Raw genomic sequence first — 56,932 nt, 5'->3', positions numbered from 1 at the left:
GTCTCGACGACCGGAGCGGCCTCGGCGGCGGGCTCCTCCACGGCGGCCGTGGACGTCACCGGCGAGGTGGCCTTACGGGTGGCACGACGACGGGCCGGACGCGCCGGAGCGGCCTCGACGGCCTCGTCGGCCGGAGCGGCGGCGGTCTCGACGACCGGAGCGGCCTCGGCGGCGGGCTCCTCCACGGCGGCCGTGGACGTCACCGGCGAGGTGGCCTTACGGGTGGCACGACGACGGGCGGGACGCGCCGGAGCGGCCTCGACGGCCTTTTCGGCCGGAGCGGCGGCGGCCTCGGCGGCGGCGGCCTCGGCGGGGGCGGCCTCGGCGGGGGCCTCCGCGAGGGGGGCGCCGACCTCGATCGTCTCCACGGCCGGAGCGGTGGCCTTGCGGGTGGCGCGGCGGCGGGTGCGCGGCGCGGGGGCGGCCTCGGCCGGGGCGGCCTCGACGGCCGGGGCCTCGGCGGGCGCCGTGTTCTCGGTGGCCTCGGTGGCCTTGGCGGTGTCCGTCACCGGCGGGCCGGCGGGGCGGGAAGCGGCGCGGCGCCTACGGCGCGGGGGCAGCTTGTCACCGGGTGCGTTGGTGTCTTCGTTGGACTCGAGCATGCGGGCGGTTCTCCCGTCACGCTCCCGGGCGCCGCGTCTGGTTCCGGTCCGGCGGCACGATCACGCCTGTGGCGAGGTGCCGCCGTCCGGGGCGCGGGCGCCGCACGGGAGCTGATGTCTGGCTCGCCGGTTCCGTACGCCCTGTGCGTACGGCCTGGCGAAAGTCTCCTGGTCTGTGCGCTGCCCGACCCAGGTGGCTCCCGAGTACCAGGGCGGCGCTACAACGACCGCTCCCTACGCGGTACCTGCACCCGGCGCCGTCGCTGAGGCGGTCGCGGCGGCCGTGGATGAAGCGGCCGTGACTGCCTCGCGGTCGGGCGCGAGCGGGTCGGTCACCGTGCCGGACTCCTCGTCGAAGAGCCCCTGCGCCAGCCTGGTCACCGCAGCGGGGACCGGCGGCGCCAGGTCGGCCACAGCTCGGAGACCGGACAGGACGTCGTCGGGTCGTACGGCAGGTGTCACGTGCCGAACAACCAGCCGCAGTATCGCACAGGCGCTGTCCAGCGGCCTATCACCCTGGGGATCGCCCTGGGGAGAGGAAACCGTCAGCTCGGTGACCGCGGAGCGGGCGTCGAAGGTGCGGATGCCGTTCTTGGTCTTGCGCTGTACTTCCACGGTCTCGGCCGCGAGAAACGCGTCGGCGGCCTTCTTCGCGTCCTCGACGGTGACGCCTTCGAGCCGGAGCTCCCACACGGAGGCGGTGAGCCGGTCGGCGAGGCCCGAGGTCCGGGCCTCGACGGCGTCGGTGATGTCGAGGCCCGCGGGGAGGGACTCGTCGAGCAGGGCCCGCAGCGTCTCGGGGTCGCGCGTCTGGGTGAGCGCGATCTCCAGGTACTCGGCCTCGGAGCCCGTACCGGTCGGGGCGGCGTTGGCGTACGACACCTTGGGGTGCGGGGTGAAGCCGGCCGAGTACGCCATGGGCACCTCGGCACGGCGCAGCGCACGCTCGAAGGCGCGCTGGAAGTCACGGTGGCTGGTGAACCGGAGGCGGCCGCGCTTGGTGTAGCGCAGTCGGATGCGCTGCACCGCCGGTGCGGGCGGCGGGCCTTCGGGCTGTCGCTTGCCCAGTGGTTCTTCTCCTCGGTGCGGGGCGGGCGCGGGGGGCGCGCCGCCCACAGGTGTACGGGGGTTCCCTCGGGGCCCGGCCGGCTCACCCCCGCTTGTGCAGGGAGATCTCGGCCTCGGCCACCATGCCGGGAACGGTCTGTCGTGGTGCAGCACCTCCCAGGTTACGCGCCTGACCCCGTGGAGCGTTCACAGGCTCGGGCCGCCGCTCCCCGCCGACCAGGGCGTGCCACGCGTCGCGGCGCGCCCGGCGCACGGTCTCCCGCGCCGAGGCGAGGGCCTCGCGGACCGCCCGGCCGGTCTCCACGGCGGCCTGCTTGGCGGGCCGCCACACGGCGTCGCGGAGGACGTGGCCGACCGGGGTGCACACGTTCCGGTAGAACCAGCCGATGGGGCGGCCGAGCAGGTTCCGGGCGAGCCACTTCAGGGCGCGGCCGACGGCCAGGGAGATGTACCCGGCCATGCGCCAGCAGATGGCGAGGGCGGCGGCGATCTCGCGGCCGATCACCGCGAGGACCCTGCCGACGGGGGTGAGGACCCAGCGGTAGAGGAAGACGGCGGGGACGACGAGGAGGACCTTCCCGAGCCGCATGAGGCCGGTGGCGAGGCCCTTCAGGATCCACGCCAGGCCGTTGACCAGGCCCTTCAGGAGCCAGGCGAGACCGTGGCCGAGCGGTGTGAGGAGGTGGCGGTACGTCGCCGTGGCCACCGGCACGGCCACGTACCGCCACAGGGCGGTCCACGGCCAGACCAGTACCGCCCACAGCGTGAGGGCGGTACCGCGGCCGAGGGGTGCGAGGAGCCGGGCGTACAGCCAGGCCGCCGCGCGGGCGAGGCCGTGGCCGACCGGCGTCAGGACGGCGCGGTACAGCCAGGCCGCCGGGGCGGCGACCAGGTGGACGGCGAACGGTACGAGGACGTGGCGCCAGAGGCCGAGCCAGGGCCAGTAGAGGACGGCCTTGAGCAGCCACCACGTCGCCGTGGCGAGGGCTTCGGCCGTCCGGGCCAGGGCGCGGCCGACGGGTGCGAGGACGTTTTCGTGGAACCAGTCGTAGGCACGGCCGAGCGGGCGGAAGAGCACGCGGCCCAGGAAGGCGCCGCACAGGGCGAGCGCGTCCCAGACGAGGCGGACGGGGACGACGACGACCAGTACCACGATCCGTACGGGGATCCTGATCGCCGCGGTCAGGCAGCCTTCGGGCGCCGGGCCGGGGGCCGCTTTCTCCAGGTGCATGTGTCGGGAGACGCAGAAGGCCCGTCCCTGGTTCAGTGCGGGCAGCCGGATCCGGACTGATAGGCACCGCATGCAGGTACGGCCCCGTAGCCTAGGTGCCGACGCCCGCACCCCCCACACATCTCGCGCATCCCCCCACCTAACCCAGGACACGTTGAGGCTCGGTATGAAAATATCCTTCCTGCTGGTTGATCGCTGTCACATCGGCGGCGTGGTCAGTGCCATCCACAACCTGGCCAAGGCGCTCGCGGATGAGCACGAGGTCGAGCTGGTCTCCCTCCGTCGCAACCGCGACCAGGCGTTCTTCCCACTCGACCCGCGGGTGAAGACGCTGGCCCTCAGCGACATGCGGAAGCACTCCCACACGTACGACGGCGACGACCCGGAGATCGAGGTCTTCCCGAACATCTACCCGAACGAGCCCACGGACAAGAAGCCCTGGATCAGCCGGCTGGCGGAGAAGCGTCTGCTGGAGTACCTGGCCACGACCGACGCCGACGTCGTGGTCAGCAACAACCCCAAGATCACCATCATGCTGGCCTACTCGGACCGCGACTTCCTCAAGGTCGCGATGGAGCACTCGCGGCCCGCGCGCTACGGCCCGCACATCCGGGACGCCCTCTTCCGGGACGCGTACCCGAAGATGGACGCGATCACCGCGCCGACGCCGGACGAGTGCCGGACGATCGCCGGGGTCGTCCCCGCCGTGAGCCACCTGCTCTCCCCGATGCCCAACTGCATCCCGGCCCACGAGGGCCAGATGTCCACCGGCGACAACAAGATCGTCGTCACCGCGGGCCTGCTGAAGACGCACAAGGGCTTCGGCGACCTCATCGAGGCCTTCTCCACCGTGGCACCGCGCCACCCGGACTGGAGCCTGCGGATCTACGGCTCCGGCCCCGAGCGCGGCAACCTGCGCAAGAAGATCGACGAGACGAACAGCAACAACCAGATCTTCCTGATGGGCCCGGCCACCCCGGTCACCCCGGAGTTCGCCAAGGGCTCCCTGTTCGTCCTCCCCTCCCACCTGGAGGCCTTCGGCAACGTCACCGTCGAGGCGATGGCGGCCGGTCTGCCGGCGATCTGCTACGACGCCCCGCACGGCCCGCGCAACATCATCAAGCAGGGCGAGGACGGCTACGTCGTCCCGCTCGGCGACAAGCAGGCGCTCGCCGAGCACATCGAGAAGCTGATCTCCGACGAGGACCTGCGCCGGAAGATGGCGGCCGCCGCCGTGGCGAACGTGGTCCGCTTCCAGGAGGCCGAGACCGCCGCCCGCTTCGAGGCGCTCGTGGAGACCATGCGGGCCCGCCGGGCGATCCCCCGCTCGGCCGCCGCCGTGGTCACCCCGCAGGGCGACGTCCGCGTGCGGGTCGACGGGCTGCCCGCCGGCGGCGACGCGGAGCTGGTCTGCAAGGACATCCGCAAGAAGGCCGACGAGGTCGTCGTGCCCTTCGTCGGCGAGGAGGCACTGGTCCCCGCGCTGGGCAAGCTCGTCGAGGGCGACTGGCAGCTGGAGATCCGCTCCGCCGGCTTCGACCTGCCGCTGCGGTCGGCCGGCTGCGACACCCTCCAGATCCTGTCGCTGAAGCTGCCCCGCACCGAGGGCCCCGCCCTGTCCATGCTGCTGCCGCACGCCCACACCGACGGCACCCTGCGGGTGCAGAGCCGGGTGCGCGCCCAGCACGTCGAGGTCGCGGCCCTGCACGCCGGCGCCACCTCGATCGTCATCGACGCCGCGGCCTGGGGCGTCCAGCCCGGCAAGGACAGCGTGATCGAGGCCGTCCACCGCAAGGAGGCCGACCGGAACTTCACCTTCCCGGTGAAGCCGGGCGCCGACGGGCGCTTCACCGCCTCCCTGGACAACGCCGCCGCGGCCCGCCTCCACGAGGCCGGCGCCGAGGACGTCTGGGACCTCTGGCTGCTGCCGGACCAGAAGTCCGCCCGGGTCCGCGTCTGCAAGCTGGCCACCGACGTGCTCGTCCCCATGGACGTCTTCCAGTTCCCGTACCCGGTGGTGACGCAGTCCGGCGCCCCGGTCGCGGCCGCCGTGGACACCAAGCCGAAGAGCGGCTGGCGCAACCGGCTGGCGGCCGTCCCCACCGCCGCCGTCACGGCCGTCACCGGCAGCCGCCAGGAGCTGCGCCCGTACTTCTCCAGCAACGGCCAGCTCTCGCTGAAGATCATCGACAAGAAGTGACCGGCGAGCGGTAGACGGGCCCGGCCCGTACGACGGAGCCCCGGCCCGCAGGGAGACCTGCGGACCGGGGCTCTTCCGTCCGCCGGGGGGCGCCGACTACAGCGGCGCGCCCTCCTCGGCGATCTTGAACATCAGGTCGGCGACGCGACCGGCCGCGTGGCCGTCGTCGAGGTCGCAGAACTGGTGGTGGAACTCGTCGTACTTCTCCTGGTAGGCGACCGCCACCTCGTCGATCTCCCGGATGGCCTGGATCAGGTCGTCCGAGGTCTCGACCAGCGGGCCCGGGGCGTCCTGCTCGAAGTCGAAGTAGAAGCCGCGCAGCCGGTCACGGTAGTGCTCGAGGTCGTACGTGAAGAACAGCATCGGCCGGCGCAGGTGCGCGTAGTCGAACATGACCGACGAGTAGTCCGTGATCATGATGTCGGCGGCCAGGTAGAGGTCCGCGATGTCCGGGTACTCCGAGACGTCGAAGACGAAGCCGTTGCCGGCGCCCGGGATGCTGTCCACGATGTTCGAGTGGCGCCGGACGAGGAAGACGTGGTCGTCCCCGAGGCGGCGGCGGGCGTCCTCCAGGTCGACCCGGAGGTCGAACTTGAACTGGCCGCGGGCGTGCGACAGGTCGTCGCGCCAGGTCGGCGCGTACAGCACGACCTTCTTGCCCTCGGGCAGTCCGAGGCGCGCCTTGACCTCCTCGGCCCGCTGGTCGCGGTCCTCGGCGTACAGGTAGTCGTTGCGCGGGTAGCCCGTCTCGGCGATCAGGCCGTTGTAGCCCATGGCCCGCTTGAGGATGGGCGTGCTGAACCGGTTCGACGAGACCAGGATGTTCCAGTTCGCCGCTTCCTGGACCAGGCGCTCGTGGTAGTTCGGGTCGAACTTCGGCGCCTCGATGTCGAGGCCGATCTTCTTGAGCATCGTGCCGTGCCAGGCCTGCACGATCACCTGTCCCGGGCGCCGCTTGATCCAGTGCGGCAGGTGGGCGTTGGTGATGATGTAACGCGAGCGCGCCAGGGCGTCGTACCAGTCGGTGCCCTGGAAGCGGACCGCTTCGAGCGTGTCCGGGAGCTCGACCTGGCCGTCGCGGACCAGCCAGCGGTGCTTGACGTCCGCGCCGCGGCGCAGCAGCTCCTCGTGGACGGCGCGCGGGCTGTCCGAGAACTGCTTGCCGTTGTAGCTGATGTACAGGACCTCGTCGCGCAGCGGCAGCTGGCGGCCGCGCTCGTAGACCTCGGTGCGCAGCTGGTACTGGCGGTTGGCGCCGCGCTCCAGGTCGGTGAGGTCGGGCAGGCAGTTGAGCTGCGGGTGGTCCTGCCAGTGGACCTCCATGCGGTAGTCGCGGCCGCTGTGCGAGCCGGCCAGCGGGAACTGGGGCACGGCGAGGCGGTCGACGACGAGCGGCAGGGACTGCTCCTCGCCCGGGGCCTCCAGGCGGAGCACCCAGCGGCCGGCCTTGAGCGGCAGCCTGCTGCCGGTGCCCGTCATCGTGGCGGGACGGAAGGAGGCCTCGAAGGAGCCGTCCGGGAGGACGTTGAGCGGGACGGTCCGCTCGTCGAAGCGGCCCTTGGCGCTGATGACCAGGTGGTGGTCCGACAGCTCCACGGGGGCGGCGCCGCGGATGAGGAACGTCCCGTCGGCGAAGGCGATGCCGGTGATCCGGGCGCGCATCGGACGGCCGGAGAACTTCAGGTAGCCGTTGGCTCCGGAGAGGACGGCCACCTCGTTCTGCATGGCCTCCTCGCCGAACGAGGCGGGCAGCGGGACCTGGAGGTCGGCCAGGCCGTCCTTGACGACGACCTTGACGGAGCGCTGCTTCTGACCCGGCTCCGTCACGCGGATCTGGCTGCTCCAGTTGCGGCGCATCGTCTTCGCGGCGTCGGAGCCGCCGCCGGAGGCGGCCTCAGCGCTGTCCTGGTGCTCCGGCAGCAGGGCTATCTCGCGCAGCGGGACGCGGATCCGCAGCTGCGTGTGGCCGGCGCCGGTGATGCCGAGGACCTCGGCGTCGTACGTGAGCACCTCACCGCTGTTCTGGTTGGCGACGCGGAGGATGATCTCGCTGTCCGCGGCGAAGGTCTCGCGGAAGAGGGCCTCGACGACGATCTCGTCGCCGTCGGCCTTGAAGCCGGTGACGACGACCGGCACCTTCTCGATGCGCAGCTTGAGGGCCGCGCGCCGGATCTCCGGGACCAGGCGGAAGTCGTCGTCGAGCCACTGGTACGGCGGGTAGGTCAGGCGGTCCGTGCCGTACGAGTGCACGGAGCGGGAGCGCACGAGGCCGCCGGACATGACGCGCATGCCCACGTGCCAGAGGCCCTCCTGCCACTTGCCGCCCTTGCGGAAGCGGGCCGGGTCGATGGTGGTCTCCCAGCCGGCCCAGTCGAAGCTGTGGCCGCGGCCCTTGTGGCCGGAGGCGGTGGTGGCCTCGGGGGCGAAACGGTTGCCCAGCGGGACGAGGACGCGGCGCTGGGTGCCGTCCTTCTTCAGCTGGAGCACCTTGACGACGCTGCGCTTGCCCGTCTGGTCGACGCGGTCGATCCAGGCGTGGCCGGACAGCTTCAGCTTGCCGTCCTCCCAGCTCAGCTCGTCGAGCGGGGAGCGGAGCTGGAGGTCCTTGTCGACGCGAAGGAGCTTCTTGGGCACGAGGTCGCCGCGGGACTCCAGTGCGGAGTACTTGGCGTACTTGCGGACGACGCCGTCGAGGCCGACCGGCTCGCCGAGGCGCTCGGCCTCGATGAAGTCGACCAGCTCGTTCGCGGCGTGCTTGCGGACCAGCAGCCACTTGACGCGCAGCGCCGTGGGCAGCGTGTTGATCAGCTTGACGTCGATCTGGTCGAGGAACTTGTTCGCCACGCGTATGAACTCGGCGCGGTACTCGTCGTCGCCGTCGGGCATCACGTTGAGGAAGATGCGCAGGTCGCCGGTGAGGACGGTCTTGTCGTAGGCGAGCTTGAGCGCCTCGGCCGTGGGGTCGTTCTGCTCGCCGAGGAAGCGGCTGACGTGCTCGCAGCCGGTGGCGCGGTCGCGGGCGGCCTTGGGCTCGTTGCGGCGCTGGGTGATCGAGGGGTTGGCCTCGCCCTCGCGCAGGCGCCAGTAGTAGCAGGCCTCGCTGATGATGTCGACGGACTCGGCGAGGTACTGGGCCGGGACGATGACCGGGGTGTCCTCGTACAGCACGCCCTCGGGGAAGCGCAGTCCGTGCTGCTCCCAGAAGTCGCGGCGGAAGACCTTGTTACAGGCGAGGCGGTCCGTCAGGAGGTTGCGGTTCTTGCTGACGTGCGTCTTCTTCACCGCGCCGCGGGACAGGAACCGGTGCATCGGGGACTGCCAGATGCGGGTGGAGTTGATGTGCTCCACGTTGCCCGTGGCGAAGGAGGAGCCGGTCTCGTCCAGGCTGCTGATCATGAGCCGGAAGGCGTCCGGCGGGATCATGTCGTCGCTGTCGACGTAGGTGACGAACTCGCTCTCCGGCGCCAGGTTCTCGAGTCCCGTGTTGCGGGCCGCACCCAGGCCGGCGTTCTCCTTGCGGATCAGCTTGAACCGGGCGTCCTTGTCAGCGAACTCCGCCGCGATGGCGTTGGAGTCGTCGGTGGACCCGTCGTCGATCATGAGAACTTCCAGGTCCTGGAAGGTCTGCACGGCCAAGGAGTTGAGGCAGGCGGGAAGGTACTCCGCCACGTTGTAGATCGGGACGATGACGCTGAGCCGGGGTGCCATGAAGTTCTGCGTTCCTTTCTGGTTCAGACCCGCTCGACGAGCTCGAGCGCCTGAGGGGGTGACGGGGCGTGCTTGGGGATTTCCAGCGGATCGTCGGGAGGCGTCGCCACCCTCCGAGAAAGATCCGCCTGGCGACGTGCTGGGCCGCACACCCGCCGTCGAACTGCAGTACTTGTCCCGGTACCCGGTCCGCAGCTTAGCTGCCGGCCTCCGGCTCGCCCCGGGGAGAAGCGGGCCTGTTCCCGCCCCGTGACACGGGGCGTCGTGACCAGAGACACAGAAGAGCGCAGGACCGTTTCCGCGCGCCCCTGCATACGGGTGCGCGCGTGACGTACGTGGACCACCAGGGCCACTCGGGACATTCTTCACCGGTCCGTCTGCCTGCATGACTGTGCGGCGGCCCCCGACCGCCGCAGCACTCCAGAGTAGACGATCCGCAATTCCGCCGTTCTCCCGTCATTGACCCCCTCCTCACCCACGAGGAGGGGCCCGTTCACCGCACGCGCGAGCGCCTGCGGTTTCCGGGGTGCGGAAAGCCTCCGGCATACTGCGTTCGAGCGGTTCGACTGAGGAGACACAAGCCATGCCGGCTGCAGCTACGCCCCGATTCAGCGTGATCGTCCCGGTGTACGGGGTCGAGGGTTACATCCGCGAGTGCCTCGAGTCGGTGACTACACAGAGTTACCGCGATGTCGAGATCATCGCGGTCGACGACTGTTCCCTCGACGGCAGCGGCGCCATCATCGACGAGTTCGCCGCGCGCGACCCCCGCGTGCGCGCCGTCCACCGCGCCGAGAACGGCGGCATAGGCGCGGCCCGCAACACCGGCGTCGAGCACGCCCGCGGCGACTACCTGCTCTTCATCGACGGCGACGACTCGATCCGCCCCGGCTCGCTGCAGGCCATGGCCGACCGGCTCGCCGAGGCCGAGGACCCCGAGGTCCTCCTCTTCGACCACGTCCGCACCCACATCGACGGCGCCGTCGAGCCCAGCAACTCCGGCCCGTACCTGGCCGGCATCCGCGACCAGGTCATCCGCCCCGTCGACCACCTCGAACTGCTGCGGATCTTCGCCGTCGTCTGGAACCGCCTCTACCGCCGCGACTTCTTCACCGGCGAGGGCTACGCCTTCACCGACGGCCTGTACGAGGACGCGCTCATGGTCTACACGTCCATGGCCGCGGCCCAGCGCGTCGCGGGCCTGGAGTACGTGGTCGTCGAGTACCGCCAGCGCCGGGTCGGCAGCTCGATGCGCAGCAGCACCCCGCGCAAGCACTTCGTGATCTTCGAGCAGTACCGCAGGGTCTTCGCGTACCTCGACGGCCTCGCCGGCCGGCCCGGCATCGACGAGTACCGCAGCGCCGTCTTCACGCGGATGATCTCCCACTTCCTGTTCACCTTCGCCCGGGACTTCCGCATACCCAAGGGCCACCGTCGCGCGTACCTGAAGCAGGCCTCCAAGGTCTACCGCGACCTCGAACCGGCGGGCTACACGCCGCCGCCCGGCATCCTCGGCCTCAAGTTCAAGGTGCTGAAGAGCGGTTCGTACACCGGCTTCGAAGGCCTCAAGGTCGTCAACGGCACCCGCGAGGCGGGCATCCGCTCCCTCGGCCGGTCCAAGCGCTGGGGCGGCCGCAAGGCCCTGCGCGCCTACTACGCCGTGCAGCGCCGCCTCCCGGTGGACGACAACCTCGCCGTGTACTCGGCGTACTGGGGCCGCACCCCCGGCTGCAACCCGCTCGCCGTGCACGAGGCGGCCAAGCGGGTCGCGCCCGGCGTCCGCGGGGTGTGGGTCGTGAACCAGGAGTACGCCGGCAGCCTGCAGCCCGGGCTCAAGCGGATCGCCCCGGCCACCTTCGGCTACTGGAAGGCGATGGCCCGGGCCAAGTACCTGGTCAACAACGTCAACTTCCCGGACGCCGTGATCAAGCGCCCCGGTCAGATCCACCTCCAGACGCACCACGGCACCCCGCTCAAGCGGATGGGCCTGGACCAGCAGTTCTACCCGGCCGTCTCCCGCAGCATGGACTTCGACAAACTGCTGGAGCGCGTGGACCGCTGGGACTGGAGCGTCTCGTCGAACCAGCACTCCACGGAGAACTGGGAGCGGGTCTACCCGGCCGCCTTCCGCACCCTGAACACCGGCTACCCGCGCAACGACGTCTACTACCGCGCCACGGCCGCGGACGTCCGCCGGATCCGCGCCGAACTCGGCATCGCCCACGACAAGACGGCGATCCTGTACGCCCCCACCGTGCGCGACCACCAGAAGGACGCCTTCGTCTCCCACCTGGACCTGGCCCGCGTCGCCCGCGAACTCGGCCCGGACTTCGTCCTGTTGGTCCGCGCCCACTACTTCTACGGCAGCGACCCGGAGTTGAACTCCCTCGCCGAGCGCGGCGCGCTCGTCGACGTGTCGCGGCACCCGTCCGTCGAGGACCTCTGCCTGGCGGCGGACGCGCTGGTCACGGACTACTCGTCGATCATGTTCGACTACGCCAACCTCGACCGGCCGATCGTCACGTACGCCGACGACTGGGAGGCCTACCGGACCTGCCGCGGCGTCACCTTCGACCTGCTCTCCGGCGAGCCCGGCGAGTCCCCCGGCGTGCTCACCACCACCGAGGACGAGCTGATCGAGGCGTTCCGCAGCGGCGCCTGGGACGGCGAGCAGGCGGCCACGCTGCGCCAGGCCTTCCGGGAGCGGTTCTGCACCTGGGACGACGGCTTCGCCGCCGAGCGGGTCGCCCGCCGTGTCTTCCTCGGCGAGGAGGCCCTGCGGCCGCCCGTCGTCCCCGTCGCCGAGCGCCGCCCGGCCCCGTCGCCGCGCGCGGCCGAGGGCGTCTCGACGCCCCGCCCCCGGGCGGCGGACCAGGACGAGCTCACCGCGGCCGGCTCCGACCACTAGGGCGTGTTGCGAAAGTAGCGCCGGCCGCCCGAAGGGCGGGCCCGACGGCGTCTGGTGCGTGCGATCGCACGGCGGAGGGTCGCCCCGATACTGGATGTATCGGGGTGATCCGACAACGCGGCGAGCGGGCGTGCCAGGCGCCGTCGGGCAGGCGGGACTTTCGCAACACGCCCTAGGCACCGCTGACGAGGAGGCGCCCGGAGCTGCACGCTCCGGGCGCCTCTTCGTGTCTCCGGTGAGCTGTGCGGGTACGGCGGAGGGCCCGGCCGCGGATCTCCCGCGACCGGGCCCTCGCCCGTACCCCTGTGCCGCCCGGTGCTACTTCACGACCGACAGCGGCAGCAGCTTCTTGCCCGTCGGGCCGACCTGGATCTCGGTCTGCATCGCGGGGCAGACACCGCAGTCGAAGCACGGCGTCCAGCGGCAGTCGTCGACCTCGGTCTCGTCGAGCGCGTCCTGCCAGTCCTCCCAGAGCCAGTCCTTGTCGAGACCGGAGTCCAGGTGGTCCCAGGGCAGGACCTCCTCGTAGGTGCGCTCGCGGGTCGTGTACCAGGCGACGTCCACGCCGAAGCCGGGCAGCGTCTTCTCGGCGCTCTGCATCCAGCGGTCGTACGAGAAGTGCTCGCGCCAGCCGTCGAAGCGGCCGCCGTCCTCGTACACCGCGCGGATGACCGCGCCGACGCGGCGGTCACCGCGCGAGAGGAGGCCCTCGACGATGCCGGGCTTGCCGTCGTGGTAGCGGAAGCCGATCGAGCGGCCGTACTTCTTGTCGCCGCGGATCTTGTCGCGGAGCTTCGCGAGCCGCGCGTCCGTCTCCTCCGCCGACAGCTGCGGCGCCCACTGGAACGGGGTGTGCGGCTTCGGCACGAAACCGCCGATGGAGACGGTGCAACGGATGTCGTTCTGACCGGAGACCTCGCGGCCCTTGGCGATCACGTTGACCGCCATGTCCCCGATCTGGAGGACGTCCTCGTCGGTCTCGGTCGGCAGGCCGCACATGAAGTACAGCTTCACCTGGCGCCAGCCGTTGCCGTACGCGGTGGCGACCGTGCGGATCAGGTCCTCCTCCGAGACCATCTTGTTGATGACCTTGCGCATGCGCTCGGAGCCGCCCTCGGGGGCGAAGGTGAGGCCGGAACGGCGGCCGTTCCTCGTGAGCTCGTTCGCCAGGTCGACGTTGAACGCGTCGACGCGGGTCGAGGGGAGGGAGAGGCCGATCTTGTCCTCGGTGTACCGGTCGGCGAGGCCCTTGGCGATGTCACCGATCTCGGTGTGGTCCGCCGAGGACAGCGAGAGGAGGCCGACCTCCTCGAAGCCCGTCGCCTTGAGGCCCTTCTCGACCATCTCGCCGATGCCGGTGATGCTTCGCTCCCGCACGGGGCGCGTGATCATGCCGGCCTGGCAGAAACGGCAGCCGCGGGTGCAGCCGCGGAAGATCTCGACGGACATGCGCTCGTGGACGGTCTCCGCGAGCGGGACGAGGGGCTGCTTGGGGTACGGCCACTCGTCGAGGTCCATGACGGTGTGCTTGGAGACGCGCCACGGCACACCGGAGCGGTTGGGGACGACACGGCCGATGCGGCCGTCCGGCAGGTACTCGACGTCGTAGAAGCCCGGGATGTAGACCGAGCCGGTCTTCGCGAGACGGAGGAGGACCTCCTCGCGGCCGCCCGGCCGGCCCTCGGCCTTCCAGGCGCGGATGATCTCGGTCATGTCGAGGACGGCCTGCTCGCCGTCGCCGATGATCGCCGCATCGATGAAGTCCGCGATCGGCTCGGGGTTGAAGGCGGCGTGGCCGCCGGCGAGCACGATCGGGTGGTCGACGGTCCGGTCCTTCGACTCCAGCGGGATGCCGGCGAGGTCGAGGGCGGTCAGCATGTTCGTGTAGCCGAGCTCCGTCGAGAAGCTCAGGCCGAAGACGTCGAAGGCGCCGACGGGACGGTGGGAGTCGACCGTGAACTGCGGGACCTTGTGCTCGCGCATGAGCTCTTCGAGGTCCGGCCACACGCTGTACGTGCGCTCGGCGAGGACGCCCTCGCGCTCGTTGAGCACCTCGTACAGGATCATGACGCCCTGGTTGGGCAGACCGACCTCGTACGCGTCCGGGTACATCAGCGCCCAGCGGACGTCGGCGGACTCCCACGGCTTCACCGTGGAGTTCAGCTCTCCACCGACGTACTGAATCGGCTTCTGCACGTGCGGGAGCAGAGCTTCGAGCTGCGGGAAGACAGACTCGGCAGCAGACATCTCGAACCTTCGTGAGCTGGCAGGGGGGCGACTCTCAAGCGTACCCCGGTGCTCAGCGAGTCAGGGACGCGCGGATTTTCGGGGCCGCCGCCCGGGCCCAGGCCCGGGGCAGGTCACGCTCGGCCGCCGCGGCCGCCGTCTCCTCCCGGCCGTGGAGAAGTCCCCAGGTGAAAGCGGACTCGCCGGCCTCGTGAGCCTGGTCCGCGAGCTCCAGGAGGGCCCCCCGGGCCACGACGGCGTCCTGGTGTTCGCCCAGGAGGGACTGGACGGACTTCACACGCTTCGCGAACTTCTTCGCGGGCTTCCCGAGGGTCGGGGCGGCGGCGTCGGCCGCGTACCGCGTGCGCTTGGCTGCCTTGCGGGCCTCGTGGAGGGCCAGGTCGAGCTCCTGGCCGGGGTCGAGGGCCAGGGCCCGGTCGATCCGGGCGCCGAGGCGGTCGTGGTCCTTGAGGACGGCGCTGACGAGGACCTTGCGGGCGTCACGGGCGGCTGCCTTACGCAGCGGCGGGTCGGCGAGCAGCTCTTCGAGGCTGTCGAGCAGGGCCAGGTAGCGGGCCGACTCCAGCGCGGCGAGGGCGCGGCGCCGGCCGCTGCGGGCGCGCGCAGCCGACCAGGTCCGCAGCCGGCCGCGGACCGGGCCGAGGCGCAGGGTCCGGGGCAGGGCGTCGATCCGGCCGCGCAGCCGCTCGGTCAGCACCTCCTCGTCCCGGGCGACGCCGAGCTCACCGGCCAGCCACTTCAGCTCCGCGCCGACCTGGTCGGTGACGGCCCTGTCGAGGACCTTCCGGTACGTCTTGAAGGCGCTGCGCAGCCGCCGGCACGCGACCCGCAGCTGGTGCACGGCGTCGGGCAGGTCCCGCCGGACGGCCGGGTCGAGCGCGACGATCGCGTCGGCCTGCTCGCGTACGTAGGCGAGGACGGCGTGACCGGCGGTGCCGGGCGCGGGGGCGGTCCCGGGCGCCGGGTCGGTGCCGGGCGCCTGCTCGCCGTCCGGGGCCGTCTCCGTCAGGGCCCTCGACAGCTTCGAGGAGGCCGACGAGGGGTGGATGCCCGCCTTGCGGAGCCGCTTCCCGATCGCGTCGAGGAGCGCCTCGTCGGCGCCCTCGGCGGCGGCGCCGGTCTCGTCGTCGGCGAGTTCGACCTCGATCTCCGTCCAGGCCGCCTCCGCTCCCCCGGGCAGCCGTTCCGCGTGGACGGTGTCGACGGAGAGTTCGGCCAGAAGGGTGCCGCCGGCGGCCCGGAGGTGGCGGACGTCACGGGCGGAGCGGAGGCGTACGACGGGGACGACCTCGGCGTCCCGGACCCGGGAACGCAGCAGCCCCGCCAGCTCACCCGGGAGGGTGTCGGCCAGCGGGGCCCTGATCTCGTCGCGGATGCCGGAGGCGACGGGGAACTTGAGGTGCCAGCCCTCGTCGCTCCCGCCCGTGCGGCGCCGCAGGGTGATCGAGTCGGCGGCGAGCCGCAGGTCGGGGGTGTCGTAGTAGACGGCGTCGAGCTCCATGACGCCCTGGTCCACGACCTCCGCCACCGCGGGGACCCGGGTGAGGTCCGGGACCCGGGTGCCGCTCGTGGCTTCGTACTTCCGCTCGATCTCGCGCTTCGTCTCCGCCATGAGACGAATCTAATACGCCCGGCCCCGCCGGACAGGGTCTATGCCGTCATCGGGCGCTGCACCCGGATCGACTGCAGCAGCCCGATCGCCACCCACACGGCGAACATCGACGAGCCGCCGTACGACACGAACGGCAGCGGCAGACCCGCGACCGGCATGATGCCGAGCGTCATGCCGATGTTCTCGAAGGACTGGAAGGCGAACCAGGCGATGATGCCGGCCGCGACGACCGTGCCGTAGAGCTCGGTGGTCTCGCGGGCGATCCGGCAGGCCCGCCAGAGCACGACGCCGAGGAGCAGCAGGATCAGGCCCGCGCCGACGAAGCCCAGCTCCTCCCCCGCGACCGTGAAGACGAAGTCCGTCTGCTGCTCGGGCACGAACTGGCCGGTGGTCTGGGACCCCTTGAAGAGTCCGGCGCCGAGGAGGCCGCCGGAGCCGATCGCGATGCGGGCCTGGTTGGTGTTGTAGCCGACGCCGGCGGGGTCGAGGTCGGGGTTGGCGAAGGCCGCGAACCGGTTGATCTGGTACTCGTCCAGCATGCCGAGCGCCGTGACCAGGACCGCGCCCCCGATGCCCGCGCCGATCAGGCCGAGGACCCAGCGGTTGGAGGCGCCGGAGGCGAGGAGCACGCCGAGCACGATGACGGCCATGACCATGACCGAGCCGAGGTCGGGCATCAGCATGACGATGCCCATGGGGAGGGCGGCCAGAACGAGGGCCTTGGCGACGGTCCGGTGGTCGGGATGGATCTGGTCGCCCGCGTCGACCTTGGCGGCCAGCAGCATCGCCATCACCAGGATGATCGTGATCTTCACGAACTCGCTGGGCTGGAGGGAGAAGCCGCCGCCGACGACGATCCACGCGTGGGCGCCGTTGATGGTGGCGCCGAGCGGGGTGAGGACGGCGAGGATCAGCACGATGGAGAGCGTGTAGAGGACCGGGACCGCGCCGCGCAGGGTGCGGTGGCCGAGCCAGATCGTGCCGATCATCAGGGCGACCCCGATGCCGGTGTTGAGGACGTGCCGGAAGAGGAAGTAGTACGGGTCGCCCTGGTTGAGCTCGGTGCGGTTCCGGGTCGCGGACCAGACGAGGAGCGACCCGATGGCGGAGAGCGCGAGCGCCGAGAGCAGCATGGGCCAGTCGAGGCGCCGGAGCAGCGAGTCGCGGGCGGTGAGTTTCGCCAGCGGGCCGCGCTCGGGTGCGTAACGGGAGACGGAGAAGCCGGTACGTGTCGTCATCGGGTCAGTCCCGCTTTCCGGGGGGCGGGCCCGCGAGCGGCGGAGCGGTGTTCTCGACGGGAGCGACCAGCTGCGACTTCGGGTCGTACGCCTTGATGTCGGGGGCGTCGATGGTGCCGTCGGCGTTGACCTTCGGCAGGGCCTTCTGCGGCGTGGGGAGCAGGGCCCGCTTGAGGTCCTGGTTGCCGGCGTCGTCGAGGCCGTAGAGGGCGTCGTAGATGTTGCGCACCGCGGGGCCGGAGGCTCCGGAGCCGGTGCCGCCCTGGGAGATCGTCATGACGATGGTGAAGTCGTCGGAGTAGGTCGCCAGCCAGGAGGTGGTCTGCTTGCCGTAGACCTGGGCGGTGCCGGTCTTGGCCCGCAGCGGGATCTTGTCCTGGGGCCAGCCGCCGAAGCGCCAGGCGGCGGTGCCGCCGGGCTCGACGACCGAGCGCAGGCCCTTGTCGAGGTCCCTGATGGTCTCGGCCCCGACGGGCAGCTTGCCGTGCGCCGTCGGCTTGATCTCGCGGACGCTCTTGCCGTCGGGGCTGATGACGGCCTTGCCGACGGTGGGGTTGAAAAGGGTTCCGCCGTTGCTGATGGCGGAGTAGGCGGTGGCCATCTGGATGGGGGTGACGAGGACGTCACCCTGTCCGATGGCGAAGTTGATGCTGTCGTACGCCTTCAGCTGGTTGCCTTCGAGGCAGCTCTCGTAGGCGATCTGCTCGACGTAGGTGCCGCCCTTCTTGCCCTGCTTGCACCACGCGTCCTTGTTGGCCGCCCAGAAGTTCTGCTTCCACTGGCGGTCGGGGATGCGGCCCTTGACCTCGTTGGGCAGGTCGATCCCGGTCTCGGAGCCGAGTCCGAAGTCCCGGGCGGTCCGGTAGAACCAGTCGTTGGCGCCCTTCTTGGGCTTGATCCCGCCGTCGCGCTGCCACTCCTGGTGGCCGAGGGCGTAGAAGACGGTGTTGCAGGAGAACTTGAGGGCCTCGCCCAGGGTGATGGGGCCGTGGCCCTGGGACTCGAAGTTCGCGAAGCTGCGGTTGCCGAGGCTGTAGGAGGCGCTGCAGTTGTACTTGTCGTTGAAGTCGTGTCCGGCGCGGACGGCGGCGCTCGCCGAGACCACCTTGAAGATGGAGCCCGCGGCGGCCTGGCCCTGGATGGCCCGGTTGAGCAGCGGGTAGTTGGAGTTCTTGCTGGTGAGCGCGGCGTAGTCCTTGGCGGAGATGCCGCCGACCCAGGCGTTCGGGTCGTAGTCGGGCTGGGAGGCCATCGCGACGATGCGGCCGGTCTTCGTCTCCATGACGACGACGGCGCCCGAGTCGGCCTCGTACTTGCGGTTGGTGATCTTGTCGGTCTCGCCGCGGACGGCCTTCATGGCCTGGCTGAGCTCGTACTCGGCGACGGCCTGGACGCGGGCGTCGATGCTGGTGACGAGGGTGGAGCCGGCGACCCCGGGGTCGGACTCGGTCTGGCCCATGACGCGGCCGAGGTTGTCGACCTCGTACCGGGTGACGCCGGCCTTGCCGCGCAGCTCCTTGTCGTAGGTGCGCTCGATGCCGGAGCGGCCGACCTGGTCGGAGCGGAGGAACGGCGAGTCGCTGTCCTTGGCCTTCTCGATCTCGGTGTCGGTGACGGGCGAGAGGTAGCCGAGGACCTGTGCGGTGCGGGCCTTGCCGGGCGCGGGGTAGCGGCGTACGGCGGCGGGTTCGGCGGTGATGCCGGGGAAGTCCTCGGAGGCCTCGCGGATCGTCAGCGCCTGCTGGGTGGTGGCCTCGTCGGTGACGGGGATCGGCTGGTAGGGCGAACCGTTCCAGCAGGGCTTGGGGGTCTGGGAGTCGCAGAGGCGGATCTTGTTGATGACGTCCTCGGGCTTCATCTCCAGCACGCCGGCGAGCCGGGTGAGGACGTCCTTGCCCTTGTCCTTTATCTTCATCAGCTCGGTCCGGGAGGCCGAGACGACGAGGCGGGTCTCGTTGTCGGCGAGCGGGACGCCACGGGCGTCCAGGATGGAGCCGCGGACGGCGGGCCGGACGACCTGCTGGACGTGGTTGTTCTTCGCCTCGTCCGTGTACTCCTTGCCGTTCCGGATCTGGAGGTACCAGAGGCGGCCTCCCAGGGTCAGGAGCAGCGAGAACACGAGGATCTGGATGACGACGAGCCGGATCTGGACCCGCGGGGTCCGCCCGGTCTCGGGGATGTTGCTCATACTGCCGGGACCCCCTCGGTCACAGTCGCTTGACTCCCTTGATGCGGCCGGCCCGCGAGGCGCGGCCCTTGGCGGCCTTCACGCGCAGCCCGCCGCGCTGGTTGCCGATCCGCAGGCCCGTGCCGGAGGACAGCCAGCCGGAGGCGACGTCGGCGCCGTTCGCCCCGGTGGCGTCGGCGATGGGATCGTTCTCGGCGCGCCGGGCCAGCGCCATGATGAGCGGCACCGTGAAGGGCGCGAGGAGCAGGTCGTAGACCGCCGCGGTGAACAGCAGGAAGCCGAGGCCCACATGGCGGGCGGCGGTGTCGCCGACGAGGGCGCCCACGCCCGCGTAGAGGAGCGTGGAGCCGACGGCCGCGGCGACGACGACGGCCATGGGGCCGGTCGCGGAGGTCAGCCGTCCGTTCTCGGGCTTGGCGAGGCCGACCAGGTAGCCGACGACGCAGAGCACGAGGGCGTAGCGGCCGGCGGCGTGGTCGGCGGGCGGGGCGAGGTCGGCGAGGAGGCCGGCGGTGAAGCCGATGAGGGAGCCGCTGACGGGGCCGTACACCAGGGCGAGGGCCACCACCGTGAGGAGGACCAGGTCGGGTACGGCGCCGGGGAGTTGGAGGCGGGCCAGGACGGAGACCTGGACGACGAGGGCGACCACGATCAGGGCTGCGGAGAGGAGGATGCGGTTGAACTTCACGGTGTCGCGTCCCCCTGGTCCTGGCCCTGCTGGTTCTGCCGGCCGTCGTTCTGCTGGTTCTCGTTCGGCTTCTGTCCGTCGGCGGCCTGCTGTCCGTCCGGTGGCGGCGGCGTGACCGTGACGGTGACGGTCGGGGCCGGCTTGGGCTTCGGCGGCAGGACCGTGTCGCGCGGGTTGGAGGCGGGGGCCTGGACGACGATGCCGACGATGTCGAGCTTGGTGAAGCCGACGTACGGGCGGACGTAGACGTTTCGGGTCAGGCCGCCGCCCGCGGGGTCGATGCGGACGATCTCGCCGACCGGGACGCCGGGCACGAAGGGCTTGTCGCCGCTGGAGCCGAAGGTGACGAGCCGGTCGCCCGGCTTCACCTTCGCCTTGCCGTTGAGGAGCTGGACGAGCAGCGGGCCGTCGCCCTGTCCGGTGGCGAAGCCGAGTTCGTCGCTCTTCTCCATGCGCGTGCCGACGGTGAAGTCGGGGTCGTTGGCGAGGAGGACGGTGGAGGTGGACGGGCCGACGGTGGTGACGCGACCGACGAGTCCGGAGCCGTTGAGGACGGTCATGTCCCGCTTGACGCCGTCGCGGGCGCCGATGTCGACGGTGACCGTCCAGGAGAAGCCCTGGGCCGCTCCTATGGCGATGACCTGCGCGCCCTTGATGCCGTACTGACCGGCGCCGGCCGTCCTGAGCATGGAGTCGAGCTCGCGCAGCCGGTTGCGGTTGCGGTCGTCGCTGCCGAGCTCGGCCTTGAGCTCGGCGTTCTCCTTCTCCAGGGCGGCGATCCGGGTGTGCCGCTCGCCGGAGTCCCGTACCGCGCCTATGGCGTTCCCGATGGGGTCGACGGCCGCCGCCACACCGTTCTCGACGGGCCCGAAGACCGCGGCGGCGGCCTGGCGGGCACCGTCGACGGGTGACTCCTGGCCTCCGCGGATGTCCACCGTGATCAGTGCGAACGCGATGGCGATCAGCAGCACCAGGAGCAGCCGGCTCTCTCGTGTGTCCCTCACGTGCGGCGGCCGTGCCTTTCCTCGTGGTTCGTTGTTCGGCTGTACGTGTTCTCTTGTGGGTTCGGCTCGTGCGGTGCCGTGCGGTGCGCCGCCCGCCCTGCACGTGGTGCTGCTAGCGGCGCGGCTGGGCGTCCAGGACCTGCTGGAGCGCCTCGAACTCCTCCACGCACTTGCCGGAGCCCAGCGCCACCGAGTCCAGCGGGTCCTCGGCGATGTGGATCGGCATGCCGGTCTCGCGGCGGAGCCGTTCGTCGAGGCCACGCAGCAGGGCGCCGCCACCCGTGAGAACGATGCCGCGGTCCATGACGTCACCGGAGAGCTCCGGCGGGCACTTGTCGAGGGTCGTCTTCACGGCGTCGACGATCGCGTTGACCGGCTCCTCGATGGCCTTGCGGACCTCGGCGGCGGAGATGACCACCGTCTTGGGCAGGCCGGAGACGAGGTCGCGGCCGCGGATCTCGGTGTGCTCGTCCTTGTCGAGGTCGTAGGCCGAACCGATGGTGATCTTGATCTGCTCGGCGGTCCGCTCACCGAGGAGGAGCGAGTACTCCTTCTTGATGTGCTGGATGATCGCGTTGTCCAGCTCGTCGCCGGCGACCCGGATCGACTGTGCCGTGACGATTCCGCCGAGCGAGATGACGGCGACCTCGGTGGTGCCGCCGCCGATGTCGACGACCATGTTGCCGGTGGCCTCGTGGACGGGGAGGCCCGAGCCGATGGCCGCCGCCATGGGCTCCTCGATGATGTGCACCTGGCGTGCACCGGCCTGCGTCGAGGCCTCGATGACGGCGCGGCGCTCCACTCCGGTGATGCCGGAGGGCACGCAGACGACGACGCGGGGACGCGCGAGGTAGCGACGCTTGTGGATCTTGAGGATGAAGTAGCGGAGCATCCGCTCCGTGATCTCGAAGTCGGCGATCACGCCGTCCTTGAGCGGGCGGACGGCGACGATGTTGCCGGGCGTCCGGCCGATCATCTTCTTCGCCTCGGCACCGACCGCCAGGATGCCGCCGGTGTTCGTGTTGATCGCGACGACGGACGGCTCGTTCAGAACGATGCCTCGGCCCCTGACGTACACCAGCGTGTTGGCGGTCCCGAGGTCGACAGCCATGTCACGGCCGATGAACGACATTGAGTTCCCCTTGATTTCCCATGGCTGAGAGTGGTGCGGCGTGGAGTTTTCCATCGTAGTGCCGCCCGTGCGAATGCCGCGCGTTGGTCCACCTCAGTACTGGTGACGGCAGGACGCGGCGATCCGTTCCCGGGATTGGCGTTCATATGCCTGGGGGCGACCGAAATTCCTTCGGTCGCCCCACAGGGTTGTGCTGATCGGCTGACGCCGGGTCAGCGGCGAATCAGCACAGGATCGTCACCGGATCGGCTCCTGTTCGACGTCTGATCGACTCCGGTTCGAAGCCGGTTCGACGCCGGACGGGCCGAAGCCGGACCGACGCCGGATCAGACGAGACCCGGGAAGAAGATCTTCAGCTCGCGGAGCGCCGACTCCTCGGAGTCCGAGGCGTGGATCAGGTTCTCGCGGACGATGGTGCCGAAGTCGCCGCGGATGGAGCCGGGCGCGGCGGCGATCGGGTCGGTCGGGCCGGCGAGCTGACGGACGCCCTCGATGACCCGCTCGCCCTCGACGACGAGCGCGACGACGGGACCGGAGGACATGAAGCCCATCAGCGGCTCGTAGAAGGGCTTGCCCTTGTGCTCGCCGTAGTGCTGCTCCAGCGTGTCCTGGTCCAGCTCGCGCAGTTCGAGGGCCGCGAGGGTCCAGCCGGCCTTGCGCTCGATACGGCCGATGATCTCGCCGATCAGGCCACGGCGGACGGCGTCGGGCTTGAGCAGGACGAGCGTGCGCTGGCTCACGGGGGAACTCCTTCGGAAAAGCGGTGTGCGGGACCTCCGAGGCTACAGGTCCCGCACGCCCCTCGATTACGCAGCGTCAGGCCCTGCCGTGGCCTGCGCGCCCTGCGACTCCGCCCAGCGGGCCTTGATGTCGTCGACCTTCCGGCCGTAGTGCACCGAGGCCCACCACAGGACGGCGAAGACCGCCCCGAGGACGAACATGACCGGTACGAAGAACCCGCTGGCGATCAGGCCGATCTGGAGCGCCCAGCCGAGCTGCACGCCGCCGGGACGGGTGACCATCCCGCACAGCAGCACCGAGAGGAGCATCGCGACACCGCAGACGGTCCAGACGGTCGACATCGCCAGGCTGTCGTCCTTCATCGCGACCAGGCCGGCGAAGCCGATGACGAAGAACTCGCCGATGAGCGTCGAGGAACAGAGCATGCGCATCGGTGTGTCAGCCCCTTCGCAGCAGCAGTCGGGCGTCGCCGACCGTGAAGATCGAACCGGTCACGAGGACTCCGGCGCCGCCGTACTCGGCCTCTTCCTCCGCGAGGGTGATGGCCGCTTCGAGCGCGTCGGGCAGCCGCGGCTCGACGACGACCCGGTCCTCGCCGAAGACCTCGACCGCGATCGCGGCGAGCGCGTCGACGTCCGTTGCCCGCGGGTTGGAGTTCGTGGTGATGACGACCTCCGCGAGGATCGGCTCGAAGGCCTCCAGGAGGCCCCGGGCGTCCTTGTCGGCACTCGTGGAGACGACGCCGACGAGCCGCGAGAAGCCGAAGGCCTCGCTGACGCCCTCCGCCGTGGCCTGAGCGCCGTGCGGGTTGTGCGCGGCGTCGAGGATCACCGTCGGGGAGGAGCGGACGATCTCCAGGCGGCCCGGCGAGGCCACCTGGGCGAAGGCCGCGCGGACCGTGTCCGCGTCCAGGGTCCGCGCGTGGTCCGCGCCGATCCCGAAGAAGGCCTCGACGGCCGCGAGCGCCACGGCCGCGTTGTGCGCCTGGTAGGCGCCGTGCAGCGGCAGGAACACGTTGTCGTACTCGCCGCCGAGACCGCGCAGGGTGAGGAGCTGCCCGCCGACCGCGACCTCGCGGGAGACGATGCCGAACTCCATGCCCTCGCGGGCGACGGTGGCGTCCGCCTCGACGGCCTTCTTCAGCAGGACCTGGGCCGCGTCGACCGGCTGCTGGGCCAGGATGACGGTCGCGCCCTGCTTGATGATCCCGGACTTCTCGCCGGCGATCTCGCCGGTCGTCCCGCCGAGCCGGTCGGTGTGGTCGAGGCCGATCGGGGTGACGACGGCGACCGAGGCGTCGATGACGTTCGTCGCGTCCCAGGTGCCGCCCATGCCGACCTCGACGACGGCCACGTCGACCGGGGCGTCGGCGAAGGCCGCGTACGCCATTCCGGTGAGGACCTCGAAGAAGGAGAGGCGGTACTCCTCTCGGGCGTCGACCAGCTCCACGTACGGCTTGACGTCCTGGTAGGTCTCGATGAACCGCTCGGCGGAGATCGGGGCGCCGTCCAGGCTGATCCGCTCGGTGATCGTCTGCACGTGCGGCGAGGTGTACCGGCCGGTGCGCAGCTCGAAGGCGCCGAGCAGTGCCTCGATCATGCGGGCCGTCGACGTCTTGCCGTTGGTGCCGGTGACGTGGATCGAGGGGTACGCGCGCTGCGGCTCGCCGAGCACGTCCATCAGTGCCGCGATCCGGGTGACCGAGGGCTCCAGCTTGGTCTCGCCCCAGCGGGTGGACAGCTCGGTCTCGACCTCGCGCAGCGCCTTGTCGAGCTCCGGGTCCTCGGGACGGCTCGGCACGGGGTCGCCCTGCGGCGGGCCGCCCTGCGTCCGCAGCGTGCGGCTGCCTGCCTCGATCACCGCCAGGTCGGGGTCGCGCTGGGTCTCGGTGTCGACGATGTCGTCGAACTGGTCGTCGCTCTGGTCGCTCGGCTCACTCACGGACCCCAGTCTACGGAGGGGCACCGACAGGACCATGGACCCACCCCTTTCGGGACTTTCGGTCCACCGTCCGCCGTAGCGGCCCGGCGAACTCGGCGATCATGATCCGGCACTTCGTGCGCTGGGGCCCCCAGGCCCGCGGGCGGTACACCTCGTCGAGGAGCCGATGGCGACGGCGATCGGGGCGGGGCTCCCGGTCTCCGACCTGCGCGCCCGTACGCGGGATCCGGGCGGTCCGGACACCCGTACGCGGCTCCGGAGCGGCCCCAGGCGCCCGTACCGCTCAGCGGCCCAGGCCCGTCGGGAGCAGCGCCGTCACCACGTACGCGCCGTCCTCCGCGCGGGCCTTCAGCGTGCCGCCCATGCTGGCGACCCGCTCCTCCATCGAGAACAGTCCGGTGCCCGTCGAGACGGGTGCCGGGTCCGGCGGGGTCTTCGGCAGCGGATTGCGCACCTCGATCCGCAGATCGGGCCCCTCCACCGTGATCCCGACCGTCACCGGCAGGCCGGGCGCGTGCTTGGCGGCGTTCGTCAGGCACTCCTGGACGACGCGGTGGACGGCCGCCTGCCGCAGCGGCGACAGCGCCCCGGCCGCCTCCGCGACCGTCAGGTCCACGGGGCTGCCCATCCGTTCGCTCTCCTCGGCGAGCGCGGCGAGCCCTTCGAGCCCGGGGGTGGCCGCGTCCCGGTCGGCCCGGCGCACGATCGTCTCGTTGAGCATGAGGTGGGCACGGCGGGCCGTGTCCGCGAGCTCCTCGAAGTCCTTCTGGCGGGCCTCGCCCCGCGCCCGTACGGCGAGGACCTCGGCCCGGACCGCGAGGACGGTCAGCTCCCGGCCGACCAGGTCGTGGACGTCCCTGCCGACGGAGATCCGCTCCTCCTGCACGGCCTGCCGGGCGGCGGCCTCGCGGCGCTGGACCTCCAGGGCCCGGACGAGGTCCTGTCGGTACGCGGCGATGCCGACGCCCGCCGCGAGGACCCCGATCGGGACGACGATGCTCAGGAAGTCGCTCAGGGTGTCGCCGTGCCGGGCGGGCCAGCCGGGCGTCTGGAAGAGGGCGAGCGCCACGCCGATGTAGAGCACGGTGGCGGCGACGGCGGCCCGCCGCCCCCGGAACCTGCCGATCGAGTACAGCGCGAACTGGATCATGGTGAGCTCGTGGAGCCAGCCCATCAGGCCGAGCGCCACGAGGTACGGGATCCACGGCAGCCGGCGCCTGAGCACCAGCGTGGCCGCCCCGGCCGCCAGGACGAGGGTCGCGGTGACCCCGGTGAGCGAGTTGTCGGCGCGGGCGAGGCCCGGCACGTCGAGGACCATCAGGCCGAAGGCGCTCAGCGCGGTGACGACGTCGAGGGCGCGGGGCGAGGCGGCCCACCGGTCCACGCAACGGCGCAGCGCGGGGACGGTGGGGAGGTGGAGCATGCCGTCCATCATCCAAGGTCTTTCGTCCCGAAACGGCGGACCCGAAGTCCCCTCTGGTGTGAGATCGGGCACTTCGCCCACATTGTCGTTTCACTCTGAAATGTGCACGAAGCATCCCAGGAGCAGCCGTCCGCGCGAACCGCCGCCTCGCCGCGCTCCTGCGGCTGCCCGAGGGGCGCGAGCGAGACCCACGGCGGGGGACGCGAAAGGGCCCGGAACCGATGAGCATCGGTCCGGGCCCTTCGCATGCCTTACGGGCTACGCCTCCGGCAGGCTCGCCAGCTGCGTCTGGATGCGGGCGATGTCCTCGTCCGCCTTGGCGAGGCGGCCGCGGATCTTGTCGACCACGTTGTCCGGGGCCTTGGCCAGGAAGGCCTCGTTGCCGAGCTTCCCGTTCGCCTGGGCCTTCTCCTTCTCCGCCGCCGCGAGGTCCTTCGCGAGGCGCTTGCGCTCGGCGGCCACGTCGATCGTGCCCGACAGGTCGAGCGCGACCGTCGCCCCGGCGACCGGCAGGGAGGCGGTGGCGGAGAAGCCCTCGCCCTCCGGCTGGAGGCGCAGGATCTGGCGGATGGCCGCCTCGTGCGCGGCGAGCGCGGTGCCGTCGAGCGTGAGGCGGGCGGGGACCTTCTGCGCGTCCTGGAGGCCCTGCTCCTTGCGGAAGCGGCGGACCTCGGTGATGACCCGCTGGACCAGGGCGATCTCCTGCTCGGCGGCCGCGTCGCGGAAGCCGCTGTCCTTCGGCCAGTCGGCGATCACGACGGACTCGCCGCCGGTCAGCGTCGTCCACAGCGTCTCGGTGACGAAGGGGACGACCGGGTGCAGCAGGCGCAGCATGACGTCGAGGACCTCGCCGAGGACCCGGCCGGAGACCCTGGCGCCCTCGCCGCCGGCGAAGAACGTCGTCTTCGACAGCTCGACGTACCAGTCGAAGACCTCGTCCCACGCGAAGTGGTAGAGGGCGTCCGACAGCTTGGAGAACTGGTAGTCGTCGTAGAACGCGTCGACGTCGGCGACCGTCTTGTTGAGCCGCGACAGGATCCAGCGGTCCGTGGCGGACATCTCCGACGGGTCGGGCAGCTCGCCCTCGACCGTCGCGCCGTTCATCAGCGCGAAGCGGGTGGCGTTCCAGATCTTGTTGGCGAACTTGCTGGAGGCCTGGACCCAGTCCTCGCCGATCGGGACGTCGACGCCCGGGTTGGCGCCGCGGGCCAGGGTGAAGCGGACGGCGTCGGAGCCGTACGTGTCCATCCAGTCCAGCGGGTTGACCACGTTGCCGAAGGACTTCGACATCTTCTTGCCGTTCTGGTCACGGACCATGCCGTGCAGGGCGATGGTGTGGAACGGCGGGGTGCCGTCCATCGCGTACAGACCGAACATCATCATCCGGGCGACCCAGAAGAAGAGGATGTCGTAGCCGGTGACCAGGACGGAGTTCGGGTAGAACTTCTCGAGGCTCTCGGTCCGCTCGGGCCAGCCGAGCGTGGAGAACGGCCACAGGCCGGAGGAGAACCAGGTGTCCAGGACGTCGGTGTCCTGGTGCCAGCCCTCGCCCGTCGGCGGCTGCTCGTCCGGTCCGACGCAGACGACCTCGCCGTTCGGGCCGTACCAGACGGGGATGCGGTGGCCCCACCACAGCTGGCGCGAGATGCACCAGTCGTGCAGGTTGTCGACCCAGTCGAAGTACCGCTTCTCCATCTCCTGCGGGTGGATCTTGACCTTGCCGTCGCGGACGGCGTCACCGGCGGCCTGCGCGAGCGGGCCGACCTTGACCCACCACTGCATCGACAGGCGCGGCTCGATGGTGGTCTTGCAGCGCGAGCAGTGGCCGACGGAGTGGGTGTACGGACGCTTCTCGGCGACGATCCGGCCCTCGGCGCGCAGCGCGGCGACGATGGCGGAACGGGCCTCCAGGCGGTCCAGGCCCTGGAAGGGGCCGTGGGCCGTGATGACGGCGCGCTCGTCCATGACGGCGAGGTTCGGCAGGTTGTGGCGCTGGCCGATCTCGAAGTCGTTCGGGTCGTGCGCCGGGGTCACCTTGACGGCGCCGGTGCCGAACTCGGGGTCGACGTGGGTGTCGGCGACGACCGGGATCGAGCGGTCGGTCAGCGGCAGCTTGATCAGCTTGCCGACCAGGTGCTTGTACCGCTCGTCGTCGGGGTGGACGGCGACGGCCGTGTCACCGAGCATCGTCTCGGCGCGGGTGGTGGCGACGACCAGGGAGTCCTCGCCCTCGCCGTACCGGATGGAGACGAGCTCGCCGTCGTCGTCCTGGTACTCGACCTCGATGTCCGAGATCGCGGTGAGGCAGCGGGGGCACCAGTTGATGATGCGCTCGGCGCGGTAGATCAGCTCGTCGTCGTAGAGCTTCTTGAAGATGGTCTGGACGGCCTGGGAGAGGCCCTCGTCCATGGTGAAGCGCTCACGGGACCAGGCGACGCCGTCACCCAGACGCTTCATCTGGCCGGAGATCTGGCCGCCGGACTCGGCCTTCCACTGCCAGACGCGCTCGACGAAGGCCTCGCGGCCCAGGTCGTGGCGGGACTTGCCCTCCTTGGCGAGCTCGCGCTCGACGACGTTCTGGGTGGCGATGCCCGCGTGGTCCATGCCGGGCTGCCACAGCGTCTCGTAGCCCTGCATGCGCTTGCGGCGGGTGAGGGCGTCGATCAGCGTGTGCTCGAAGGCGTGGCCGAGGTGCAGGGACCCGGTGACGTTCGGCGGCGGGATGACGATGGTGTACGGCGGCTTCTCGCTCTTCGCGTCCGCCTCGAAGTACCCGCGCTCTACCCAGCGCTGGTACAGCGGCCCCTCTACCTCGGCCGGCGCGTACTGGGTCGGCAGTTCGGTGGTGGGCGCTGTCTGCTGCTGAGTGTTCTCGGTCACGGGGCCAGTTTAGGGGTGTTCTCGCCTTGTCCCGAAACGCTTTGGTTCGGTAACGGTGTGGCCCCCGCCGCACTTCGCGGTCATCGCTTCCGCCAGGATGTTCGGCAGACATAAACATCCTGTGAGGGGAACCTGTCGATGAGCTACAACCAGCCGGGCCCGTACGGCGGCCAGCCGCCCCAGCAGCCCGGGCCCTACGGCCAGCCGGGCCCGTACGGGCAGCCGCAGCAGCCGGGCCCGTACGGCCAGCCGCAGGCTCCCCAGCCGGGTTACGGATACCCCCAGCAGGCTCCGCAGGGCGTTCCGCCGCAGCAGCCGCCGTACGGCTACCCGCAGCAGCAGCCGGGCCCCTACGGCCAGCAGCCCCCGTACGGCGCCCCCCAGGGCCCCGGCGGCTACGTCCCGCACCCGCCGGCCCCGAAGAAGTCCAAGGCCGGCTGGATCATCGGCGCGGTCGCGGTCGTCGCGGCGATCGGCGTCGGCGCGTACTTCGTCTTCGGCGGTGGCAGCTCCTCGGTCGCGGATGACGGCGCGCACAAGCTGATCACGCCGGAGACGGTGCTCACCGAGTACAAGTTGAAGCCCGGCGCCAACAAGGACAAGGACTCCCTCAAGGAGGCCCAGCAGAACGGCGTCAAGAACGCCGTGAACGTGGGCGCCACCTACGAGGTGAAGGACGCGGCCAACCCGCTCGGCGGCAAGCTGCTCTCCTTCAGCGGCCTCTACGGCGAGATCGAGGACCCCGAGAAGGTCATCGACAACGTCTTCGCGAGCGTCAAGGCCGAGTCCGAGAAGGAGAAGGGCACCACCAAGCCCGGCGAGCCGAAGATGGAACTGGTGCGCAGCCCGGAGGAGTTCACGCCCGCCGAGCTCGACGGCGCCCTCCTCAAGTGCCAGCAGGCCAAGGCCCCGGCCGACCCGGCCAACGCCACCCCGGCGATGGCCATGACGTTCTGCGTGTGGGCGGACCACAGCACCGTCGGCTTCGTGACCCCGGTCAACATGGCCGACATGCTCGCGGGCAAGGCGGGCACGATGGAGGACGCCGCCTCCCTCACCGCCAAGCTGCGCAAGGAAGTCCGCGTCAAGCTCTGAACCTCCCGGTCGCCGACCGGACATGAGCACGAGTGAGGGGGTCCCACCGTCGGGTGGGACCCCCTCACTGCGTCATGCTCGTGACGTCAGGCCGACTTCTCGTGCCTGCCGTCGTTCTTCACGATCCGGGGGACCAGCGTCGGGTTGACGTTGTTCCGGACGACGTCCGCCGTGATGACGACCCGGGCCACGTCCTTGCGGGACGGGACCTCGTACATCACCGACTGGAGGACCTCCTCCATGATCGCGCGCAGGCCGCGCGCGCCGGTGCCGCGGAGGATCGCCTGGTCGGCGATGGCCTCCAGGGCCGGGCGGTCGAAGTCCAGCTCCACGCCGTCGAGTTCGAAGAGGCGCTGGTACTGCTTCACCAGCGCGTTCCGCGGCTCGACGAGGATCTGGAGGAGCGCCTCGCGGTCCAGGTTGTGGACCGAGGTGAGGACGGGGAGGCGGCCGATGAACTCCGGGATCATCCCGAACTTCACCAGGTCCTCCGGCATGACCTCCTGGAACTGGTCGCTCGCCTCGATCTCGCGCTTGGAGCGGATGGTCGCCCCGAAGCCGATGCCCTTGGCGCCCGCCCTCGACTCGATGATCTTCTCCAGGCCGGCGAAGGCGCCGCCCACGATGAAGAGCACGTTCGTCGTGTCGATCTGGATGAACTCCTGGTGCGGGTGCTTCCGGCCGCCCTGCGGCGGCACGGAGGCCGTGGTGCCCTCCAGGATCTTGAGGAGGGCCTGCTGGACGCCCTCACCGCTCACGTCACGCGTGATCGACGGGTTTTCGCTCTTACGGGCGACCTTGTCGATCTCGTCGATGTAGATGATCCCGGTCTCGGCCTTCTTGACGTCGTAGTCGGCCGCCTGGATCAGCTTGAGCAGGATGTTCTCGACGTCCTCGCCGACATAGCCGGCCTCCGTCAGCGCCGTCGCGTCGGCGATGGCGAACGGGACGTTGAGCATGCGGGCCAGGGTCTGCGCGAGCAGCGTCTTCCCCGAGCCCGTGGGGCCGAGCAGCAGAATGTTGGACTTCGCCAGCTCGATGGCGTCGTCCCGGCCCTGCGCGCCGCCGTTCTCGCCGGCCTGGACGCGCTTGTAGTGGTTGTACACCGCGACCGAGAGGGCCTTCTTCGCGGGCTCCTGCCCGACGACGTACCCCTCGAGGAACTCGTAGATCTCGCGGGGCTTGGGGAGTTCCTCCCAGCGCACCTCGCTCGTCTCCGCGAGTTCTTCCTCGATGATCTCGTTGCAGAGGTCGATGCACTCGTCGCAGATGTACACACCGGGACCCGCGATGAGCTTCTTCACCTGCTTCTGGCTCTTTCCGCAGAACGAGCACTTGAGCAGGTCGCCGCCATCACCGATGCGTGCCACGAGGTGCTTCCCCTTCGCCTGGGAGTGCTTGGTTCAGCGACTCCTGGTGCCTCATATTCGACGGTACCTTGCCGGGCCCCCCGTTCGGGCCCCCCTTGGCACGGTTCACATGGACGGGAATGCGTCATGTGCCCCGTGCCGAGGGAAGGTGGGACGTCAGTGTGCCGCGGAGGCGGTGCTCTTGCGGGTCGAGACGATCTGGTCGACCAGGCCGTACGCGAGGGCGTCCTCCGCCGTCAGGATCTTGTCACGCTCGATGTCGTCGCGGATCTTCTCGATCGGCGTCGAGGAGTGCTTGGCCAGCATCTCCTCCAGCTGCGTGCGCATCCGCAGGATCTCGCGGGCCGCGATCTCCAGGTCGGAGAGCTGCTCGCGGCCGGTGCCGCCGGAGGGCTGGTGGATCAGCACACGGGCGTTCGGCAGGGCCATCCGCTTGCCGGGCGTACCGGCGGCGAGCAGCACGGCCGCGGCGGAGGCCGCCTGGCCCATGCAGACCGTCTGGATGTCGGGCTTCACGAACTGCATCGTGTCGTAGATGGCCGTGAGGGCGGTGAAGGAGCCGCCCGGGCTGTTGATGTAGATCGAGATGTCGCGGTCCGGGTCCATCGACTCCAGGCACAGGAGCTGCGCCATGACGTCGTTGGCCGAGGCGTCGTCGATCTGCACGCCGAGGAAGATCACGCGCTCCTCGAAGAGCTTCGCGTACGGGTCGTACTCGCGGACGCCCTGCGAGGTGCGCTCGACGAAGCGCGGCACGACGTAGCGGTTGTCCATCGGCGCGCCGGTGTAGAGGCCGCTCGCGGAGAGGTTGTTCTGCATCTGGGTGTTCACCGTCCTGGTGGCGTTCGGTGGGCTGGGGCTGTGGGGCGGGCTGCCGGCGCTCAGGCGCCCGTGCCGCCGCCGCCCGGAACGCCCGCGGCGTGCGTGATGATGTCGTCGATGAGGCCGTACTCCTTGGCCTCGTCCGCGGTGAACCAGCGGTCGCGGTCGCCGTCGCGGATGATCGCCTCGACGGTCTGGCCGGAGTGGTGCGCGGTGATCTCGGCCATGCGCTGCTTCGTGCGCAGCAGGTACTCGGCCTGGATCTTGATGTCGGAGGCCGTGCCGCCGATGCCGGCGGAGCCCTGGTGCATCAGGATGTCCGTGTTCGGCAGGGCGAAGCGCTTGCCGGGGGTGCCGCCGGTGAGCAGGAACTGGCCCATGGAGGCCGCCATGCCCATACCGATGGTGACGACGTCGTTGGGGATGTACTGCATGGTGTCGTAGACGGCCATGCCGGCCGTCACGGAGCCACCGGGGCTGTTGATGTAAAGGAAGATGTCCTTCTCCGGGTCGGCGGCCAGGAGGAGCATCTGAGCGGTGATCTTGTTGGCGATGTCATCGTCGACCTGCTGGCCGAGGAAGATGATCCGCTCGCCGAGCAGCCGGTTGTAGACATGGTCGCCGAGGCCGCCACCGATGGACGGCTCACCCGCGGCGTAAGGCTTCAGATTCGTCACGTATCCACCTGCTCGTCTCCGACGGCCAAGGCCGTCTCCGCGTCTTGTTCCGAGGGCAGTGCCCTCGTATTCATGGACCCTAACGCGCAGGTAGGACAACGCCATCCCGGTTCCCGAACTGTTCGCTCGGAGCGCAAGGTGTGGGCTGACGCATAAAGAGTTCCGGTACGCCCACGGGCCCGGACGCACAGCAGTGCGTACGGGCCCGTGGAGCGGGGTCCGGCGCCGGGGCGCCGGGCCGCTTACTTGTCCTCGGAGACCTCGGCCTCGCCGGTGACGGCCTCGACGGCCTCGGCGGCGGTCTCGACCTCGTCCTCGTCGTCGGAGAGGTCGACGACCTCACCGTTGGTGTCGAGGACCTTGGCGGCCTCGACGACGACCGCGAGGGCCTTGCCGCGGGCGACCTCGCCGACGAGCATCGGCACCTGGCCGCCCTGGGCCACGGCCTGGGCGAACTGGTCGGGGCTCATGCCGGAGGAGGCGGCACGACGGAAGAGGTGCTCGGTGAGCTCCTCGCGGGAGACGTCGAGCTTCTCCTTGTTGACGAGCTCATCGAGGATGAACTGCGTCTTGATGCCCTTCTCGGCCTGCTCCTTGGTCTCCGCCAGGAACTCTTCCTCGGTCTTGCCCTGGAGCTCCAGGTACTTCGCGAGGTCGATGCCCATCTGGCCGAGCTGGTGGTGCTCCAGGTTGTGCTTGCGGGTGTTGATCTCGTCCTCGAGAAGCTTCTCGGGCATCGGGACCTCGACCAGCTTGAGGAGCTCGTCGAGGACGCGCTCCTGGGCCTGGGTGGCCTGGTCGAACTGCTTCATGTTCTCGAGGCGCTTGCGGCTGTCGGCCTTGAGCTCGTCGAGGGTGTCGAACTCCGACGCCATCTGCGCGAACTCGTCGTCCAGCTCGGGGAGCTCGCGGGCGGCGACGGTGGTGACCTTGACGGTGACCTCCGCGTCCTTGCCCTCGGCGGAGCCGCCCTTCAGCTGCGAGGTGAAGGTGGCCTCGCCACCGGCCTCCAGGCCCTTGACGGCCTCGTCGATGCCGTCGAGCAGCTCGCCCGAGCCGATGGTGTACGAGACGTCCGAGGCGACGCCGTCGGGCAGCACCTCGCCGTCGACCTTGGCCTCGAGGTCGATGGTGACGACGTCGCCGTCCTGGGCGGCGCGCTCGACCGTGGAGGTCGAGGCGAAGCGCTCGCGGAGCTGCTGGACGGACTTCTCGATGTCCTCGTCGGTGACCTCGACCGCGTCGACGGTGACCTCGATGCCGGAGTAGTCCGGGATCTCGATCGTCGGGCGGATGTCGACCTCGGCGGTGAAGGCCAGCAGCTCGCCGTCCTTCAGCTCGGTGATGTCGACCTCGGGCTGACCCAGCGGGTTGACCTCGGCCTCGTTGACGGCCTCGGTGTAGAACTTCGGGAGCGCGTCGTTGACGGCCTCTTCCAGCACGGCGCCGCGGCCGAACCGCTGGTCGATCACGCGAGCCGGGATCTTGCCCTTACGGAAGCCCTTGACCGTGACCTGCTGGTTGATCTTCTTGTACGCCGCGTCGAGGCTGTCCTTGAGCTCCTCGAAGGGCACCTCGACAGTGAGCCGAACCCGGGTCGGGTTCAGGGTCTCCACGGCGCTCTTCACGGTTCGGTCTCCTTGTGGCTGATTCCTGGAATCCACCGTCTCCGCGGTCAGCGGTTCCGGCGGGTCGGCCCGGTCAGAAAGACACACGGGCACGCAGCTTGCATAGTAACCGCAAGCGGGGAGGCAGCCACAACGTGATCAAGAACGCGACCGGTGGGCGCGTGATCGTCATGGTCGGGGTGGCGGGATTTGAACCCACGGCCTTCCGCTCCCAAAGCGGACGCGCTACCAAGCTGCGCCACACCCCGTCGGTGCGACACGTAGGGTACATGCACGCGGACAGTGCGGCGCCCCCCGTTTTACGGGTGTGCGTAAAGGTCCTCCGACCCGCTAACATGCTGTCCGTGCCGCGGTCCTCGTGACCTGCGGCGCGATGCTGTGCGGGTGTAGCTCAATGGTAGAGCACTAGTCTTCCAAACTAGCTACGCGGGTTCGATTCCCGTCACCCGCTCCACGGCCTCGGGGCCGGTCCGGAGAGTCTCTCCAGGGCCGGCCCCGAGGCGTTTTCCGGGGTTCGCGAGATGCCGGGTCCGGCGGGCTCGCGCAGACTGGGCTCAGCCCGTCTCCCGTCGCACCGGAGGTAGCGATGAAGGACCTGAAGTTCGAGCGGAAGCGCTCGGTGTCCCGTCTTGAGGCAGCCGATCAACTGACCGCCCTCGCCGCCGCCCTGCGGGAGGGCGGGGAGGCCGAACTGGAGCTGGGGGCCGGGACGCTGAGCCTGCGCGTCCCGGAGGAGTTCCGCAGCGAGGTGGAGCTGGAGATCGAGGACGGCGAGATCGAGCTGGAGATCGAGCTCAAGTGGTCGCTGCGCGACCCCGGCACGCCGGCGAAGCCGAGCGCCGCCGTCACGGGCGGCGACATGGGTGCGAAGCGGTCCGCGCCGCGGCCGCCGGCCAAGCAGACGGCGAAGCAGGCAGGGCAGGCGGGGCAGGCGAAGGCGACTGGGCAGGCGACGAAGCAGACGGCGCAGGCACCCCAGCAGACCATGGCGAGCGCGGCGGCCGCAGGGGCCGCGGCGGCCGCGAGGAAGTCACCCGCGAAGACCGCCAAGAAGGCCAGGGCCTCCCGGGCGGCCAAGGCCGGTTAGTCGGGCACGCCGGTCGGTCGGGTGCGCCGGTCGGTCGGGTGCGTCGGCTCAGAACTTTATGGAGCCGACGGTCTGCGTTATCGAGTCCAGGAAGCGCTGGATGTCGTCGGCCATGCCGGTGGAGGCGAGGAAGAAGCCGAAGAGGACGGCGACGACGGCCGGGCCGCCCTTGAGGTTCCCCCCACGGATCAGCACCACCAGGATGATTGCCAACAGCAACACCACAGACAGTGAAATGGCCACAACTGATCACACCCTCGGTCGGTCCCGCCTTGCCCACCAGGGAGTCCGCGTCACGGAACGCCCCCCTCTGGCTCCATCGTGCCACCAACCCCCCTGCCCCCGCCGCACACTGACGAATCGTCGTGGAGAAGATCACGTCACACGAGGGCGGCCGGTTCAGGCGCGGCGGGAGATGAGGAGGAGTGCCCGGTCGTCGTTGACGTCCTTGGCGACGGCCTCGATCAGGTGCCAGGTGACGCCCTCGAAGCCCTCGGCGACGCAGCGGTCGGCCTCGCCGGTGAGACGGTCGATGCCCTCGGCGATGTCCCGGTCGGCGGCCTCGACGAGGCCGTCGGTGAAGAGCATCAGGACGTCGCCGGGCAGCAGCGAGCCCTTGACCGGGTGGAACTCGGCACCGTCGTAGACGCCGAGGAGGGGGCCTTCCGCGGCCTTCTCCTCCCAGCGGCCGCTGCCCGCGTGGAGCTGGAGCGCGGGGAGGTGGCCGGCGGAGAAGAGCTCGTAGTCGCCGGAGTCCAGGTCGAGGACGAGGTGGACGGAGGTGGCGAAGCCCTCGTCCCAGTTCTGGCGGAGCAGGTAGCCGTTGGCGGCGGGCAGGAAGCCGTGCGGCGGGAGGGAACCGAGGAGGCCGCCGAAGGCGCCGGAGAGCAGCAGGGAGCGGGAGGCCGCGTCCATGCCCTTGCCGGAGACGTCGGTGAGGACGACCTCCAGGGTGCGGCCGCCGTGGGTGCGGGCGGCGACGACGAAGTCGCCGGAGAAGGACTGGCCGCCGGCCGGGCGGAGCGCCATCTCGCGGTGCCAGCCCTGCGGGAGGCGGGGCAGGGCGCTCTGGACGCGGATGCGTTCGCGCAGGTCGAAGAGCATGGTGCCGCCGCGCCGCCAGGGCACGCCGACGCGGGCGCGGAACTGGGCGATGAGGAGTCCGAAGAGTCCGCAGGCGGCGACGGTGAGGACGGTGCCGGGGGTGACCCGGGCGGGGCCCTGGGTGTACGGACCGAGGACGACGGACTCGACGATGAGGGCGCCGGCGGCGGCCGCGTACAGGCCGAGCAGGCTGGCGGGGCGGAGCAGCAGTCCGCCCGCGACGATCGGCAGGACGAGCGCGGCGGGGGCGCACCAGACCGGGTTGAGCAGGGTGCCGCAGGCGATGGCCGGGATCATCAGGAGGAGTCCGGCGAAGGCGAGCCAGTCGGAGCCGTCCCCGCGGAAGTAGTCGACGCCGGACTTGCGCAGCGCGATGCGGGCCCGCCGCACACGCCTGCGCGTCCGGGCCGCGTGCGTGTTCACTCCGGCGCGGTGTCCCATTGGCCTGGACCCTATCCACCTCGTCCGACATCGTGCAGGGGTACCCCGGTGACAATGTGCGCGAAATCGGGTCGCCCCGGGCGGGCGGCGCTGATATCGATGGCATATGACTACTGAACTGCGGGTTCTCGACCCGACCGAGTGGGACCGTTGGTTCGAGGTCCTGGAGCTGGCGTTCGGGGGTGTGCCGGAGGCTCCGGAGGAGCGGACGCTGTGGCGCGACCTGACCGAGTTCGACCGCTTCATGGGGGTGTGGGACGGCGATCTGTGCGTGGGGACGGCGGGCGCGTTCTCCTTCCGGCTGACGGTGCCGGGCGGGGCGTCGGTGCCGGCGGGCGGGGTGACGATGGTGAGCGTGGCGGGGACGCACCGTCGGCGCGGGATCCTGACCTCGATGATGCGGCGCCAGCTCGACGACCTGCGGGCGGCGGGCGAGTCGCTCGCGGTGCTGACGGCCTCGGAGCCGGAGATCTACGGACGGTTCGGCTACGGCGTGGCCTCGTACGCGGCGCGGGCGACGATCGACCGGACCCGGGTGCGGCTCGCGGTGCCGGAGGGCACGGACGGGGTGTCCCTGCGCATGGCGGACCTGACCGAGTCGTCCGCGGTGTGCGAGTCGGTGTACGCGAAGCTGGTGCCGGGCCGGCCGGGGATGATCGCCCGCTCGCCCGGGTGGGAGCGGCTGCCGCTGATCGACCCGCCGGGCCAGCGGGAGGGTTCCTCGCCGCGGTTGTGCGTGCTGGCCGAACGGGCCGGGGAGGTCGTGGGGTTCGCGCACTACGCGGTCAAGCCGGACTGGTCGTACGCGGGTGCCGACGGGTCCGTCACGGTCCATCAGCTGATGGGGCTGGACGCGGTGGCGGAGGCGGCGCTGTGGCGGTTCCTCTGCTCGGTGGACCTGACCCGGGAGGTGCAGGTCCACAGCCGTCCGGTGGACGACGCCTGGCAGCACCTGGTGAGCGATGTGCGGCGCTGCTCACCGACGCTGCGGGACGTGCTGCACGTGCGGCTGGTGGACGTGGGCGGGGCGCTGGAGGCGCGGACGTACCAGGCGCCGGTGGACGTGGTGTTCGAGGTCGAGGACGCGTTCTGTCCCTGGAACGAGGGACGTTGGCGGCTGACGGGTGACGCCAAGGGCGCGAGCTGTGTCCGGACCTCGGATCCGGCGGACCTGGCGCTGTCCGTGCGGGAGCTGGGCGCGGCGTACCTGGGCGGGACCTCGCTGGTGTCGCTGGCGTCGGCCGGGCGGGTCCGGGAGCTGCGGGAGGGGGCGCTCGTCGAGGCGTCGGTGGGCTTCGGGTCACCCGTGGCCCCGTGGCTGCCGCACGGGTTCTAGCCACATCCGGTGGTCCTAGGCCTGCTGACAGCCGGGGCACCAGAAGAGGTTGCGGGCGGCGAGGTCGGCGGTGCGGATCTCGTCGCCGCAGACCAGGCAGGGCTGGTGGGTCCTGCGGTAGACGTAGACCTCGCCGCCGTGGTCGTCGACGCGCGGCGGGCGGCCCATCGCCTCGGGCGTGTGCTCGGGGCGGACGGTGTCGATGCGGTTGAGGCGTACGCCTTCGCGCATGAGCGCGGCGAGGTCGGACCAGATCGCGTCCCATTCCCGGCGCGTGAGGTCCTTGCCGGCGCGGTACGGGTCGATGCCGTGCCGGAAGAGGACCTCGGCGCGGTAGACGTTGCCGACGCCCGCGACGACCTTCTGGTCCATGAGCAGGGCGGCGATCGTGGTGCGGGACTTCGAGATCCGGCGCCAGGCCCTCTCGGGGTCCTCGTCGGGGCGGAGCGGGTCGGGGCCGAGGCGGTCGTGAATCGCCTGCTTCTCCGCGTCGGTGACGAGCGCGCAGGTGGTGGGGCCGCGGAGGTCGACGTACCCCTCGGGGTTGGCGAGGCGCAGTCGGACGGTGTCGGTGGGCGGCGGGGCCGGGGCGTCGCCGAAGTTCACCTTGCCGAAGAGGCCGAGGTGGATGTGGATCCACTCCTCGCCCGGGAAGCCGAGGAAGAGGTGCTTGCCGTGGGCCTCGGTGGTCTCCAGGACGCTGCCGTCGAGCAGGGCCGCCGAGTCGGCGAACTTGCCCTGGGGGCTGGAGACGCGCACGGGCCGGCCGCCGAACCGCTCGCGGTGGTCGGCGGCCAGCCGGTGGATGGTGTGCCCTTCGGGCATCAGGCGGTGGGCTCCTGCGGGTGGTGGGCCGGGATCGCAGGGAGCTCGCCGGTGGTCTCGTACGCGGTGAGCATGTCGATCCGGCGGGTGTGGCGCTCGTCACCCGAGTAGGGGGTGCTGAGGAAGATCTCGACGAACTTCGTCGCCTCTTCCTGGGTGTGCATGCGGCCGCCGACCGAGATCACGTTGGCGTTGTTGTGCTCGCGGCCGAGGGCGGCGGTCTGCTCGCTCCAGGCGAGGGCGGCGCGCACCCCCTTCACCTTGTTCGCGGCGATCTGCTCGCCGTTGCCGGAGCCGCCGATGACGATGCCCAGGCTGTCCGGGTCCGCGGCCGTCTTCTCGGCGGCGCGCAGGCAGAACGGCGGGTAGTCGTCGAGGGCGTCGTAAATGTGGGGACCGCAGTCGACGGGCTCGTGGCCGTGTGCCGTGAGCCACTCGACGAGGTGGTTCTTGAGTTCGTAGCCGGCGTGGTCGGAACCGAGGTAGACGCGCATGGTGCCGAGTGTGGCATGTCGCGGGCCGGGTAGCCGTCAGCGGGGTCGGGACGTTCACCCGGTCTGGTATGGACCTTCGCCTCTCGCGAAGTGGTCCACACAACTATCCGGAATCAGGTCTTCCGATCCCCCCCGTTCACAAGGTTGAATGCTCGGGCTCGCGACCCGAGCAGCCCCCACACGCAAGGAAGCGTTCATGAACACGCAACCGACCCTGACGAAGGACGGCGAGGAGACCGGTACCCCCGGTGCGTCGCACTCCTCCGACGGCCTCAAGGCCGGTCTCAAGAACCGCCACCTCTCGATGATCGCCATCGGTGGCGTCATCGGCGCCGGCCTCTTCGTCGGCTCCGGCTCCGGCATCGCCGCGGCCGGCCCCGCGATCCTTCTGTCCTACTTCCTCGTCGGCGCCATGGTCGTCTTCGTGATGCGGATGCTCGGCGAGATGGCCGCCGCCCGGCCGTCCTCCGGCTCGTTCTCCGCCTACGCCGACCGCGCGCTCGGCCGCTGGGCCGGCTTCAGCATCGGCTGGCTGTACTGGTTCTTCTGGGTCGTCGTCCTCGCCGTCGAGGCGACCGCCGGCGCCAAGATCCTGGAGAGCTGGGTCCCGGCCGTTCCGCAGTGGGGCTGGGCGCTCATCGTGATGGTGGTCCTCACCGCCACCAACCTCGGCTCGGTCGCCTCGTACGGCGAGTTCGAGTTCTGGTTCGCCGGCATCAAGGTCGTGGCCATCGGCGCCTTCGTCGTCATCGGCATGCTCGCGGTCTTCGGCGTGCTGCCGGGCTCGGACAACCCGGGCGAGGGCTTCGCGCACCTCACCGACAGCGGGGGCTTCTTCCCGATGGGTGCGGGAGCGGTCCTCACCGGCGTGCTGATGGTGGTCTTCTCCTTCATGGGCAGCGAGATCGTCACGCTGGCCGCCGGTGAGTCCGAGGACCCGCAGAAGGCGGTCACCAAGGCCACCAACAGCGTGATCTGGCGGATCGGCGTCTTCTACCTGGGCTCGATCTTCGTCGTCCTCACCCTGCTGCCGTGGAACGACAAGTCGATCGTCGAGAAGGGCTCGTACGTCGCCGCCCTCGACTCCATCGGCATCGCGAACGCCGGCCAGATCATGAACGTGATCGTCCTGACCGCCGTCCTCTCCTGCCTGAACTCGGGCCTCTACACCGCTTCCCGCATGGCGTTCTCGCTCGGGCAGCGCGGTGACGCGCCGAAGGCCTTCGCCAAGGTCAACAAGCGGGGCGTGCCGGTGGCCGCGATCCTCGGCTCGGTCGTCTTCGGCTTCGTCGCGGTCTTCTTCAACTACAAGTGGCCGGACACCGTCTTCGCCTTCCTGCTGAACTCCTCCGGCGCCGTGGCCCTCTTCGTCTGGCTGGTCATCTGCGTGACCCAGCTGAAGATGCGCGGCATCATCCAGCGCGAGACGCCAGAGAAGCTCATCGTGAAGATGTGGCTCTTCCCGTACCTGACCTGGGCGACGATCGCGATGATCGTCTTCGTCCTCGGCTACATGATCTACGACGGCGGCAGCGCCCGTGAGCAGGTCGTGCTCTCGCTGCTCGTGGCCGCGCTCGTGATCGCGATCTCGCTGGTCCGGCAGAAGGTCGCGAAGGGCTCCGCCGGGTCCGAGCGCGAGCTCGACCGCGTGTGACCCGGTAGGTCCGCACACGAAGAGGGCCCGTCGTTCCCCCGGAACGACGGGCCCTCTCGCGTGTCCGCGCGGGCTCAGCCCTTGCGGCCGACGAGCTTCCAGGCGGCCGGCAGGGCGCCCATGGCGAGCGCGGCCTTGAGGGCGTCGCCGATGAGGAAGGGGGTGAGGCCGGCGGCGACGGCCTGGCCGAAGCTCATGCCGGTGGCGAGCGCCAGGTAGGGCACGCCGACCGCGTAGATGATCGCGGAGCCGAGGGCCATCGCGCCGGCGGTGCGGAGCACGGAGCGGTCGGCGCCGCGGCGGGCGAGGGCGCCGACGACGGTCGCGGCGAGGAGCATGCCGAGGATGTAGCCGAAGGACGGCATGCCGTAGCCGGAGGTGGCCTGGGCGAACCAGGGCACGCCCGCCATGCCCGCCACGGCGTACACGGCGAGGGCGAGGAAGCCGCGGCGGGCGCCGAGCGCGGTGCCGACGAGGAGGGCGGCGAAGGTCTGGCCGGAGACCGGGACCGGGGAGCCGGGGACCGGGACCGAGATCTGCGCGGCGAGGCCGGTGAGGGCGGCGCCGCCGACGACCAGGGCGATGTCGCGGGCGCGGCTCGCCGGGAGCAGGTCGGCGAGGACGGTGCCCGCACGGAGGGAACGGGCGGGGGCGGCGGCGGTGCTCATCGGTACTCCGCGGGGGGTGAGGGTGGGAGGGACAGGTTGACGGTATGCCAGGAGTGAGCGGCCGATCACCGTCAGCCGCCCACAAAGCGGCGGTCGAGCGTTTCGTGGAGATCGAACAAAGGCTGCCGGTCGCGCGCTTCGCCACGTGACGCTTCTCACTGGGAGGTCGTCCGTGGAGGTCCCTTTTGCGCCAAGGGGCGTTCCCGGATGAGACTGTGGAGTCTCCATAAACCGCCAGAGAGCACGAGCCCCCACATGCACGACTCCCTCGCTCCCGAACCGGAGCCCCTCTCCCATGGCCTGAAGCAGCGTCACCTGACGATGCTGGGGCTCGGCGGGGTGATCGGCGCCGGGCTCTTCGTGGGTTCGGGCGCGGGCATCGCGGTCGCCGGTCCCGGCATCGTGGTCTCGTACCTGATCGCGGGCGCGCTCGCGATGCTCGTCATGCGGATGCTGGGCGAGATGTCGGCGGCGATGCCCGCCTCCGGGGCGTTCTCGGTCCACGCCGAGCGGGCGCTGGGCCGCTGGGCGGGCTTCTCGGTGGGCTGGCTGTACTGGTTCCTGCTGGTCGTCGTCCTCGCCGTGGAGGCGACGGGCGCGGCGCGGATCGCGAACGGCTGGGTGCCGGGGGTCCCGCAGTGGACCTGGGTGCTGATCTTCATGGTCGTCTTCACGCTGGCCAACCTGGCGGCGGTGAAGAACTTCGGCGAGTTCGAGTTCTGGTTCGCGGCGCTGAAGGTCGGCGCGATCGTGCTGTTCCTGGTCCTGGGCACGCTCGCGATCGTCGGCTGGCTGCCCGACACGGACCCCGTGGGCCTGGCCAACCTGACCGGTCAGGGCGGCTTCCTGCCGAACGGCTGGGCGGGCGTGATCTCCGGCGTCCTGGCGGTCGTCTTCGCCTTCGGCGGCCTGGAGGTCGTCACGATCGCGGCGGCCGAGTCGGCCGACCCGGCGAGGAACGTGGCGCGGGCGGTGCGCAGCGCGGTGTGGCGGATCCTCCTCTTCTACGTGGGGTCGATGCTGGTCATCGTGACGCTGCTGCCGTGGACGTCGATGGTGCCGGGCCAGTCGCCGTACGTGGCGGTGCTGGACTCGATCGGGGTGCCGGCGGCGGGCCAGATCATGAACGTGGTGGTGTTCGTGGCGCTGCTCTCGGCGCTCAACGCCAATCTGTACGGCTCGTCCCGGATGGTCTTCTCGCTGGCGGAGCGCGGCGAGGCGCCGAAGGGGCTGCTCCGGGTCTCGGGCGGAGGCGTGCCGCGCCGGGCGGTGCTCGCCTCGGTGGCCTTCGGGTTCGTCTCCGTACTGCTCAATCTGAAGTGGCCGGACTCGGTCTTCCTCTACATGCTCAACGCGGTCGGCGCGGTGCTGCTCTTCGTCTGGGCGCTGATCGCGGTCTCGCAGCTGAGGCTGCGGCGGCGGATCGAGCGGGAGGCGCCGGAGACGCTGACGCTGCGGATGTGGGGCTTCCCGTGGCTGACCTGGGTGGCGCTCGCCGCGATGGCCGCGGTGCTCGTCCTGATGCTCACCGACGACGCGGCGCGTCCGCAGGTGCTGTGGTCGGGGGCGGCCACCGGGGCGGTGCTGCTGGTGGCGTGGGTGCGGGAGCTGCGTACGAAGCGGGCATGATTCTTCACTTTGTGTGAGAGTCGTGACCGTATAGCGGACAGCTGTTCCTTCTGAGCGGTGCGGCCACCCAGACTGTGGGCTTCCCTCCCCGTCTCAGCTAGTGAACAGGGCTCGCCCATGTCTCGGACCACCGCGCCCGCGCCGGCCGACCGCAAGGACGGCGCGACCGCACCCGCCGAGGGCCTCGCGCACGGCCTGAAGCAGCGCCACCTCTCGATGATCGCCCTCGGCGGCGTCATCGGCGCCGGACTCTTCGTCGGTTCCGGCGCCGGCATCGCCGCCGCCGGCCCGTCGATCGTGATCGCCTACGCCATATCGGGCGTCCTCGTCATGCTCGTGATGCGCATGCTCGGCGAGATGTCGGCGGCGAACCCGGCCTCCGGCTCCTTCTCCGTCCACGCCGAGCGGGCCTTCGGCTCCTGGGCGGGCTTCACCTCGGGCTGGGCCTTCTGGTTCCTGCTCTGCGTCGCCGTCGGCCTGGAGGGCATCGGCGCGGCGAAGATCATGACCGGCTGGTTCCCCGGCAGCCCCGAGTGGGCCTGGGTCGCGCTCTTCATGCTGGTCTTCACCGTCACCAACCTGGCGGCGGTGAAGAACTTCGGCGAGTTCGAGTTCTGGTTCGCCGCCCTCAAGGTCGGCGCGATCGTCCTCTTCCTCGGCATCGGCGTGCTCGCCATCACCGGCCTGCTGCCCGGCACGGACGCCCCCGGCACCGCGAACCTCACCGGTGACGGCGGCTTCTTCCCGCACGGCTCCGAGGGCCTGATCGTCGGCCTGCTCGCCTCCGTCTTCGCGTACGGAGGCCTGGAGACGGTCACCATCGCCGCCGCCGAGTCCGAGCACCCGGTGCAGGGCGTCGCCAAGGCCGTCCGTACGGCGATGTGGCGGATCGCGCTCTTCTACATCGGCTCGATGGCGGTCATCGTCACCCTCGTCCCCTGGGACGACAAGGCGGTCGTCGAGAAGGGCCCGTACGTCGCCACCCTCGACCACCTGGGCATCCCGGCAGCCGGCCAGATCATGAACGTGGTCGTGCTCGTCGCCCTGCTCTCCGCGATGAACGCCAACATCTACGGCGCCTCCCGCATGGCCGGCTCGCTGGTCGCGCGCGGCCAGGGCCCGAAGGCGCTGGGCAGGCTGTCCGGCGGCGTCCCGCGCGCGGCGGTCCTCGTCTCCTCCGTCTTCGGCTTCGGCTGCGTGCTGCTGAGCTACTGGCGGCCGGACGACATCTTCATCTGGCTGCTCAACACCATCGGCGCGATCATCCTCGTCGTCTGGTTCTTCATCGCCGCCTCCCAGCTGGTGCTGCGCCGCCGCACCGAGCGCGAGGCACCGGAGAAGCTGGTCGTGCGGATGTGGGCCTTCCCCGTCCTGACCTGGGTGGCGCTGGCCGGCATGGCGGCGATCTTCTTCCTGATGGCCCGCGAGGAGGGCACGCGCGTGCAGCTGTACTGGACGGGCGGGCTGACCCTGCTGCTCGCCGCGGTCGGCTTCGTACGCCAGAAGTCCGCCCGTACGGCCTCGGCGGACCCTGCGGCCTGATCCCCTGACGGCCCCGCGCGGACCCCCGAACCACCTGCCGGTTCGGGGGTTCCGCCATGTCCGGGCCCCGGGACCTAGGGCGAAGGGCTGATCAACATCTCCCGCACCTACTGTTAGCCTGCACTTGCGCATAGGTTGCAATAAGCAGAGCCATCGAAGGGGCCGGGCACATGGCGATCTACACACTTCCGGAGCTGCCGTACGACTACGCGGCGCTGGAGCCGGTGATCAATCCGCAGATCATCGAGCTGCACCACGACAAGCACCACGCCGCGTACGTCAAGGGAGCGAACGACACCCTGGAGCAGCTGGAGGAGGCGCGCGACAAGGACCAGTGGGGCGCGATCAACGGCCTGGAGAAGAACCTGGCCTTCCACCTCTCCGGCCACATCCTCCACTCCATCTACTGGAACAACATGAACAGCCCGAAGGACGGGGGCGGCGGCGAGCCGCTGGCCGCCGACGGCGTCGGTGAGCTCGCGGACGCGATCACCGAGTCCTTCGGCTCCTTCGCCAAGTTCAAGGCCCAGCTGACGAAGGCCTCCGCGACGACCCAGGGCTCCGGCTGGGGCGTCCTCGCGTACGAGCCGGTCAGCGGCCGTCTCGTCGTCGAGCAGGTCTACGACCACCAGGGCAACGTCGGCGTGGGTTCGGTCCCGGTCCTCGTCTTCGACGCCTGGGAGCACGCCTTCTACCTGCAGTACAAGAACCAGAAGGTCGACTTCATCGAGGCCATGTGGCAGGTCGTCAACTGGCAGGACGTGCACAAGCGCTACCTGGCGGCCAAGGCCTCCGTCCCGCTGATCTCCTTCTGACACCCGACTCCTGCTCGTGATCGTCTTCTCAACCTTCACCGGGCAGGCGGAAAAGAGGACGGCCCCCGCGATGACGTGAATCGCGGGGGCCGTCTGCTGTGGTGCCTACTCGAAGCTGGGCGCCGCCGTCCGGGTGCGCTTGATCTCGTAGAAGCCCGGGGTCGACGCCACGAGGAGGGTGCCGTCCCAGAGACGGGCGGCCGCGTCGCCGCGCGGGGTCGGGGTGACGACCGGGCCGAAGAAGGCGACCTCGTCGCCCGTCGGGCCCGGCACCGCGATGACGGGGGTGCCGACGTCCTGGCCGACCTTGCCGATGCCCTCGTGGTGCGAGGCGCGCAGCTCGGTGTCGTACGTGTCCTTCTCGGCGTACTCCACCAGGTCCTCGGGCAGGCCGACGTCGGTCAGCGCGCCGACGATCGCCTCGCGGGTCGGACCCTCGCCGTTGTTGTGGAAGCGAGTGCCGAGCGCCGTGTAGAGCTTGCCGACGACCTCGTCGCCGTGCAGCTGCTGGGCGGCTATGACGACGCGGACCGGGCCCCAGGCCTTCGTCTCCAGCATCTCGCGGTACTCGGCCGGGACCTCGTCGAGCCGGTTCTCGTTGAGCACGGCCAGGCTCATGACCTTCCAGCGCACGTCGACCGGGCGGACCCGCTCCACCTCCAGCATCCAGCGGGAGGTCATCCAGGCCCACGGGCACAGCGGGTCGAAGTAGAAGTCTGCGGTGGTCCTGCTCTCGGACATGTCACTCCTCGGTACGGCCGTGTGGACGGTGGTGCGCCGAAAGGAGCCAACGCCACGGGCGCTCGACGGCATTCCCGTGTGCCGCGCGACAGTGGCACATGGGAGGATCGGTGCTGTTTCGAACGTGCCACGAAGGAGTGACCGTGCCCGGTGAGAATCTGTCCCGCGACGAGGCCCACGAGCGGGCGGCGCTGCTGTCCGTCGACGGGTACGAGGTCGTCCTCGACCTGCGCTCGGCGGTCGGCGACTCCGCAGAGGCGGTGCGCACCTTCCGCTCGGAGACCACGATCCGCTTCCGCCGCACCGGCGAGGGCAGCAGCACGTTCGTGGACCTGATCGCCCCGTCCGTGAACGCGGTCACCCTCAACGGCCGCTCGCTGGACCCGGCCGTCGTCTTCGACGGCTCGCGGATCGCGATCGACGGCCTCGCCGACGAGAACGTGCTCGTGGTGGACGCGCAGTGCGCCTACAGCCGGACCGGCGAGGGCATGCACCGCTTCGTCGACCCGGAGGACGGCGAGGTCTACCTCTACACGCAGTACGAGCCGGCCGACGCCCGCCGGGTGTACGCCAACTTCGAGCAGCCCGACCTCAAGGCCCCGTACCGCTTCGCGGTGACCGCGCCCGAGGGGTGGACGGTCTGGTCGAACGGCGCCGGGGAGCGGGACGCCGAGGGCGTCTGGCGCTTCGCCGAGACGCAGCCGATCTCCACGTACATCACCTGCGTCGTGGCCGGTCCGTACCACTACGTGACCGACAGCTACACGCGCGCGCTCGCCGACGGGACCGAGCTGGAGATCCCGCTCGGCGCGATGTGCCGCAAGAGCCTCGCGAAGCACTTCGACGCGGACGACGTCTTCCTGATCACCAAGCAGGGCTTCGACTTCTTCCACGACAACTTCGACTACCCGTACCCCTTCGGGAAGTACGACCAGGCCTTCGTCCCCGAGTACAACCTCGGCGCGATGGAGAACCCGGGCATGGTGACCTTCCGCGAGGAGTACATCTACCGGGGCAAGGTCACCCAGGCCGCGTACGAGAGCCGGGCCAACGTCATCCTCCACGAGATGGCGCACATGTGGTTCGGCGACCTCGTCACCATGGTGTGGTGGGACGACCTGTGGCTGAAGGAGTCCTTCGCGGACTTCATGGGCTCCTTCGTGAACGCCGAGGCGACCCGCTTCACCAACAGCTGGGTCACCTTCGCCAACAACCGCAAGGCCTGGGCCTACCGCGCCGACCAGCTGCCGTCCACCCACCCGATCACGGCCGACATCCGTGACCTGGAGGACGCCAAGCTCAACTTCGACGGCATCACGTACGCCAAGGGCGCCTCGGTGCTCAAGCAGCTCGTCGCGTACGCGGGCCGGGACGCGTTCCTGGAGGGCGCGCGCCGCTACTTCAAGCGCCACGCCTACGGGAACACGCGCCTCGCCGACCTCCTCTCGATCCTGGAGGAGACCTCGGGCCGCGACATGACGTCCTGGGCGAAGTCCTGGCTCCAGACCTCCGGCGTGAACACGCTGACCCCGGCCGTCACCTACGACGCGGAGGGCCGGATCACCGAGCTCGCCGTGGTCCAGGAGGGCGGCGAGCCGCGTCCGCACCGCGCGGCGGTCGGCCTCTACCGGCTGTCGGCCGACGGCGACCTCGTGCGCTTCGCGCGCGCCGAGGCCGACATCACCGGCGCCCGCACGGTGATCGAGGAGCTGGCGGGCGAGGAGAAGCCCGACCTCGTCCTCGTCAACGACGACGACCTGACCTACTGCAAGGTCCGCTTCGACGAGGGCTCGCTCGCCACCCTGCGCGCCCACCTCGGCGACATCACCGACCCGCTGGCCCGCGCCCTGTGCTGGTCGGCGCTGTGGAACCTGACCCGTGACGGGCTGATGCCCGCCCGCGACTTCGTCGCCGTCGCGCTCGCCTTCGCGGGCCGCGAGACGGACATCGGCGTCGTCCAGATGGTGCACGCCTGGACGAAGTCGGCCGTCACCCTCTACGCGGCGCCCGAGTGGCGCGAGGAGGGCGGGCGGCTGCTCGCCGAGGGCGGGCTGCGCGAGCTGCGGGTGGCCGAGCCCGGCAGCGAGCACCAGCTGACCTGGGCGCGGTTCTTCGCGGCCACGGCCGGTTCGGACGCCGACTTCCAGCTCCTGGAGGGGCTGCTCGACGGCACCGCGAAGATCGACGGGCTCGACGTCGACCAGGAGCTGCGCTGGGCGCTGCTCTCCCCGCTGGCCGTGCACGGCCGGGCCGACGAGGACCGGATCGGCGAGGAGCTCGGCCGGGACGACACCGCGACGGGCAAGCGCCACCAGGTGCGGCTGCTCGCCTCGCGGCCCTCGGCCGCGGTCAAGGCGCAGGCCTGGGCGCAGGTCGTCGAGTCGGACACCCTGTCGAACGCGCTGGTGGAGGCGACGATCGCGGGCTTCGTCCAGCCCTCGCAGCGCGAGCTGATCGCCCCGTACGCGGAGAAGTACTTCGCGGCGATCGAGCAGCTGTGGGCCGACCGGTCGATCCAGATCGGCATGGACGTCGTCAGGGGCCTCTTCCCCGGGCTCCAGGACAGTGACGAGACGCTGGCCGCGGCGGACGCCTGGCTGACGGCGCACGAGTCGGCCGCGCCGGCGCTGCGCCGCCTCGTCCTGGAGGCGCGGGACGACCTGGCGCGCGCGCTGCGCGCGCAGGCCTGCGACCGCCTGGCCGGCTGAGGACCGACGCTCCGACGGGGGCCGCGCGCTGCTGCGCGCGGCCCCCGTCGGTGTGCGGGGCACGGGTCACCGCTGCGCCGGCCCCTCATCGGCACTCGAACGCGCGTACTTTAGGGCGAGGTTGTCCCTAAATGTCGACGAGCGTGTAACAGGGGTTAGGGGAGCCTTCGGAAGCGGAAGACCCCCGGCATGAACCACAACACCCCCATCACCCCCCGCCCCCTCCCCCTCGCCGCCCCCATCGGCCGCACCGAACGACTCGCGTCCGCCGCCCAGTTGAGGACGCGGGGCGTGCCCGCCGGCGAGGTCGCCGCGCACTGCCGGCCCGGCGGCGGGTGGCAGCAGCTGCTCCCCGGGGTCTTCCTCCTCCAGCCCGGTCCCCCGACCAGCGAGGACCGGCTGCGCGCCGCTCTCCTGTACGCCCGCCGGGGCGGGTCCGCGCCGCCGCAGGGCCCCGAGGCGATGGTCACCGGCCTGGCCGCGCTGACGCTGCACCGCTTCGCCTCCGCTCCCCCGCTCACCGCCCTGGAGCGGATCGACGTGCTCGTCCCGCGCACCCGGCGGCTGCGCTCCACCGGCTGGCTGCGGGTGGTGCGGGCCGCCGAGCACCCGGAGCCGGTGGAGCTCACCGGCCTCCCCGTCGCCCCGGTCGCACGCGCGGTCGCCGACGCGGTCTCGGCCCTCACCGACGCCGAGACCGTACGCCGGCTGCTCACCGAGGCCGTCCGCGGCGGGCACTGCGAACCGGCCGCGATCGTCCGGGAGTTGAGCCGGGCCCGGCTGCTGACCCGGCCGCACGTGGTGGACGCGGTGGACACGCTCCTCGTGGAGGGGCGCTCGCTCTCCGAGGAGCGGCTGTACGAGATGGTGCGGGAGTTCGGGCTGCCGGACCCGCTGTGGAACGTGGACCTGCGGCTGCCGGGCGGCCCGCACCTCGGCGGGGTGGATGCCTACTGGCCGGACCAGGCGGTCGCCGTGGAGCTGGACACCCGGGCGCCGCGGCAGGACGACGACGCGCTGTGGTCGGAGTACACCCGCAAGCGCGAGCACCTGGAGCGGCTCGGCATCACGGTCGTCCACCTGACCCCGCGCAAGCTGCGCGAGGCCCTCGACCAGCAGGCCACCGTGGTCCGTACGGCCCTGATGGCCGCGCCGGACCGGCAGCCCGGCGCTTATGTCGTCGTCCTGCCGCGCTGACCCGGTGGAGGGTCAGCCCTTCTTCGGGGCGACGCCGCAGAACTCGGCCTCCAGGACGGCCTGGGTGTCGCCGGTCCAGTCGGCGTTGAAGTTCAGGGCGAGGGAGTGGCGCCCGTCCTTGGTGGTCACGGCGTCGGAGGTGGAGCCGTGGATGCCGCCCCCGTGGCCCCAGACCTCCTTGCCGCAGCTCAGCTTCTGCTTCATGATCCCGAGTCCGTAGCTCACCTGGGGGAGTTCGGGGGAGATCTGGACGGTGGCGGTCAACTCCTTCTGCTCGGCCTTCGGGAGGAGCTTGCCCGTGAGCAGGGCGCGGTAGAAGGTCTGCAGGTCGTTGGAGTCGGAGATCATCTCGCCGGCGGCGTGCGCGAGGGTGGGGCTGAGTTCGGTGACGTCGTGGACGGGGTCGTTCGGGGTCGGGTTGTCGACGAGCTTCGAGTAGGCCCGGCTGCTGGGCTTCGGCACGGTCGTCCTGGTCCCGGGGACGCTGGTGGCGCGCAGCTTCAGCGGCTTGACGATCCGGTTCTCCACGGCCTTCCCGTACGGGCGGCCGGTGACCTTCTCGATGACGAGGCCGGCGAGGACGAAGTTGGTGTTGGAGTAGCTCCAGCCGGCGCCGGGGGCGAACTCCGGCTCGTGGGTCATGGCGATGGCGACGAGCTCCCGGGGGTCCCACCTGTCGTAGCGGTGCTCCAGGAAGTCGGGGCCGACCTTCTTCACGAAGCCCGGGTCCCCGGTGTAGCTGTAGATGCCGCTGGTGTGGTTGAGGAGCTGGCGGACGGTGATCTTCCGGCCGTCGTGGCCGTTGCCCTCGACAACTCCGGGCAGCCACTTCTCGACCGGGTCGTCGAGGTCGATGCGGCCTTCGGCCTGGAGCTGGAGGAGGACGGTGGCGACGAAGGTCTTGGTGATGGAGCCGACGCGGTAGCGGTCGTCGCCCTTGCGGGCGCCGGCGGTGCCGGTCCAGGAGCCGCGCCCGTCGCGGGCCTGGGCGACGGCGCCGGGGACGCCCCCGGCGACCGCGGCGTCGAGGGCCTGCTGGGTGGCGGAGTGGCCCTGCTGGGGCTTGGCCGTCGCCTTCGCCGGGGCGGCCGGGGCGGCGAGGGCGGGGGTGGCGAGCGCCGTGGCGGTGAGCCCCGCGACCAGGGCGGCGGCGAGGACGGTGCGGGTCGTGCGTACGGCTGACATGCGGGCTCCCCTGGAACTCTGCTGTGCGTGTACTGCGGTCGGCGGGGAGGACCGCGGGGTCTGCGGGACGGTTGAGCGGGCCGGCGACGGTTGAGTCTTTTTCAGCCCTTTGCCGGAGCGGGTCGACCCGTAGAACGGAGGGGTCAGCTCCGGGAGGGGTCGGCGAGGCGGGAGCGGCCCACGGGGGGTCGCTCCCGCCACAGGTCGAGGCCGATGTCGACGAGTTCGACGCGCGGCAGGCCGGGGACGGCGTCGAGCGGATGCCAGGCTGCGAGGTCGGTCGAGCCTCCGGTCTCGTTGCGCAGGTCACCCCCGATGACCTGCGCCTCGTAGATGATCCGCAGGCCCTGGAAGTCGCCGGGGCCGCCGAGACGGCGGAGCCAGCTCCGGCGGATCGAGTCGATGCCGAGGAGGGCGGTGGGTTCGGCGAGGTACCCGGTCTCCTCCTCGACCTCGCGGACGACGGTGTCGACGGGCTCCTCGCCGTGGTCCATGCCGCCGCCCGGCAGGGTCCACCGCTTCCTGCCGTCGCTCGACACCCAGCGGGCGAGGAGGATCTCGCCGTCGCGGACGCACACGGCGTAGGCCGCCACCCTCAACTCCTGCTTCATGAAACGAGGTTAGAACCAGTACGCGGGATACGCCCGCCCCGCGGCACGGGCGCCGGCGAGGCCGACGGCGACCAGGAGGAGGGAGGCGAGGGCGAGAAGGCCGAGAAACGACCAGAACGCCGGGGCCTGGAGGGCGACGATCACGGCGGTCGCGGCGGCGGGCGAGTGCGGGGTGCGGGCGCACATCATGACGCCGAGGGCGAGGCCGCCGGCGACGGCGGCACCCCAGAGGCCGGGTCCCGCCACGGCGAGGACCGCGAAACCGGTGAGGGCGGAGAGCAGTTGGCCGCCGACGACCGAGCGCGGCTGGGAGAGCGGCAGGTCGGGGGCGCCCGCGACCAGCGCCATGCTCGCCGCGAGCGGCGGGATGAGCAGGGGCTGCCGGAGGAGGGTGCCGAGGGCGACCAGGAGGAGGAGCGCGGTGACGGCGGTCGCGGTCCCGGCGAGGAGGACCCGGGGGCGAGGCCGGGCGGGGGGCCGGGGGCGGGCGAGGGCGGAGGGCGCGGCGGTCGACGCGGGAACGGGGGCCGGGGCCGGGGCCGGGGAGGCGGCCTGCACGGTGGCCGGGGTGGTGGGAGGCACGGGCGGGTCCTCGGTCAGGGGGCGGCGGGTCAGGGGGCAGTGGGCCAGGGGGCGGTGGGCTTGGGGGCGGTGGGCTTGGGGGCGGCGGGCCAGGCTCAGGGGGTCGGCGGGTTCGACGGGGAGTACTCCGGCGCCGACCAGCGCAGGGGGCTGTCGCCCGGGGTCTCCACCGTGCGGTCGATCCGGAAGCGGACGACGCGGCCCTCGGGGCCGTACTCGGTGCGCGCGAGGCCGCTGAGCCGGAGGGTCGTCCCGGACTCCCAGTCGAGGAAGAGCAGTCCGGCGCGGCCGTCCTCCGCCAGGTTGCCCAGGGTCAGGAACATCGCGTTGCCGGGGTAGTCCCGCCAGCTCAGCTCCCGGGGCGTGTCGGCGCGGACGAAGCCCGGGTTGCCGCCGCGGTGGCTCGCGTCGACGCCGTCGGGCGCGGCGGTGGCGACGAAGAAGGTGTCGGCGGCGCGGACGCGGCGCAGCTGGTCGGGGGTGAGCGCCTCGCCGTGGAGCACGGCACCGGACTCGGGGCGGGCGGCCTCGGAGCCGTACAGCTCACGTCTCTGGAGGTACTTCGGGCAGTTGGAGAAGACCTCTTCGGCCTCGATCGTGAACCCCCGGGCGCTGGGGCGTGCGGTGCCGTTGAGGCGCATGCGGCGGCGGGTGCGGGGATCGAGGGCGATCGTGCCGACGGGGGCGGTGCCGGGCGTGCCCTCGGGGAGGGCGGCGGCCACCGAGACCGAGTGGGGACCGGTGGCCCGGACGAAGCCGGGCGGGCCGGTGAGCAGGTGCGCCCAGACGCGGCCCTCGTGGTCCGCGGCGCCCACCACCAGCATGGGCTGGGCCTCCAGGAAGGCGGCGGCGACGGGGCGGATGCCGGGGGTGATGGACCGGCCGACATGGTCGGCGAGGTCTCGGACGCCCTCGTGCTCCTGCACGGCGAGGGAGCCGGGGTTGTACGTGGCCATGGCGGGCCTCCCTAGGGTGCGGGTTCGTGGTGGTGCGGGCTTCGGCCCGTGGCGCGGGGGCGAGTGCCCACCCGTTCCGCCCTGCGGAACGACTGCCCACAACCCGCCGGCGGCGGCCGACGACAGCCAGGTCCCCCTCGAGCGTGCGTGCCAGGCGCCGTCGGGCAGGCGGGACTTTCGCAACACGCCCTAGAAGAACCCGCAGGTAGGGGCCGAGGCGGACGGAGAGGGGGAGTCCTCCGCGCCCTTCGGGACCGAGATCTCCAGGCGGGTGCCGTCCGGGTCGTGGAAGAAGATGCCGCCGGAGGCCGCGCCCTCGCGGTGGGCGACGACGCCCTCGTACGCGAAGGAGGTGCCGCGCGCGGTGAGCGCGGCCTCGGCGACGCGGACGCGCTCGATGGACTCGGCCTCGAAGGCGAGGTGGTGGAGGCCGGGCCGGCCGGAGTCGTACACGCCCTCGGACTGCTGCCAGAGGGTGAGGACCAGGCGGCCGTCCTGACCGAGGAAGGCGTAGCGGCTGCCGCTGCCCTCCTCCCGGCCCTCGCCGAGGACCTCAAAGCCGAGGACGTCCCCGTAGAAGGCGAGCGAGCGCGTCAGGTCGGTGACGTTGAGGCCGACGTGGTGGGTGGCGAGTGTGCCGATCGCGGACATGGGCGTCCCTTCGTCGCAGCGGCCGGCCCCCTCGGGCTAACCTCTTAATTCGAGATTAGAGGTTAGACATGGAGGGCGTCAACCGCTCACGTACCATTGAGGGGTTAGCTCGACGAGGAGGGTGCACCGCCATGACCGCCACCACCACGGACCCGCGGCCGCTCACCGGCGAACCCGTCTCCCTCGATCTGCTCAACACGCGCTGGAACAGCGAGGGCGTCCGCCAGGACCTGCTCACCGACGTCGAGGGGCTCGCCGTCTGGCTCGCCACCAACAACCTGACGGACCGGTTCACCGCCGACGCCGGCACCCTGCGCCACACGCTGGCGGCCCGGGAGGCCCTGGGCGCGCTCGTCGACGCGCCCGGCGACCCCGCCGCCACCGCCCGCGTCGACGCCGTCCTCGGCCACGGGCGCATCCGGGTCACCCTCACCGCCGAAGGCGCGGGCGAGGAGAGCGAGTTCGCGGACCCCTCCTGGGGGCCGGGCTGGACCGCCGCCCGCGACTACCTCGACCTGCTGCGCACCGCGCCCGACCGCATTCGGGCCTGCGCCCACGAGGCGTGCATCCTGCACTTCTTCGACACCTCGCGGAACGGCACCCGCCGCTGGTGCTCGATGGCGGTCTGCGGCAACCGGGCCAAGGCCTCGCGCCACTACGCCCGTACGAAGGAGAGCTGACCCGGCGAGGCCGCCGACCCGCCCCGGTTCACACCGTTTCCTCCCCCGTGGCGCATCGCGAGCGCTGGCGGGTTTACGCCGCGGCGGCAAACCGGCCCCGAGTAACTCTCCACAAACCCCTGTCGTTTACGAAAGGCTGAGCGGTCATCCGGCACCGAAATCCGGACTCTCTCCTTTCACAAACAGGGATGTAAATGACCACCCCCGAAACTCGGAGCTCCATACCCGGAAGCTCGACGCCCGGGCACAGACGAGCGGCCCGCATCGCCGCCGCTGCCGGCCTGGTCGCCGCGCTCGTCGCGACCGGCGCCGCGCCCGTGCTCGCCACCGAGGCCCCGGTGTCCACTCCCCCGGTGAAGTCCTCGGACCCGGCCGACAAGCTCGGCGCCATCGACGCCCAGCGCCTCACCGAGGCCCAGGTCAGCGGCGAGAAGAACGTCACCGTGCTCGTCGCCACCGCCCCCGGCGCGACCGAGCAGGTCGCGGGTCAGCTCGACGCCGTCCCCGGCGCCTCCGTCGGCAAGCAGCAGGACGCGCTCGGCTACGTCCGCGCCACGCTGCCGACCGCGAAGGCCGAGGCGGCCATCAAGGCTGCCACGAAGCTCTCCTCCGTCCAGTCGATCGACCTCCAGGCCGAGATCGTCCTGGACGACCCGACCCCGGACGCGGGCGCCGTCGACGGCACGACCGTCACCACGACGTACCCGGCCCCGGGCAGGAACACCCCGGCGAAGAACCCGTACAACCCCTCGCACGAGACGGGCGCGGTCGACTTCGTCAAGGACCACTCGAAGGCCGACGGCCGCGGCGTGACCATCGGCATCCTGGACTCCGGCGTCGACCTCGGTCACCCGGCGCTCCAGAAGACCACCACCGGCGAGCGCAAGATCGTCGACTGGGTCACGGCCACCGACCCGATCACCGAGGGCGACGCCACCTGGCGTCTGCAGAACGCCCCGGTCGCGGGCCCGGTCTTCACCGCCTCCTCGCAGAGCTGGAAGGCGCCCGAGGGCTCCTACCAGTTCAGCCGCTTCACCGAGTCGGTCACCGCGGGCGGCGACCCGGCCGGTGACATCAACCGGGACGGCGACACCTCCGACGTCTTCGGCCTGCTGTACGACCCGGCCGCCGGGACCGTCCGCGTGGACACCGACCAGAACAACGACTTCACGGACAACGCGCCGATGAAGCCGTACAAGGACGGGTACCAGATCGGCTGGTTCGGTACCGACAACCCGGCCACCGAGGTCGCCGAGAAGACGCCGTTCGTCGTGGAGATCCGCAAGGACGTCCCGATGGACCCGCTCGGCGGCAGCTGGGTCGGCCAGAAGCGCGACTTCGTCAACGTCGGTCTCGTCGAGTCCTCGCACGGCACGCACGTCGCCGGCATCACCGCCGCCAACAGCCTTTTCGGCGGCCGGATGAACGGCGCGGCCCCCGGCGCGAAGATCGTCTCCTCGCGCGCCTGCACCTGGACCGGCGGCTGCACCAACACCGCCCTCACCGAGGGCATGACGGACCTCGTCGTCAACCGCGGCGTCGACATCGTCAACATGTCGATCGGCGGCCTGCCGGCACAGAACGACGGCGACAACGTCCGCTCGCGCCTCTACACCCGCCTGA

The 56,932-nt window shown here is 70.9% G+C and carries 43 protein-coding genes, 2 tRNA genes and 1 pseudogene (1 of these 46 cut by a window edge); 14 read left to right on the top strand and 32 right to left on the bottom strand.

Annotation, left to right across the window (positions count from 1 at the left end; all coding sequences use genetic code 11):
* The 3 genes and pseudogenes from ACF08F_RS15400 to ACF08F_RS15390 form a co-directional block, all read right to left on the bottom strand.
* Positions 1-602: pseudogene (locus tag ACF08F_RS15400) on the bottom strand (ribonuclease E/G); the annotation flags it as partial.
* 234 nt (positions 603-836) lie between these two features.
* On the bottom strand, positions 837-1,628 hold the full coding sequence (locus ACF08F_RS15395; protein WP_392298973.1) for a TIGR03936 family radical SAM-associated protein: 792 nt from the start codon (positions 1,626-1,628) through the stop codon (positions 837-839).
* A gap of 124 nt (positions 1,629-1,752) precedes the next feature.
* Positions 1,753-2,901 (bottom strand): hypothetical protein, encoded by a 1,149-nt coding sequence (locus ACF08F_RS15390; protein WP_392298972.1) that lies wholly within the window; start codon positions 2,899-2,901, stop codon positions 1,753-1,755.
* A 211-nt stretch (positions 2,902-3,112) separates the two neighbouring features.
* Here ACF08F_RS15390 and ACF08F_RS15385 point away from each other — a divergent pair, with 211 nt between their 5' ends.
* Positions 3,113-5,101 (top strand): glycosyltransferase, encoded by a 1,989-nt coding sequence (locus tag ACF08F_RS15385; RefSeq protein ID WP_392298971.1) that lies wholly within the window; start codon positions 3,113-3,115, stop codon positions 5,099-5,101.
* Between the two features lie 96 nt (positions 5,102-5,197).
* Here ACF08F_RS15385 and ACF08F_RS15380 read toward each other — a convergent pair whose 3' ends face one another.
* Positions 5,198-8,809, bottom strand: a complete 3,612-nt coding sequence (locus ACF08F_RS15380; RefSeq protein ID WP_392298970.1) for a CDP-glycerol glycerophosphotransferase family protein — start codon at positions 8,807-8,809, stop codon at positions 5,198-5,200.
* A gap of 583 nt (positions 8,810-9,392) precedes the next feature.
* Between ACF08F_RS15380 and ACF08F_RS15375 the strand changes: the two genes are divergently transcribed.
* Positions 9,393-11,717, top strand: a complete 2,325-nt coding sequence (locus ACF08F_RS15375) for a CDP-glycerol glycerophosphotransferase family protein (RefSeq protein WP_392298969.1) — start codon at positions 9,393-9,395, stop codon at positions 11,715-11,717.
* 318 nt (positions 11,718-12,035) lie between these two features.
* Here ACF08F_RS15375 and ACF08F_RS15370 read toward each other — a convergent pair whose 3' ends face one another.
* The 12 genes from ACF08F_RS15370 to ACF08F_RS15315 form a co-directional block, all read right to left on the bottom strand.
* Complete coding sequence (locus tag ACF08F_RS15370; RefSeq protein WP_392298968.1) at positions 12,036-13,964, bottom strand: TIGR03960 family B12-binding radical SAM protein; 1,929 nt, start codon at positions 13,962-13,964, stop codon at positions 12,036-12,038.
* Between the two features lie 52 nt (positions 13,965-14,016).
* Complete coding sequence (locus ACF08F_RS15365; protein ID WP_392298967.1) at positions 14,017-15,576, bottom strand: CHAD domain-containing protein; 1,560 nt, start codon at positions 15,574-15,576, stop codon at positions 14,017-14,019.
* 38 nt (positions 15,577-15,614) lie between these two features.
* On the bottom strand, positions 15,615-16,814 hold the full coding sequence (rodA, locus tag ACF08F_RS15360) for a rod shape-determining protein RodA (RefSeq protein ID WP_392298966.1): 1,200 nt from the start codon (positions 16,812-16,814) through the stop codon (positions 15,615-15,617).
* Between the two features lie 4 nt (positions 16,815-16,818).
* Positions 16,819-19,002 carry a penicillin-binding protein 2 gene (mrdA, locus tag ACF08F_RS15355; protein ID WP_392298965.1) on the bottom strand — a complete coding sequence of 728 codons (2,184 nt, stop codon included), beginning with the start codon at positions 19,000-19,002 and terminating at the stop codon, positions 16,819-16,821.
* 19 nt (positions 19,003-19,021) lie between these two features.
* Positions 19,022-19,690 (bottom strand): rod shape-determining protein MreD, encoded by a 669-nt coding sequence (gene mreD / locus ACF08F_RS15350; RefSeq protein WP_392298964.1) that lies wholly within the window; start codon positions 19,688-19,690, stop codon positions 19,022-19,024.
* Positions 19,687-20,694 (bottom strand): rod shape-determining protein MreC, encoded by a 1,008-nt coding sequence (mreC, locus tag ACF08F_RS15345; RefSeq protein ID WP_392298963.1) that lies wholly within the window; start codon positions 20,692-20,694, stop codon positions 19,687-19,689. Before mreC ends, mreD begins: the two co-directional genes overlap by 4 nt.
* Before the next feature lie 112 nt (positions 20,695-20,806).
* The gene (locus ACF08F_RS15340) at positions 20,807-21,826 is read right to left on the bottom strand and encodes a rod shape-determining protein (RefSeq protein WP_017239313.1); all 1,020 of its coding nucleotides are present in this window, start codon (positions 21,824-21,826) and stop codon (positions 20,807-20,809) included.
* Between the two features lie 326 nt (positions 21,827-22,152).
* On the bottom strand, positions 22,153-22,566 hold the full coding sequence (ndk, locus tag ACF08F_RS15335) for a nucleoside-diphosphate kinase (RefSeq protein ID WP_141301954.1): 414 nt from the start codon (positions 22,564-22,566) through the stop codon (positions 22,153-22,155).
* Positions 22,567-22,632: 66 nt separating this feature from the next.
* Entirely contained in the window at positions 22,633-22,998 is a 366-nt protein-coding gene (locus tag ACF08F_RS15330) for a DUF4233 domain-containing protein (protein ID WP_392298962.1), read from the bottom strand.
* A gap of 7 nt (positions 22,999-23,005) precedes the next feature.
* Positions 23,006-24,544 (bottom strand): bifunctional folylpolyglutamate synthase/dihydrofolate synthase, encoded by a 1,539-nt coding sequence (locus tag ACF08F_RS15325; RefSeq protein WP_392298961.1) that lies wholly within the window; start codon positions 24,542-24,544, stop codon positions 23,006-23,008.
* Between the two features lie 247 nt (positions 24,545-24,791).
* On the bottom strand, positions 24,792-25,931 hold the full coding sequence (locus ACF08F_RS15320) for a sensor histidine kinase (protein ID WP_392298960.1): 1,140 nt from the start codon (positions 25,929-25,931) through the stop codon (positions 24,792-24,794).
* A gap of 258 nt (positions 25,932-26,189) precedes the next feature.
* Positions 26,190-28,811 carry a valine--tRNA ligase gene (locus tag ACF08F_RS15315; protein ID WP_392298959.1) on the bottom strand — a complete coding sequence of 874 codons (2,622 nt, stop codon included), beginning with the start codon at positions 28,809-28,811 and terminating at the stop codon, positions 26,190-26,192.
* Positions 28,812-28,949: 138 nt separating this feature from the next.
* On the opposite strand from ACF08F_RS15315, the gene ACF08F_RS15310 reads away from it, so the two are divergent.
* Complete coding sequence (locus ACF08F_RS15310; RefSeq protein WP_392298958.1) at positions 28,950-29,906, top strand: hypothetical protein; 957 nt, start codon at positions 28,950-28,952, stop codon at positions 29,904-29,906.
* An 86-nt stretch (positions 29,907-29,992) separates the two neighbouring features.
* On the opposite strand, the gene clpX is transcribed toward ACF08F_RS15310, so the two are convergent.
* The 5 genes from clpX to ACF08F_RS15285 form a co-directional block, all read right to left on the bottom strand.
* Positions 29,993-31,276, bottom strand: a complete 1,284-nt coding sequence (gene clpX / locus ACF08F_RS15305) for an ATP-dependent Clp protease ATP-binding subunit ClpX (RefSeq protein ID WP_015033605.1) — start codon at positions 31,274-31,276, stop codon at positions 29,993-29,995.
* Positions 31,277-31,432: 156 nt separating this feature from the next.
* Positions 31,433-32,095, bottom strand: coding sequence for an ATP-dependent Clp protease proteolytic subunit (locus ACF08F_RS15300; protein WP_392298957.1), 663 nt, complete (start codon positions 32,093-32,095; stop codon positions 31,433-31,435).
* A gap of 62 nt (positions 32,096-32,157) precedes the next feature.
* Positions 32,158-32,775, bottom strand: coding sequence for an ATP-dependent Clp protease proteolytic subunit (locus ACF08F_RS15295; protein ID WP_364284462.1), 618 nt, complete (start codon positions 32,773-32,775; stop codon positions 32,158-32,160).
* A 242-nt stretch (positions 32,776-33,017) separates the two neighbouring features.
* Complete coding sequence (gene tig / locus ACF08F_RS15290) at positions 33,018-34,403, bottom strand: trigger factor (RefSeq protein ID WP_392298956.1); 1,386 nt, start codon at positions 34,401-34,403, stop codon at positions 33,018-33,020.
* Positions 34,404-34,574: 171 nt separating this feature from the next.
* Positions 34,575-34,651, bottom strand: a tRNA-Pro gene (locus ACF08F_RS15285).
* 132 nt (positions 34,652-34,783) lie between these two features.
* On the opposite strand from ACF08F_RS15285, the gene ACF08F_RS15280 reads away from it, so the two are divergent.
* Positions 34,784-34,857, top strand: a tRNA-Gly gene (locus ACF08F_RS15280).
* 132 nt (positions 34,858-34,989) lie between these two features.
* Entirely contained in the window at positions 34,990-35,490 is a 501-nt protein-coding gene (locus ACF08F_RS15275) for an amphi-Trp domain-containing protein (protein ID WP_392298955.1), read from the top strand.
* A gap of 48 nt (positions 35,491-35,538) precedes the next feature.
* Here ACF08F_RS15275 and ACF08F_RS15270 read toward each other — a convergent pair whose 3' ends face one another.
* Both ACF08F_RS15270 and ACF08F_RS15265 read right to left on the bottom strand, forming a co-directional pair.
* Entirely contained in the window at positions 35,539-35,733 is a 195-nt protein-coding gene (locus tag ACF08F_RS15270) for a hypothetical protein (RefSeq protein WP_030684996.1), read from the bottom strand.
* 156 nt (positions 35,734-35,889) lie between these two features.
* Positions 35,890-37,035, bottom strand: a complete 1,146-nt coding sequence (locus tag ACF08F_RS15265; RefSeq protein WP_392298954.1) for a PP2C family protein-serine/threonine phosphatase — start codon at positions 37,033-37,035, stop codon at positions 35,890-35,892.
* Between the two features lie 106 nt (positions 37,036-37,141).
* Here ACF08F_RS15265 and ACF08F_RS15260 point away from each other — a divergent pair, with 106 nt between their 5' ends.
* The gene (locus ACF08F_RS15260) at positions 37,142-38,371 is read left to right on the top strand and encodes a GNAT family N-acetyltransferase (RefSeq protein WP_392298953.1); all 1,230 of its coding nucleotides are present in this window, start codon (positions 37,142-37,144) and stop codon (positions 38,369-38,371) included.
* Positions 38,372-38,386: 15 nt separating this feature from the next.
* Here ACF08F_RS15260 and ACF08F_RS15255 read toward each other — a convergent pair whose 3' ends face one another.
* Both ACF08F_RS15255 and ACF08F_RS15250 read right to left on the bottom strand, forming a co-directional pair.
* Positions 38,387-39,196, bottom strand: coding sequence for an Fpg/Nei family DNA glycosylase (locus ACF08F_RS15255; protein ID WP_392298952.1), 810 nt, complete (start codon positions 39,194-39,196; stop codon positions 38,387-38,389).
* Entirely contained in the window at positions 39,196-39,690 is a 495-nt protein-coding gene (locus ACF08F_RS15250) for a ribose-5-phosphate isomerase (protein WP_150270235.1), read from the bottom strand. Before ACF08F_RS15250 ends, ACF08F_RS15255 begins: the two co-directional genes overlap by 1 nt.
* Positions 39,691-39,886: 196 nt before the next feature.
* On the opposite strand from ACF08F_RS15250, the gene ACF08F_RS15245 reads away from it, so the two are divergent.
* Entirely contained in the window at positions 39,887-41,344 is a 1,458-nt protein-coding gene (locus tag ACF08F_RS15245; RefSeq protein WP_392298951.1) for an amino acid permease, read from the top strand.
* A 74-nt stretch (positions 41,345-41,418) separates the two neighbouring features.
* On the opposite strand, the gene ACF08F_RS15240 is transcribed toward ACF08F_RS15245, so the two are convergent.
* A complete protein-coding gene (locus tag ACF08F_RS15240; RefSeq protein WP_392298950.1) occupies positions 41,419-42,012 on the bottom strand; it encodes a biotin transporter BioY in 594 nt (197 codons plus the stop codon).
* Positions 42,013-42,267: 255 nt separating this feature from the next.
* On the opposite strand from ACF08F_RS15240, the gene ACF08F_RS15235 reads away from it, so the two are divergent.
* The 3 genes from ACF08F_RS15235 (at position 42,268) to ACF08F_RS15225 (ending at position 45,998) form a co-directional block, all read left to right on the top strand.
* Positions 42,268-43,641, top strand: coding sequence for an amino acid permease (locus tag ACF08F_RS15235; protein WP_392298949.1), 1,374 nt, complete (start codon positions 42,268-42,270; stop codon positions 43,639-43,641).
* Between the two features lie 117 nt (positions 43,642-43,758).
* Entirely contained in the window at positions 43,759-45,183 is a 1,425-nt protein-coding gene (locus tag ACF08F_RS15230) for an amino acid permease (RefSeq protein ID WP_392298948.1), read from the top strand.
* Between the two features lie 170 nt (positions 45,184-45,353).
* Positions 45,354-45,998 (top strand): superoxide dismutase, encoded by a 645-nt coding sequence (locus tag ACF08F_RS15225; RefSeq protein ID WP_392298947.1) that lies wholly within the window; start codon positions 45,354-45,356, stop codon positions 45,996-45,998.
* Between the two features lie 105 nt (positions 45,999-46,103).
* Here ACF08F_RS15225 and ACF08F_RS15220 read toward each other — a convergent pair whose 3' ends face one another.
* Positions 46,104-46,739 (bottom strand): DsbA family protein, encoded by a 636-nt coding sequence (locus tag ACF08F_RS15220; protein WP_392298946.1) that lies wholly within the window; start codon positions 46,737-46,739, stop codon positions 46,104-46,106.
* 143 nt (positions 46,740-46,882) lie between these two features.
* Between ACF08F_RS15220 and pepN the strand changes: the two genes are divergently transcribed.
* Together pepN and ACF08F_RS15210 are read left to right on the top strand one after the other, a co-directional pair.
* Positions 46,883-49,447, top strand: coding sequence for an aminopeptidase N (gene pepN / locus ACF08F_RS15215; RefSeq protein WP_392298945.1), 2,565 nt, complete (start codon positions 46,883-46,885; stop codon positions 49,445-49,447).
* Between the two features lie 189 nt (positions 49,448-49,636).
* The gene (locus ACF08F_RS15210; RefSeq protein ID WP_392298944.1) at positions 49,637-50,644 is read left to right on the top strand and encodes a hypothetical protein; all 1,008 of its coding nucleotides are present in this window, start codon (positions 49,637-49,639) and stop codon (positions 50,642-50,644) included.
* Between the two features lie 12 nt (positions 50,645-50,656).
* Here the strand turns inward: ACF08F_RS15210 and ACF08F_RS15205 are convergent, their stop codons facing one another.
* From ACF08F_RS15205 to ACF08F_RS15185, 5 genes are all read right to left on the bottom strand, one after another.
* Positions 50,657-51,829 carry a serine hydrolase domain-containing protein gene (locus ACF08F_RS15205; RefSeq protein ID WP_392298943.1) on the bottom strand — a complete coding sequence of 391 codons (1,173 nt, stop codon included), beginning with the start codon at positions 51,827-51,829 and terminating at the stop codon, positions 50,657-50,659.
* A 143-nt stretch (positions 51,830-51,972) separates the two neighbouring features.
* Positions 51,973-52,440, bottom strand: a complete 468-nt coding sequence (locus tag ACF08F_RS15200) for an NUDIX hydrolase (protein ID WP_392298942.1) — start codon at positions 52,438-52,440, stop codon at positions 51,973-51,975.
* 9 nt (positions 52,441-52,449) lie between these two features.
* A complete protein-coding gene (locus tag ACF08F_RS15195) occupies positions 52,450-53,022 on the bottom strand; it encodes an HPP family protein (protein WP_392298941.1) in 573 nt (190 codons plus the stop codon).
* A 95-nt stretch (positions 53,023-53,117) separates the two neighbouring features.
* On the bottom strand, positions 53,118-53,978 hold the full coding sequence (locus ACF08F_RS15190; RefSeq protein WP_392298940.1) for a pyridoxamine 5'-phosphate oxidase family protein: 861 nt from the start codon (positions 53,976-53,978) through the stop codon (positions 53,118-53,120).
* A 189-nt stretch (positions 53,979-54,167) separates the two neighbouring features.
* The gene (locus ACF08F_RS15185) at positions 54,168-54,629 is read right to left on the bottom strand and encodes a VOC family protein (RefSeq protein WP_392298939.1); all 462 of its coding nucleotides are present in this window, start codon (positions 54,627-54,629) and stop codon (positions 54,168-54,170) included.
* 131 nt (positions 54,630-54,760) lie between these two features.
* Between ACF08F_RS15185 and ACF08F_RS15180 the strand changes: the two genes are divergently transcribed.
* A complete protein-coding gene (locus tag ACF08F_RS15180) occupies positions 54,761-55,309 on the top strand; it encodes a CGNR zinc finger domain-containing protein (protein ID WP_392298938.1) in 549 nt (182 codons plus the stop codon).
* Between the two features lie 194 nt (positions 55,310-55,503).
* A protein-coding gene (locus ACF08F_RS15175; RefSeq protein ID WP_392298937.1) for a S8 family serine peptidase crosses the window boundary here: on the top strand, positions 55,504-56,932 show its 5' portion. 1,880 nt of this gene lie beyond the right edge of the window; the window shows 1,429 of its 3,309 coding nt (coding positions 1-1,429); it begins with the start codon at positions 55,504-55,506; the stop codon falls past the right edge of the window.

The sequence above is a fragment of the Streptomyces sp. NPDC015130 genome (genome assembly GCF_043080005.1).
Taxonomy (GTDB): domain Bacteria; phylum Actinomycetota; class Actinomycetes; order Streptomycetales; family Streptomycetaceae; genus Streptomyces.
This window is presented reverse-complemented; position numbering and strand designations above follow the sequence as displayed.

Excerpts from the sequence above, each read along its gene's own strand:
- ACF08F_RS15390 (WP_392298972.1), bottom strand. The coding sequence starts at position 2,901 with ATGCACCTGGAGAAAGCGGCCCCCGGCCCGGCGCCCGAAGGCTGCCTG.
- ACF08F_RS15380 (WP_392298970.1), bottom strand. The coding sequence starts at position 8,809 with ATGGCACCCCGGCTCAGCGTCATCGTCCCGATCTACAACGTGGCGGAG.
- ACF08F_RS15375 (WP_392298969.1), top strand. The coding sequence starts at position 9,393 with ATGCCGGCTGCAGCTACGCCCCGATTCAGCGTGATCGTCCCGGTGTAC.
- ACF08F_RS15370 (WP_392298968.1), bottom strand. The coding sequence starts at position 13,964 with ATGTCTGCTGCCGAGTCTGTCTTCCCGCAGCTCGAAGCTCTGCTCCCG.
- ACF08F_RS15365 (WP_392298967.1), bottom strand. The coding sequence starts at position 15,576 with ATGGCGGAGACGAAGCGCGAGATCGAGCGGAAGTACGAAGCCACGAGC.
- rodA (WP_392298966.1), bottom strand. The coding sequence starts at position 16,814 with ATGACGACACGTACCGGCTTCTCCGTCTCCCGTTACGCACCCGAGCGC.
- mrdA (WP_392298965.1), bottom strand. The coding sequence starts at position 19,002 with ATGAGCAACATCCCCGAGACCGGGCGGACCCCGCGGGTCCAGATCCGG.
- ACF08F_RS15340 (WP_017239313.1), bottom strand. The coding sequence starts at position 21,826 with ATGTCGTTCATCGGCCGTGACATGGCTGTCGACCTCGGGACCGCCAAC.
- ACF08F_RS15330 (WP_392298962.1), bottom strand. The coding sequence starts at position 22,998 with ATGCGCATGCTCTGTTCCTCGACGCTCATCGGCGAGTTCTTCGTCATC.
- ACF08F_RS15325 (WP_392298961.1), bottom strand. The coding sequence starts at position 24,544 with ATGGTCCTGTCGGTGCCCCTCCGTAGACTGGGGTCCGTGAGTGAGCCG.
- ACF08F_RS15320 (WP_392298960.1), bottom strand. The coding sequence starts at position 25,931 with ATGCTCCACCTCCCCACCGTCCCCGCGCTGCGCCGTTGCGTGGACCGG.
- ACF08F_RS15310 (WP_392298958.1), top strand. The coding sequence starts at position 28,950 with ATGAGCTACAACCAGCCGGGCCCGTACGGCGGCCAGCCGCCCCAGCAG.
- ACF08F_RS15300 (WP_392298957.1), bottom strand. The coding sequence starts at position 32,095 with ATGCAGAACAACCTCTCCGCGAGCGGCCTCTACACCGGCGCGCCGATG.
- ACF08F_RS15275 (WP_392298955.1), top strand. The coding sequence starts at position 34,990 with ATGAAGGACCTGAAGTTCGAGCGGAAGCGCTCGGTGTCCCGTCTTGAG.
- ACF08F_RS15265 (WP_392298954.1), bottom strand. The coding sequence starts at position 37,035 with ATGGGACACCGCGCCGGAGTGAACACGCACGCGGCCCGGACGCGCAGG.
- ACF08F_RS15260 (WP_392298953.1), top strand. The coding sequence starts at position 37,142 with ATGACTACTGAACTGCGGGTTCTCGACCCGACCGAGTGGGACCGTTGG.
- ACF08F_RS15255 (WP_392298952.1), bottom strand. The coding sequence starts at position 39,196 with ATGCCCGAAGGGCACACCATCCACCGGCTGGCCGCCGACCACCGCGAG.
- ACF08F_RS15250 (WP_150270235.1), bottom strand. The coding sequence starts at position 39,690 with ATGCGCGTCTACCTCGGTTCCGACCACGCCGGCTACGAACTCAAGAAC.
- ACF08F_RS15245 (WP_392298951.1), top strand. The coding sequence starts at position 39,887 with ATGAACACGCAACCGACCCTGACGAAGGACGGCGAGGAGACCGGTACC.
- ACF08F_RS15240 (WP_392298950.1), bottom strand. The coding sequence starts at position 42,012 with ATGAGCACCGCCGCCGCCCCCGCCCGTTCCCTCCGTGCGGGCACCGTC.
- ACF08F_RS15235 (WP_392298949.1), top strand. The coding sequence starts at position 42,268 with ATGCACGACTCCCTCGCTCCCGAACCGGAGCCCCTCTCCCATGGCCTG.
- ACF08F_RS15230 (WP_392298948.1), top strand. The coding sequence starts at position 43,759 with ATGTCTCGGACCACCGCGCCCGCGCCGGCCGACCGCAAGGACGGCGCG.
- ACF08F_RS15225 (WP_392298947.1), top strand. The coding sequence starts at position 45,354 with ATGGCGATCTACACACTTCCGGAGCTGCCGTACGACTACGCGGCGCTG.
- ACF08F_RS15220 (WP_392298946.1), bottom strand. The coding sequence starts at position 46,739 with ATGTCCGAGAGCAGGACCACCGCAGACTTCTACTTCGACCCGCTGTGC.
- ACF08F_RS15210 (WP_392298944.1), top strand. The coding sequence starts at position 49,637 with ATGAACCACAACACCCCCATCACCCCCCGCCCCCTCCCCCTCGCCGCC.
- ACF08F_RS15205 (WP_392298943.1), bottom strand. The coding sequence starts at position 51,829 with ATGTCAGCCGTACGCACGACCCGCACCGTCCTCGCCGCCGCCCTGGTC.
- ACF08F_RS15200 (WP_392298942.1), bottom strand. The coding sequence starts at position 52,440 with ATGAAGCAGGAGTTGAGGGTGGCGGCCTACGCCGTGTGCGTCCGCGAC.
- ACF08F_RS15190 (WP_392298940.1), bottom strand. The coding sequence starts at position 53,978 with ATGGCCACGTACAACCCCGGCTCCCTCGCCGTGCAGGAGCACGAGGGC.
- ACF08F_RS15185 (WP_392298939.1), bottom strand. The coding sequence starts at position 54,629 with ATGTCCGCGATCGGCACACTCGCCACCCACCACGTCGGCCTCAACGTC.
- ACF08F_RS15180 (WP_392298938.1), top strand. The coding sequence starts at position 54,761 with ATGACCGCCACCACCACGGACCCGCGGCCGCTCACCGGCGAACCCGTC.